Source organism: Oscillibacter sp., from assembly GCF_032060045.1.
In the GTDB taxonomy this organism is placed as follows: Bacteria; Bacillota; Clostridia; order Oscillospirales; family Oscillospiraceae; genus Oscillibacter.
The window spans coordinates 19,327-67,890 of the sequence record NZ_DAMBZJ010000005.1 but is presented as its reverse complement, the minus strand read 5'-3'; the positions used below and the strand labels follow the sequence as shown (position 1 = coordinate 67,890).

At 54.8% G+C, this 48,564-nt stretch carries 43 protein-coding genes and 1 tRNA gene; 24 read left to right on the top strand and 20 right to left on the bottom strand.

Going from position 1 to position 48,564, the window contains the following annotated elements; all coding sequences use genetic code 11:
* The first annotated feature begins 337 nt into the window (after nucleotides 1-337).
* Nucleotides 338-574 (top strand): helix-turn-helix transcriptional regulator, encoded by a 237-nt coding sequence (locus RT018_RS03475; RefSeq protein ID WP_312939305.1) that lies wholly within the window; start codon nucleotides 338-340, stop codon nucleotides 572-574.
* 146 nt (nucleotides 575-720) lie between these two features.
* Here the strand turns inward: RT018_RS03475 and RT018_RS03470 are convergent, their stop codons facing one another.
* Genes RT018_RS03470 through rsxC form a run of 6 tightly spaced genes read right to left on the bottom strand, consistent with a single transcriptional unit; the run spans nucleotide 721 to nucleotide 5,885 of the window.
* The gene (locus RT018_RS03470; protein ID WP_312939303.1) at nucleotides 721-1,623 is read right to left on the bottom strand and encodes an RnfABCDGE type electron transport complex subunit B; all 903 of its coding nucleotides are present in this window, start codon (nucleotides 1,621-1,623) and stop codon (nucleotides 721-723) included.
* A gap of 12 nt (nucleotides 1,624-1,635) precedes the next feature.
* The gene (gene rsxA, locus RT018_RS03465) at nucleotides 1,636-2,220 is read right to left on the bottom strand and encodes an electron transport complex subunit RsxA (protein WP_312939302.1); all 585 of its coding nucleotides are present in this window, start codon (nucleotides 2,218-2,220) and stop codon (nucleotides 1,636-1,638) included.
* Nucleotides 2,221-2,223: 3 nt separating this feature from the next.
* A complete protein-coding gene (gene rsxE / locus RT018_RS03460; protein ID WP_312939300.1) occupies nucleotides 2,224-2,838 on the bottom strand; it encodes an electron transport complex subunit RsxE in 615 nt (204 codons plus the stop codon).
* 18 nt (nucleotides 2,839-2,856) lie between these two features.
* Nucleotides 2,857-3,492 (bottom strand): FMN-binding protein, encoded by a 636-nt coding sequence (locus tag RT018_RS03455; protein ID WP_312939298.1) that lies wholly within the window; start codon nucleotides 3,490-3,492, stop codon nucleotides 2,857-2,859.
* The gene (locus RT018_RS03450) at nucleotides 3,489-4,508 is read right to left on the bottom strand and encodes an RnfABCDGE type electron transport complex subunit D (RefSeq protein ID WP_312939295.1); all 1,020 of its coding nucleotides are present in this window, start codon (nucleotides 4,506-4,508) and stop codon (nucleotides 3,489-3,491) included. Before RT018_RS03450 ends, RT018_RS03455 begins: the two co-directional genes overlap by 4 nt.
* Before the next feature lie 3 nt (nucleotides 4,509-4,511).
* Complete coding sequence (rsxC, locus tag RT018_RS03445) at nucleotides 4,512-5,885, bottom strand: electron transport complex subunit RsxC (RefSeq protein ID WP_312939407.1); 1,374 nt, start codon at nucleotides 5,883-5,885, stop codon at nucleotides 4,512-4,514.
* Nucleotides 5,886-6,174: 289 nt separating this feature from the next.
* Between rsxC and RT018_RS03440 the strand changes: the two genes are divergently transcribed.
* On the top strand, nucleotides 6,175-6,993 hold the full coding sequence (locus RT018_RS03440) for a DUF975 family protein (protein ID WP_312939293.1): 819 nt from the start codon (nucleotides 6,175-6,177) through the stop codon (nucleotides 6,991-6,993).
* 139 nt (nucleotides 6,994-7,132) lie between these two features.
* On the opposite strand, the gene RT018_RS03435 is transcribed toward RT018_RS03440, so the two are convergent.
* The 3 genes from RT018_RS03435 to RT018_RS03425 form a co-directional block, all read right to left on the bottom strand.
* A complete protein-coding gene (locus tag RT018_RS03435) occupies nucleotides 7,133-8,161 on the bottom strand; it encodes a putative ABC transporter permease (protein ID WP_312939290.1) in 1,029 nt (342 codons plus the stop codon).
* 242 nt (nucleotides 8,162-8,403) lie between these two features.
* Nucleotides 8,404-11,424, bottom strand: a complete 3,021-nt coding sequence (locus tag RT018_RS03430) for an S-layer homology domain-containing protein (protein ID WP_312939288.1) — start codon at nucleotides 11,422-11,424, stop codon at nucleotides 8,404-8,406.
* 226 nt (nucleotides 11,425-11,650) lie between these two features.
* Nucleotides 11,651-13,171 carry a 4Fe-4S dicluster domain-containing protein gene (locus RT018_RS03425; protein WP_312939285.1) on the bottom strand — a complete coding sequence of 507 codons (1,521 nt, stop codon included), beginning with the start codon at nucleotides 13,169-13,171 and terminating at the stop codon, nucleotides 11,651-11,653.
* A gap of 389 nt (nucleotides 13,172-13,560) precedes the next feature.
* On the opposite strand from RT018_RS03425, the gene RT018_RS03420 reads away from it, so the two are divergent.
* From RT018_RS03420 to RT018_RS03370, 11 genes are all read left to right on the top strand, one after another.
* Complete coding sequence (locus RT018_RS03420) at nucleotides 13,561-14,598, top strand: DUF4340 domain-containing protein (RefSeq protein ID WP_312939284.1); 1,038 nt, start codon at nucleotides 13,561-13,563, stop codon at nucleotides 14,596-14,598.
* A gap of 83 nt (nucleotides 14,599-14,681) precedes the next feature.
* The gene (locus tag RT018_RS03415; RefSeq protein ID WP_312939282.1) at nucleotides 14,682-15,368 is read left to right on the top strand and encodes a response regulator transcription factor; all 687 of its coding nucleotides are present in this window, start codon (nucleotides 14,682-14,684) and stop codon (nucleotides 15,366-15,368) included.
* A complete protein-coding gene (locus tag RT018_RS03410; RefSeq protein ID WP_312939280.1) occupies nucleotides 15,365-16,585 on the top strand; it encodes a HAMP domain-containing sensor histidine kinase in 1,221 nt (406 codons plus the stop codon). The genes RT018_RS03415 and RT018_RS03410 overlap by 4 nt, the downstream gene beginning before the upstream one ends.
* Before the next feature lie 139 nt (nucleotides 16,586-16,724).
* On the top strand, nucleotides 16,725-17,162 hold the full coding sequence (gene spoVAC, locus RT018_RS03405) for a stage V sporulation protein AC (protein WP_312939279.1): 438 nt from the start codon (nucleotides 16,725-16,727) through the stop codon (nucleotides 17,160-17,162).
* 352 nt (nucleotides 17,163-17,514) lie between these two features.
* Nucleotides 17,515-19,500 (top strand): toprim domain-containing protein, encoded by a 1,986-nt coding sequence (locus RT018_RS03400; RefSeq protein WP_312939277.1) that lies wholly within the window; start codon nucleotides 17,515-17,517, stop codon nucleotides 19,498-19,500.
* Nucleotides 19,501-19,582: 82 nt separating this feature from the next.
* Nucleotides 19,583-21,826, top strand: coding sequence for a DNA gyrase subunit A (locus tag RT018_RS03395; RefSeq protein ID WP_312939275.1), 2,244 nt, complete (start codon nucleotides 19,583-19,585; stop codon nucleotides 21,824-21,826).
* 66 nt (nucleotides 21,827-21,892) lie between these two features.
* Nucleotides 21,893-22,717, top strand: a complete 825-nt coding sequence (locus tag RT018_RS03390; RefSeq protein ID WP_312939272.1) for a YitT family protein — start codon at nucleotides 21,893-21,895, stop codon at nucleotides 22,715-22,717.
* 1 nt (nucleotide 22,718) lies between these two features.
* Nucleotides 22,719-23,312: a lactate utilization protein gene (locus RT018_RS03385; RefSeq protein ID WP_312939271.1), complete on the top strand. Its 594-nt coding sequence runs from the start codon at nucleotides 22,719-22,721 to the stop codon at nucleotides 23,310-23,312.
* Nucleotides 23,313-23,395: 83 nt separating this feature from the next.
* Nucleotides 23,396-24,079: a hypothetical protein gene (locus RT018_RS03380; RefSeq protein WP_312939270.1), complete on the top strand. Its 684-nt coding sequence runs from the start codon at nucleotides 23,396-23,398 to the stop codon at nucleotides 24,077-24,079.
* A gap of 48 nt (nucleotides 24,080-24,127) precedes the next feature.
* A tRNA-Gly gene (locus RT018_RS03375) sits at nucleotides 24,128-24,203 on the top strand.
* Between the two features lie 431 nt (nucleotides 24,204-24,634).
* Nucleotides 24,635-25,987 (top strand): cation:proton antiporter, encoded by a 1,353-nt coding sequence (locus RT018_RS03370; protein WP_312939268.1) that lies wholly within the window; start codon nucleotides 24,635-24,637, stop codon nucleotides 25,985-25,987.
* A 96-nt stretch (nucleotides 25,988-26,083) separates the two neighbouring features.
* Here RT018_RS03370 and RT018_RS03365 read toward each other — a convergent pair whose 3' ends face one another.
* From RT018_RS03365 to RT018_RS03355, 3 genes are all read right to left on the bottom strand, one after another.
* On the bottom strand, nucleotides 26,084-27,979 hold the full coding sequence (locus tag RT018_RS03365) for a heavy metal translocating P-type ATPase (RefSeq protein ID WP_312939267.1): 1,896 nt from the start codon (nucleotides 27,977-27,979) through the stop codon (nucleotides 26,084-26,086).
* A 94-nt stretch (nucleotides 27,980-28,073) separates the two neighbouring features.
* Entirely contained in the window at nucleotides 28,074-28,292 is a 219-nt protein-coding gene (locus tag RT018_RS03360; protein WP_312939264.1) for a cation transporter, read from the bottom strand.
* A gap of 64 nt (nucleotides 28,293-28,356) precedes the next feature.
* Nucleotides 28,357-28,719, bottom strand: a complete 363-nt coding sequence (locus RT018_RS03355) for a metalloregulator ArsR/SmtB family transcription factor (protein WP_312939262.1) — start codon at nucleotides 28,717-28,719, stop codon at nucleotides 28,357-28,359.
* Between the two features lie 158 nt (nucleotides 28,720-28,877).
* Here RT018_RS03355 and RT018_RS03350 point away from each other — a divergent pair, with 158 nt between their 5' ends.
* Complete coding sequence (locus RT018_RS03350; RefSeq protein WP_312939259.1) at nucleotides 28,878-29,282, top strand: PaaI family thioesterase; 405 nt, start codon at nucleotides 28,878-28,880, stop codon at nucleotides 29,280-29,282.
* A 157-nt stretch (nucleotides 29,283-29,439) separates the two neighbouring features.
* The gene (gene hemW / locus RT018_RS03345) at nucleotides 29,440-30,651 is read left to right on the top strand and encodes a radical SAM family heme chaperone HemW (RefSeq protein WP_312939257.1); all 1,212 of its coding nucleotides are present in this window, start codon (nucleotides 29,440-29,442) and stop codon (nucleotides 30,649-30,651) included.
* A gap of 141 nt (nucleotides 30,652-30,792) precedes the next feature.
* Here hemW and spoIIP read toward each other — a convergent pair whose 3' ends face one another.
* The 5 genes from spoIIP to RT018_RS03320 form a co-directional block, all read right to left on the bottom strand.
* Nucleotides 30,793-31,959 carry a stage II sporulation protein P gene (spoIIP, locus tag RT018_RS03340; protein WP_312939254.1) on the bottom strand — a complete coding sequence of 389 codons (1,167 nt, stop codon included), beginning with the start codon at nucleotides 31,957-31,959 and terminating at the stop codon, nucleotides 30,793-30,795.
* A 129-nt stretch (nucleotides 31,960-32,088) separates the two neighbouring features.
* Nucleotides 32,089-32,715 carry a TatD family nuclease-associated radical SAM protein gene (locus tag RT018_RS03335; protein ID WP_312939251.1) on the bottom strand — a complete coding sequence of 209 codons (627 nt, stop codon included), beginning with the start codon at nucleotides 32,713-32,715 and terminating at the stop codon, nucleotides 32,089-32,091.
* Nucleotides 32,716-32,720: 5 nt separating this feature from the next.
* On the bottom strand, nucleotides 32,721-33,488 hold the full coding sequence (locus RT018_RS03330; protein ID WP_312939249.1) for a TatD family hydrolase: 768 nt from the start codon (nucleotides 33,486-33,488) through the stop codon (nucleotides 32,721-32,723).
* A gap of 72 nt (nucleotides 33,489-33,560) precedes the next feature.
* Nucleotides 33,561-35,522 carry a methionine--tRNA ligase gene (gene metG, locus RT018_RS03325; RefSeq protein WP_312939247.1) on the bottom strand — a complete coding sequence of 654 codons (1,962 nt, stop codon included), beginning with the start codon at nucleotides 35,520-35,522 and terminating at the stop codon, nucleotides 33,561-33,563.
* A gap of 99 nt (nucleotides 35,523-35,621) precedes the next feature.
* Entirely contained in the window at nucleotides 35,622-36,986 is a 1,365-nt protein-coding gene (locus RT018_RS03320; RefSeq protein WP_312939245.1) for an MATE family efflux transporter, read from the bottom strand.
* Between the two features lie 158 nt (nucleotides 36,987-37,144).
* On the opposite strand from RT018_RS03320, the gene RT018_RS03315 reads away from it, so the two are divergent.
* The gene (locus tag RT018_RS03315; RefSeq protein WP_312939404.1) at nucleotides 37,145-37,897 is read left to right on the top strand and encodes an exodeoxyribonuclease III; all 753 of its coding nucleotides are present in this window, start codon (nucleotides 37,145-37,147) and stop codon (nucleotides 37,895-37,897) included.
* 65 nt (nucleotides 37,898-37,962) lie between these two features.
* On the opposite strand, the gene gpr is transcribed toward RT018_RS03315, so the two are convergent.
* Nucleotides 37,963-38,859 carry a GPR endopeptidase gene (gene gpr / locus RT018_RS03310; RefSeq protein ID WP_312939242.1) on the bottom strand — a complete coding sequence of 299 codons (897 nt, stop codon included), beginning with the start codon at nucleotides 38,857-38,859 and terminating at the stop codon, nucleotides 37,963-37,965.
* Between the two features lie 192 nt (nucleotides 38,860-39,051).
* Between gpr and rpsT the strand changes: the two genes are divergently transcribed.
* Nucleotides 39,052-39,315, top strand: a complete 264-nt coding sequence (rpsT, locus tag RT018_RS03305; RefSeq protein ID WP_312939239.1) for a 30S ribosomal protein S20 — start codon at nucleotides 39,052-39,054, stop codon at nucleotides 39,313-39,315.
* 253 nt (nucleotides 39,316-39,568) lie between these two features.
* Here rpsT and RT018_RS03300 read toward each other — a convergent pair whose 3' ends face one another.
* Complete coding sequence (locus RT018_RS03300) at nucleotides 39,569-39,895, bottom strand: hypothetical protein (protein WP_312939237.1); 327 nt, start codon at nucleotides 39,893-39,895, stop codon at nucleotides 39,569-39,571.
* A gap of 88 nt (nucleotides 39,896-39,983) precedes the next feature.
* Between RT018_RS03300 and RT018_RS03295 the strand changes: the two genes are divergently transcribed.
* The 3 genes from RT018_RS03295 to RT018_RS03285 all read left to right on the top strand — a co-directional run bounded on the left by RT018_RS03295 (nucleotide 39,984) and on the right by RT018_RS03285 (nucleotide 42,507).
* Nucleotides 39,984-40,262, top strand: a complete 279-nt coding sequence (locus RT018_RS03295; protein ID WP_312939235.1) for a hypothetical protein — start codon at nucleotides 39,984-39,986, stop codon at nucleotides 40,260-40,262.
* A 539-nt stretch (nucleotides 40,263-40,801) separates the two neighbouring features.
* A complete protein-coding gene (locus RT018_RS03290) occupies nucleotides 40,802-41,017 on the top strand; it encodes a hypothetical protein (RefSeq protein WP_312939233.1) in 216 nt (71 codons plus the stop codon).
* Between the two features lie 173 nt (nucleotides 41,018-41,190).
* Nucleotides 41,191-42,507, top strand: a complete 1,317-nt coding sequence (locus tag RT018_RS03285) for an acetyl-CoA hydrolase/transferase C-terminal domain-containing protein (protein WP_312939230.1) — start codon at nucleotides 41,191-41,193, stop codon at nucleotides 42,505-42,507.
* A gap of 146 nt (nucleotides 42,508-42,653) precedes the next feature.
* Here RT018_RS03285 and RT018_RS03280 read toward each other — a convergent pair whose 3' ends face one another.
* On the bottom strand, nucleotides 42,654-44,018 hold the full coding sequence (locus RT018_RS03280; RefSeq protein WP_312939227.1) for an NCS2 family permease: 1,365 nt from the start codon (nucleotides 44,016-44,018) through the stop codon (nucleotides 42,654-42,656).
* A 645-nt stretch (nucleotides 44,019-44,663) separates the two neighbouring features.
* Between RT018_RS03280 and RT018_RS03275 the strand changes: the two genes are divergently transcribed.
* The 4 genes from RT018_RS03275 (at nucleotide 44,664) to RT018_RS03260 (ending at nucleotide 48,308) form a co-directional block, all read left to right on the top strand.
* A complete protein-coding gene (locus RT018_RS03275) occupies nucleotides 44,664-46,586 on the top strand; it encodes an NAD(+) synthase (protein WP_312939226.1) in 1,923 nt (640 codons plus the stop codon).
* A gap of 57 nt (nucleotides 46,587-46,643) precedes the next feature.
* Nucleotides 46,644-47,081 (top strand): ribonuclease HI, encoded by a 438-nt coding sequence (rnhA, locus tag RT018_RS03270; protein WP_312939224.1) that lies wholly within the window; start codon nucleotides 46,644-46,646, stop codon nucleotides 47,079-47,081.
* Nucleotides 47,082-47,377: 296 nt separating this feature from the next.
* A complete protein-coding gene (locus tag RT018_RS03265) occupies nucleotides 47,378-47,728 on the top strand; it encodes a TnpV protein (RefSeq protein WP_312939221.1) in 351 nt (116 codons plus the stop codon).
* A gap of 106 nt (nucleotides 47,729-47,834) precedes the next feature.
* Nucleotides 47,835-48,308, top strand: coding sequence for a hypothetical protein (locus RT018_RS03260; RefSeq protein WP_312939219.1), 474 nt, complete (start codon nucleotides 47,835-47,837; stop codon nucleotides 48,306-48,308).
* The last annotated feature ends 256 nt before the right edge of the window (nucleotides 48,309-48,564 follow it).

The window sequence follows — 48,564 nt, the reverse complement described above, 5'->3', positions numbered from 1 at the left end:
GCAAATACCCCGCGGCGTCCCGCCATTGCGATGCGGAATACGCCTCCTGCGAAAACTCCAGCGCCACTCTCACCGCACTGCGCTGAAAACTCTTTTCCCGCAAATCAGATAGATAATTGCAGCCTACGCGCTTTGCCAGCATCTCTAAAAGCCCCTCTTCCTTCGGCATAACCTCACCCCTCGCCAAAAGTGTATTTATTTATTCTAATAATACTATATTACTCGCTAAAAGTAAATAATATTATTCTATTGGTCTGTAACGCAGCATCCTTTGTTTTGATAACATTAAGAACAAATAGGAAAAAATCCTAATTTGCGTAGGAGGGAGGGATACCGCTTGCGGGAAAAATATCGGCAAAACTACCGGCTTCTGGGGCTGAGAATTGCTTATTACAGGAAGGTTCGGGGCTACACGCAGGAGCAGCTGGCGGAAATGATCGGCAAAAGCTGGTCGTTTCTCAGCCAGATTGAGGCCAACAACGGAGCGAGGCTGAAGGGACTTTCTCTGGAAACGCTTTTTTCCATCGCCGAAGCGCTGCAGGTTCCGGCAGGGCGCCTGTTTGATCAGGACTGAAGTCCGGATTGTCTAGACAATCTCGCACGATTATTTATGGCTACCCCTTTCATCCCAGATATCTGGCACACTGGGGCAGCAAAAAGGCAGGCCCAAATCGAACGATTTGGGCCTGCCTTTTCTTATGACAGAGTGTTTTGAAAATCTTACGCGTTGGGAGCAGGAGCAGCAGTCTGCGCAGCGGCGGCAGCCTCAGCAGCGGCTTTGGCCTTGTCGGCCTGCGCCTTTTTAACAGCCTTGTACTTCTCCTTCTCCTCAGGTGTTGCGATGGGCAAAATGCAGTCACGCGGGCAGACCTTGGTGCACATCTTGCAGTTAATGCACTTGTCATAGTCAATCGCGGCCACATTGTTGGTCACATGGATCGCGTCCTTTTTGCACTCCTTCTCGCAAAGGCCGCAGCCAATGCAGGAGTTGGCGCACACGCTCATGGCCACTTTGCCCTTATCTTGATTGATACAGGCCACATGGACCTTCTTGGACACAGGGACAGAGATAATCAGCTTGCGGGGGCAGGCGGTGGCGCAGGCCATGCAGTCGGTGCACTTCGCAGGGTCCACCACGGCGCAGCCGTTGGGCGCGATGTGCATGGCATCGAACTGGCAGGCAGTCACACAGGAGCCAAAGCCCAGACAGCCGAACCCACACTCCAGCGGACCGGCGGCCACCTTCATGGCAGAAACGCAGTCCAGTACGCCGCGGTATTCAAAGCGCTTTTTCGCGGCGGTTCCGCCGTTGCAGCGGACAAAGGCCACTTCCTTTTCGGCACCACTGGATTCCACGCCCATAATGGCAGCAATTTTCTCCGCACACGCCGCGCCACCCACAGGGCAGGCATTGACGGGCGCGCTGCCGTCCAAAATGTGACCCGCGCAGTCGGAGCAGCCGGCATAGCCGCAGCCGCCGCAGTTCGCGCCGGGCAGGGCATCCAAAATTTCAGGTAGCCTGGGATCGGTTTTTACCGCGAAGACAATGGACGCCACAGCCAAAATGACAGCGAATACAGCACCCAGAATTCCCAGAACTAAAATGGCAAAGACAATATTCATGATTTCTCCTCCTTAACCGAAGACGTTCGCACCGGAGAAGCCCATGAACGCCAGTGCCATCAGGCCAGCGGTAACCAGCGCAAGAGGGAACCCCTCAAAGGCTTTGGGCGGTTCAGCGAACACAAGACGCTCCCGGATACTGGCAAACAGCACAATAGCCAGCAAAAAGCCCAGACCGCCGGTAATGCCATACACCACGGACTCAATAAAATTGTAGCCGTTCTGCACATTCAGCAGGGCAACGCCCAGCACGGCGCAGTTGGTGGTAATCAAGGGCAGGTAGATACCCAGCGCAGTGTATAGAGCAGGGAGGGATTTCTGAAGAAACATCTCCACAAACTGCACCAGCGAAGCGATAATTAGAATGAACGCCACAGTCTGCATGTACTCCAGATGCAGGGGAACCAGCAGGTACTCATTGGCGAGCCATGTGAATGCAGACGCAAGGCCCATAACAAACGTAACGGCCACGCCCATGCCCACGGCGGTGTCAATTTTCTTAGAAACACCCATGAAGGGGCAGATGCCAAGGAACTGTGCAAAAATGAAGTTATTGACCAGAATGGCGCCCAGCGCAATGGAAAAGATCTCTTTCATGGCTTACTTTTCCTCCTTTGCAGCCTTTTTGGGCCGGTTCAGCGCCCACTGCATGGCGGCGATCAAAACGCCCAGCACCAGGAAGCCGCCCACGGGCAGCGTCAGCACACCAATGGTCTGATAGCTAGCGGGCATAATGCGGATGCCAGCCAAGGTGCCTGCACCCAGCAGCTCGCGGATAATGCACATAGCCAGCAGCACCAGCGTGTAGCCAACGCCCTGAAACACGCCATCCATAGCAGAGGCGGCAATTCCTTCCTTGGAGGCGAAACCCTCTGCACGGCCCAGAATAATGCAGTTCACCACGATCAATGGTATAAAGACGCCCAGAGACTCGGCAATGTCCGGCAAAAACGCCTGCAGCAGCAGGTCCACGCAGGTAACAAAGCCAGCGATGACCACGATGTACATGGCAATCCGGATTTTATTGGGAACGATCTTCCGGATTGCAGAAATCACGACGTTGGAAGCGGTCAGGATAATCAGCACGGACACGCCCATGCCAAGACCGTTCATAACCGAGGTAGTAATTGCCATGGTAGAGCACAAACCCAGAAGCTGCACCAGCACGGGGTTGTTGGTAATGACGCCCTCTTTCAACTGTTTACCGATGTTCATTGTTCAACTCCCCCTTTCTCAGCCCATTGCGGCCGTCACGGCCAGAGCGCCGTTGACACCGCTGGTGACGCCCTTGGTGGACACGGTGGCTCCGGTAATGGCGTCCACATTGCTGCCAACCGCCAGAGCGCCATCCGCATTACTCATGCCGACAAACTGCTCCAAAACGCCCACGCCGCTGCCCGGCAGCGGATTGTTGTCCATCACCTTCGTGCCGATGCCGGAGGTTTCGGCATGAGAGACGATGGATACACCGGTGACGCTTTCTTCCGCGTCCACGCCCACCATCATTACGATGGTGCCCTGAGAGCCACTGGCAGACATCTTCACGGCATAGCCCGCGTCGGCCCCATCAGACCCGGTAACCTGATAAATCTCCGTCACCTTGGTCTTATAGTTCGCTGCCTCGGCGATCATTTCGTCGGTAATCGTCAGCGGCTCGGAAAAAGTGCTGTTGGGATCGGCCACCACAGCGGACATAGCCGCCACGGTCTTGGCCTTGTTGGCTGCGGTGATATTGGGTTCGGTCACCTGATTGACAAGGCCCAGCAGTCCCGCCACGATGATGCAGGTGATGGCTAGGGTAAACGTCAGCACCAAAATGTACATGGGGTCCATCGTAATTTTTTCTTTGCTTTTCACTTGTTCGCTCATTTCGAAGCCGCCTCCTTCTTATCGGATTTGACGACGCCGAAGCGCTGAGGCTTCACATATTTGTCGATGAGGGCCGTGAGCAAGTTCATGATCAAAATAGAGTAGCACACACCCTCGTTATAGGAGCCGAAATAGCGGATAAACACGGTAATCAGGCCGCAGCCGATGCCATAGATCAGCTGACCTTTGCCGGTGACAGGAGAGGTCGCGTAATCGGTCGCCATGAAAAACGCGCCCAGCAGCAGTCCGCCGCCCAGCAGGTTGAACATCATCCACGTAAACGCATCGTTCCCACGGGGGAAAATCAGCGTCAGGACCACCACGGTGGCAATGTAGCTCAGCGGGGTCTGCCAGGAGATGACCTTGCGGGCCAGCAGGTAAATGCCGCCAGCAATGAGCATCAGAGCGGAAATCTCGCCGATGGAACCACCGATGCGCCCTAAAAACATGTCCGTCATGGTGATGCCGCTGTCCAGCAGTCCCTGCAAATTATTGGTGTGGAGATAAGCCATGGGGGTGGCGGCCGTCACGGTGTCGGCGGTGGAGCCGAACAGGTGAGAGGAGGCCTGATACTTCGCCCAGGTCGTCATGTTCCCGGCGAAAGAGGCCACCATTATGGCACGGCCCACCAAAGCCGGGTTTACAAAGTTCTTGCCAATGCCACCGAAAAGTTGCTTGGCAACCACGATGGAGAAAAAGCTGCCCACAAACAGCGCAAAATAGGTCACGCCCACGGGGCAGACAAACGCCAGCAGCATACCCGTGACCACTGCCGAAAGATCGCCCACGGCCTGATTTTTTTTCATCAGCTTGCGGTATACCCATTCCCATGCCATACAGAAAATCACGCTGGCGCAGGTCACAGCCAGCGCTCGAAGGCCAAATGCCCAAACGGCGTAAACCAAGGCGGGCAGCATGGCAATAATCACATCCAGCATAATGGAGCGGGTATTTTCCGCGGCGCGGATATGGGGAGAAGACGTGGCGATCAGCTTTAGATTTTTATAGTCGGTCATCTCTCACGCCTCCTTCTTCTCAGTTTTGTCCGCTAATGCGGCGGCCTTTTCGGCGGCTACCTTATCGGCGGCCGCTTTATCCTTCACCAGCTGCTTGCCGGTTTTAAACATATGCGTCAAATGAATCCGGGCGGGGCAGATGTAAGAGCATGCGCCGCATTCCATGCAGTCCATAATGTTGGCGGCGTTCAGCTCCTCGGTCATTCCCTTGGAGGCATACTGATACATGAACAGAGGCTCCAGATTCACCGGGCAGGCGGAAACACACTTGCCACAGCGAATGCATTGGGGATGCTCCACGGTCTGCTCTTCGTTTTCGCAAAACGCCAAAACGGCGCCAGTACCCTTGGCCACCGGAATGTCCGCGGTGTACTGTGCCATGCCCATCATGGGGCCGCCGGCGATCAGCTTATATGTACCGTCCTTCAGTCCCCCGCAGGCGTCCAGCAGGTTTGCCACGGGTGTCCCGATGGGGCACTCCAGATTCTTCGGGTCAATCACGCCGGAGCCGGAGACTGTAACCACCTTGGACACCACGGGAAGCCCCTGCGTAATGGCCCGATAGATGGCACAGGTGGTGTTGATGTTGAACACGGCGCAGCCAATGGCGGAGGGCAGCCCTCCCGGAGGAACCTGCTTGCCGGTAACAGCCTGACAGAGCTGCTTTTCACCGCCCTGAGGGTAACGGCAGCGCAAAGACTCCACCATCACAGGAGCATGCTTTTCCGCAATAACTCTGTTCATGGCGTCAATTCCGTTGCGCTTGTTGTCCTCCACGCCGATGACAACTTTATCCACGCCAAACATTTTAGCCAGATAAATCGCGCCTCCGATAATTTCCTCGGGGCGCTCCAGCATGGCGCGATGGTCGCCTGTGATGTAGGGCTCACACTCCGCGCCGTTGATGATCACGGTGTCAACCTTGCCGATACCGCCGGAAATCTTCACATGGGTGGGGAAGGTTGCTCCGCCCATACCGACGATGCCGGCTTCCTTGACGATCTCCACCATTTCGTCAACGGTCAATGCGCTGGGGTCGGTGGGGGCTTTGATTTCTTCGCTCAGCTCATTTTTCATGTCGTTTTCGATCACGATGGCGGTCATGTTGCCCCCCATGGAATAGGGACGGGGCTCCACGGCTTTAACCGTGCCGGAAACGCTGGCGTGAATCGGTGCGCCCAAGCCGCGGAATTCTCCGATTTTCTGGCCGACCTTCACATGGTCGCCCGCCTTGACAAGGGGGGCACACGGAGCGCCGAAGTGCATGGACATGGGAATGACCACCTCAGCCGGTGGTGCCAGTTGTTCGATGGCCTTTTCATTGGTGGCGGCCTTCATATCATGGGGATGAACACCGCCGAAAAACGCTTGTGCCATTGTTTTCACCTCATTTTTCTCCTGGTTAGAGCGTTAAAGGTTGCTCTGCCACATACTGCGCATTATTCTACACCAAAAATGAATAATTGTCCAGACTGTTCGCACTGGTTTTCTCAGAAAATTGTTCTTTTTTTAACGAATATTGTATATCCTTTTCGTGTGGGCCAATGGGGTCTTGCCAAGCTTTCCCATGCATGATACACTGATAAAAAGGTGCGCGGTGCTTTCATCCGCGCCCTTGTAATAATGTGGTTTGCCTCCGGTATCCGGCGGCACGAAAGGAGTTTTTATGGCAGAACAGATAGACCGGCCTGCAATAAAAGCCGGGGTAAAGGAGATGCTTCGCTCCGCGCAGGTAAGTCCCAAGGGATTTGTGGGACTGTACCTTCTGACGATTCTGGCCCTGAACATGGTGGACACTCTGGCCAGCAGCGGCAGCCCTGTGGCTTACGGCAACCCGCTGGGGAGCTTTGTCAGCATCCTGACCTCTCTTCTGGGCGTTGTCTTACAAGTCGGCTTTATTCTCTACTGCATGGATATCCGGCGGGGAATCCGGTCCGGATATCTTACGCTGTTTGACGGTTTTTCCTTTGCGGGACGGGTGATCGGACTTGCTATTTTAAGGGTGTTTTTTGTCTTCCTCTGGTCGCTTTTGTTTCTTATCCCCGGCATTGTGGCCATCTATCGCTACCGGTTTGCTTATTTGAATCTCTGTGAAAATCCGGAACTGGGCTGCATGGACGCGCTGGAGCTGAGCAAGAAGCAAACAGCAGGCTATAAGGGCCAGCTCTTTATGCTGGATCTGAGCTATCTGGGCTGGGGGCTTTTGGCTTCTTTCCCCTTCAGTTTTTGGGCATCTCAGATCTCTTACCGGTCCACCTACTCCATCATAATGGGAGAGGCTTACATCACACCGTCTCTGGGAAGCGTCTTGGTGATAAAACTTCTTCTTTCACTGTGGGCCTTGGCAGTAGAGATTTTTTACATTCCCGTTTTTCAATGCGCAGAACTGGAATACTACGAAATCGCCAAGCGCACCAGCGGCGTATATCCCATTTCCGTTGCAGATCGGCAAGAGTCGGGCGATGAGGACAGCGGCCTGCTTTGAACCTTAACAACAAGCGTTGAACTTTTTGCAGCACAAAGGCCGGAGCGTACATGTACGCTCCGGCCTTTTCTTTTCGTAACAATCATGGACGTGGGCCCATAAGCGGCAAACGCAAACAGAGCATGGGAAATATGTCCCCTCAGTCCTCGTCGGTCCCCTCCAGACGGCGGAGGTTTTCCATTGCCTCGGGATATTGCCGCGCGGCGGCGGAGGGATTGCCCCGCAGAATACGCAAAGACTGGCGATAAGTTTTCACAGTTCTGGCCCGAACAGCCTCCTGCCGCGCCCGCAGTTTCCTCACCGCCTCGTCCAGCTCCGCCAGTTTCCCGGCGGACAGGCCGTTTTCGCCCATCAGCCGGTCCCGGCAGGCTTCGGCGGAAGCGGCCACGTTCTCCAGCGCGTTCAATGTGGCATCTGACAGCGTTCGCAGCGTCTCGGCCAGACGTTGCTCCCGCCGCTGCTTCCGCTCCGCCCGACCTTTGGCTCGCTTTTGCCGCCCTTCTCTCAGCCGGCTTTGCAGCAAAATGCGCTCCACCTGCGTTTTATCCCTGAATTTTTGCAGATCCTCCTCCGCAAAAGCGGAGATAATCTCCATCCGCCGGGCAAGGCGGCGCAGTTCCTCGTTTTCCTCCGTAAGCTTTTCCAGCATGGCGCGCAGATCCAGCGCGGCCTGTACGGAGCGCACCACGTCCACGGTAAACCCAGCCACCAGTGCCAACGTCAGCGGCGTGGCAAACGCGACGGGAATGGACAACACGAGTCGCGCAATGGGAGGATGGATCACCTTCACCAGCAAAATGGAGAAAAAGCCCCAGGCAATGCTGCTGGAAAGACAGATATATCCGTTCACATGGAACCTTTGGCTGGAATAGTCCCAATAACGCACCTTGAACAGCCGCTCCATCGCCGCGCCTGTGATGTATTCCAGCAATGTGGCCGCCACTGCGCCACTCAAGTACAATAGCGCCAGGTGGTTTCGCACCGGTAGCGTAAACAGCAAAATCAAAATAGCACCGGAGCCATAAATGGGCAGCACCGGCCCGTGGAGAAAGCCCCGGTTAATCCATCTGCGCCGCCGCGCCGAGACATAGCACGACTCCCAGACCCAGCCGCACAAGCAGTAGAAAAAAAACAATAGGACCCACTGGTCCGCCGTATAAGCGCGCAAAAAGCTTCCTCCTTTCGGTAATTGTCTCGTCAGTCTACTCCAATCCTGCGAAAAAATCAACCGAACAATTTTTAACATTCATCCCATCCGACAAGGTTTTATTAATTTTTTCTCCTTTTCTTTAAAAACGTCTTTCCATTCGGAGCAAAAAACACAAAGCAACGGGCCCCGGGGAACTTGATTCCCCGGGGCCCGTTATTTTGATTTCTCCCGTTTCGCCGCGATATTCTCTTACACGGTCTTTACAGCAGGTTATAAAGAATCTTCGCCATCTGTCCGCGTGTAATGGAGGTGCTGGGACGGAACGCGCCATTTTCATAGCCGCTGATGACCTTCTGGGCAGTCATGGTCTGAATGTAATAGGCGGCGTATGCAGGGATGGAGGCGGCATCCTTAAAGGTGAGTGCCGCCTGGGCATAACCCTTCTGCTGGGTCCGGCCAATCATCGTTGCCGCCTGGGCGCGGGTAAGACTTGCACCGGGGTTAAAATAAATCTTTCCATTCTTCTCAGACCCGGTAAGAATCCCCATGGAGTACAGCGTTTTCACCGCTGTGCGGGCATACTCGCCAATGTCCCCTGCGTCCGCGAAGGGAAGGTCGTTTGCTTCATATCCGCTTCCGTCCAAGCCCAGATAGCGGTAGAGCATCACAGCAAATTGCTGGCGGGTAATAGACGTGTTGGGGCGGAAGGTCCCATCCTCATAGCCTGTGGTAATCCCGGTGGTTTTCAACCAGTCCACGTAAGTCCCGGCCCAATAGCCGACGGTATCACCGAACTGTGTCTCGCCACCGGTGGCGGCAATGTCGCAGGATGCACGACCAATATTGCCGGAGGCGTCCCGTGCGGTGACAGTGACGCGGTGGGCATAGGTGTCGCTCACGGGCAGCGAAGCGGTCAGAGTACCCTTCGCCGGGTCATAGGTGAAGGCTACGGCCTTGCCGTCCATGGTGACGGACACGCCGCTCTGGGCAGGGAATTTGTCGGCCGCATCAGTAATCGTTGCGGTAAGGCTGGTTCCGGAGAGGGTGGCCTGCACTTCAGGGGGCGCGGTGTCCACCACGTTGTTATAGGAGGCCACAAACTGATCCAGATACAGCGTGCCGGAAGCGGCGGTCGCGGTGCCATCGGCGTTGATTCCCGAGGTTAGCTTGAATCCGGCCAACGTGGCGGTCCCCGTAGGCAGAGCAACCGTAATCTGCTTCCAGCCGGTAAAGTCCACACTGCCTGCAGGAGTTTCCACGGTGTTTGCCCCATCGGAGGTCAAAACAGTTAGCGCATTCCCGGACTTGTCGCCATACAGCCAGAAGCTCATCTGTGTATAGGCGCTGCCGATGGAATAGGGCACAGCGAAGAGAATCGAGGAGGTTCCGTCCGCGCCGATCGTGTAGTTCACGGCGGCGGAAGCCCGGCCGTATTTCACCAAATTCATGTCAGTGACGCGGGAAATCGTCGCCCCGTAGCTGAAACTAGAAAGCTCCGGCGCGGTGGTTTCAAAGTCCTCCACCGTGGCAAGGGCAATGTGAGAAACATTCACCTGTACCGTGGCCGTCTTTCCCCCGGCGGAAACCGTCAGGGTGCCAGATCCGGGGGAACCGGCGGTAAACTTCCCGGTCTTGTCCACCGCGCCGATGTCGCCGGTGACGGCCCAGGTAAAGGCCTCCGGGTCTGCCTTCAAGGCCAGATGCCGATAAACGGCGGAGGCCGTGAGGGTTGTGACGCTGCCGGGTGCCACGGTCAGCGTGGTGACGGCAGTGGCGCCGTTTTTCACGGAGATCGCGTCCGGCGTGGTGACGGCGTGGACCTTGGCTGAGCCGGACTGTCCACCGCCCGTGGCGGTGACAGTGACCTCTCCGCCGGCGGTCGGAGTGGTCAGGACGCCGTTTTCAACTTCCCCAGCGCTAATGCTGAGGGTATAGCTTCCGCCGCTCATGGGAATGTAATTGGTATCTACAGCGGCAGCAGTCACCTTGACCTTGCTGCCCGCCAGCACATAGCTGTTGTCGGTAGAAACATAGAAATGGTCCAGTTGCCCGCTGGGCTGGCTGGGTGCCACCAGAAAAATCTGATTGCTCACGGCCCGCTCACTGCCGCCGGAAGGACGGTTGACCGTTTTTGCGTTCAATGCGTCCGGCTGGGTGGTGGTAAAAGTGGTGGATCCGCCGCCGTCCAGACACAGGGCGGTGACGCAGCCAAGCTCAATCAGCCGCTGAGCCACCTGCGTCATGGATGCACCCACAGAATACCCGGACCTGCGCCCATCGATGGTGTAGAACACCAGCGTCCCGTCGGCCTTCTGGCCCACGGCGGTGCGAGGGTTCACGTCGGTGGGAAGACCGGAAACCACGCTGCCGCCCTGCACCAGCGCGTACAGCGCGCCCACGGCGTACTGCACATCCGTCCACTCAGTGGAGGCCGGTGCAGCGGTAACGCTGATGGTTGCTCCGACGGGAATGTTTTTCATGGCGTTCAAGGCATAGGCGTCCGCCTGATTGTTGACGGACAAAACCACCTTCCCCTGCGGAACGGCGGTGCCCGCCGCGTCGGCAAGCACACTGTCCACCGTCAGCACCAGCGGACTGCCGTTTAAGGCCAGAGAGCCGCTTTGAACCGTGCACACCACATCCACCCCCGGCTCTGAGGTGCCGGTGGTGTGTTTGGAGTTAAATTCGTAAGTATAGAGGTATATCCCGGCGCCGGAAACCCGGGCCTTGTTGACGGCGGTAAGCTGGCGCACCACCCGCGCGGGAAAGTCGCCATTGTCCAACATTTCATAGCCAAGGTCGGCAGTGACCTTCACGGCGGGCTTGCCCAGCACGGCGGAGCCATCCTGTCGGAATCCGATGGCCCAATAGCCACCGTCGGAGCTTTTCAGCTCTCCCTGCGCCGCCACTATGCCGATCGGAAGGCCGTTGTTCACATTGTAAAAATCGCCGTTCAGGCCCGCCACCACGCGGTAGCCCTGACTCTCCAGCGCTTGCGCGGCGGAGGAGACGGTGTTGCAGGATGTGAGTACGCTGCCATAGCTCACCATAGGCGTTGCGGAGGAGCCGGGCCTATATGTAATCAGGTTTTCCACCCGCATATCGTTGTAGGCGGTGCTCCAGAACACATTGGTGGACAATTGCGTATCCCGGTGCACGGGGACATCCTTTTGAAGCAGGTCCTCGCCCAGCGCGGCAGACGCCGCGGCGGGAACTGTCAGCGCACACAGCAAAGATGCTGCCAAAACGCTGGAAAAAATGCGGCGCAGGTAGTTTTTCATAACGACGTTCATTCCTCCATAATCTCTTCAAATATTGTTAAACTCATTTATTTATAACGCTTTCAGGATACCACGCCTTGAAAAGAATGTAAATCCCGCGTAGACCCTTTCTTCCATGCAATCTTTGGAAGCCATGCCGAACGGGCTCTATTGTAAAGACGTACCGGAACGGAAAAAGTTGCAGGCCGCCGGAAAGTTTGTAAACTTTCCGGCGGCCGCTGGGGATTTATTCCTTTGTATCGCTCAACCGTTCCTTTAGGGGGCTGTCCAGCGCGTTTTGAACGGCCGCGCCATCCTTATATTTCTGGACAGCGGCAGCGGTTTCCCGCACCGGGGCGATGGTTCCCGCACCGGCGACACAGCCGCCGGGACAAGCCATGCCCTCCAGCAGATAACCGTCCCGTTTTCCGGCCTTTGCAAGAGTAAGCATCTTGCGGCACTCCCGCAATCCGTCGCCATAGTCAATCAGCATCTCCCGCTCCGGGTCAATGCGCTTCACGGCTTCTACCACCGCGGCGGCCACGCCGCCGCCCACTGCGAAGCCCCGGCCTGCGCCGGTTGCCACGGTGAAATCGTCCGCCGGGTCTTCGGGAAGCTGGGAAAAGTCAATTTCCTTGGCGTCAAACATGCCCTGAAGCTCCTCAAAAGTCAGCACATAGTCCACGTCGGACCGGACGGATTTGCGGTTGGCCTCCAGCTTTTTCGCGGCACAGGGGCCGATAAAGCAGATGCGCGCGCCGGGATGTTCCTTTTTCACCATCCGGGCGGTAATCACCATGGGGGTCAGGGCCATGGAGATATAATCCTTAAAATCCGGGAACAGCTTTTTTGCCATCATGCTCCACGCGGGGCAGCAGGAGGTACCCATAAAGGGCTGCTCTGCCGGAACCTTCTCCAAAAAGTCCTCCGCTTCCTCAATGGTGCACAAATCCGCGCCCACGGCCACCTCTACCACGTCGGCAAAGCCGCAGCGGCGCATGGCGGCCTTCAGCTTTGCCGGAGAGGCGCCCTTTCCAAACTGGTTTACAAAGGCGGGAGCCACGCAGGCGATCACCTCGTCGTGGCGCTTCATGGCATGAATAATCTGAAAAATCTGGCTCTTGTCCGCGATGGCGGCAAAGGGGCAGTTTACCAGACACATGCCGCAGGAGACGCACTTGTCATAGTTAATTTTAGCCCGGCCCCGCTCATCGGATTCGATGGCGTCCATCCCGCAGGCGGCGGCGCAGGGCCGCTCCAAATTGCTGATGGCATGATAGGGACATTGATTGACGCAGCGGCCACACTTAATGCACTTGCTCTGGTCAATGTGGGAGTGCTTCATCTCGTCAAAATAAATCGCGTCCCTGGGGCAGACCGCCTGGCAGGGATGCGACATGCAACCCTGACAGCTGTCCGTCACCCGAATCCGCTTGGTGGGACACGCGTTGCAGGCAAATGAAATTACGTTTACCAGCGGTTCTTCAAAAAATTTGTCGTCCGCCGCCGCCGCTTCCTCAATGCCCTCGCTGGCAGGAGCCCGCACATCCACGGGCTGAATCGGCAGCCCGCAGGCCAGCCGTACGCGCTCCTGTACAATGGCCCGGGCCAAGAAGACGTTGCTTCGATACTGAGAATCTTCTCCAGGGACAATCGTATAAGGAATTAAGTCAACACGGGAATAGTCCCCGCCCTCATAGGCAATTTTTGCCACCTCTGTAAACACGTTTCGCCGGATATCATCTACGGCGCTGTGAATGCCACGCACTGTTCTTTCCTCCAAATGTTCGTCGTTTGTTTTGATCTTTCCTCGCGTGCACTAGATTATACAGGAGCAATCAACCAACTGCAAGTGAAAAGTCTGACAATGTGGCTGAAATACTCTGAAAACCTGATGAAACTTGTGCAGCTTTTTTGATGTTCGCTTGTCCGCGCGTTTTAATCATGCTTTTTGGGGGAAAACGGAAGAAAATTTTACTATCTGCACAATTAAAAATTCAGCTTCCCTTAAGGAATTTTTACTATTGTGTTTATGATAAAAAGCCAGTTGGCTTGGCGCAGATTGACCTGACGGTCACAAAGCTTTATAATAGGTGCATTCATAGGCTCTGTCCGCCGTATTGGCGGCGCAAGCTCCGAAAAGAAAGGGGTTCCCCCATGAACAAAAGACACAGACGGACGCTTCTGCTCTTGCTCCTTACCGCAGCGGTGCTGACGGCGGCGGTGCTGGCAGTACGCTCCACGAAAACCCGCCGGAGTCAGGAAGGACTCGGGTCTTCCGGCTCCACCTCCGGCATGATGAGCGAAAGCGCGTCCTATAAGGCAATTTCCTACCACAACGGCAGCGCCACGCTATCCTTCGCCCTGAATAAAGAAGGCGCGTGGTACTGGACCGACGATCCGGACTTTCCGCTGAATCAGGACTATCTCATTCAAATGGCGAACACGCTTTCCACGCTGAAGCCTCAGCAGACCATCACCGACGGAGCCGCGCCTGAGGATTATGGCCTTTCAGAGCCCTCCCGGACCCTGAGTGCCACCGCGTCCAACGGGCAGCTCACCACATTGGCTTTGGGCAACGCCACCTCCGACGGAAACAGCTACTATATGCTGATGAACGATTGGGAAACGACTCTCTTTATTATTTCCAACGAGCTGGTCAAGGAGATGTCCGTGGGAATTTATGACATGTTTCTTCTCCCTTCGCTTCCGACTCTGACGGAGGACCGGCTGGGAACGGTCACCCTGACAGGAGCCGTGACAACTGAGCTTTCCGCCTTCCGCGCCCAGACCCAGACCGCCGAAAGCGGGGAAGAGGCCACCCCCGAAGATGGAGGCAGCGTCACATGGCTGTGCGGCGGAGCGGACGTGACCGCGGACGAGCAGGTGCAGCGCGTGCTGACTCAGCTAACCACGCTGGAACTAGATGCATGCGTGGACTACCGTCCCTCCCACGGGGCAGCTGCCCTGTGCGGCTTTGACGCACCCACCGCCACCGTCACAGTGAACTACACCGGCGACGGCAACACCGCCCAGACACTGACGTTGTGCGTGGGCAATCCGGTGCTGACGGGCGACGGGCAGTACGTCCGGGTGAACGACGACACCACTATTTACCGCATGTCAGCGGACAAGCTGGACGCGCTGCTGGCAGTGGCCAAAAGCGGACTGGACACCGCCACCTCCGAAAACTGAGGGCTTCTTTTCGCAATCCGACAGCCGCGAAAGACGTGGGGCTGTTCGTCCGGTTTTTGATTTTTTAGGAAGGGGGCTTTTCCATGCGCGTGTTGATTGTGGAGGATGAGGTGCGCCTTGCCGCGACGTTGCGCGATCTGCTGGAATTAAACGGCTACACCGCCGACGTGAGCCACGATGGGGAAAGCGGGCTTGACAACGCCCTTACCTCTATTTACGACGTAATTTTGCTGGACGTAATGCTGCCCAAGCTCAGCGGCTTTGAGGTACTCCGCCGTCTGCGGGGAGAGGGGAGTGCCACCCCCGTGCTGATGCTTACCGCCCGTTCGGAGTTGGATGACCGGGTACGAGGGCTGGACAGCGGCGCGGATTATTACCTTACAAAGCCCTTTGAACCCAAAGAGCTGCTGGCCGCCATCCGTGCGTTGACCCGCCGGACTCCCGAGCTGCGGGACACCGCCACCCTGACCTGCGGCGATTTGAAGTTGGAGCAGTCCACCTTCACGCTCTCCTGCGCGGAGCGGTCCGTGCGACTGAGCCGCAAGGAATTTGATATGCTGGAAATGCTGATGCTGAATCAGGGGCTGGTGCTTACTAAGGAAAAGCTACTGCTGAAGGTCTGGGGTTACGAGTCCGACGCGGAGGACAACAATGTAGAGGTCTATATCTCTTTTCTACGCCGGAAGCTTCAGCATCTGCGCTCCACGGCAAAAATCATCACCCTGCGCATGGCGGGCTACAGCCTGATTCCTGAGGAGGAGACGCCATGATCCGAAGGCTCAGGCTTCAGGTGGTAGCGGTTTGTATGCTGCTGGTGACGGCGGTTTTGGGCGGCGCATTCTTTTTTATGTACACCGCCGCAAGAAACAACATCCGCGACAGCACGCAGGAGCTTTTGCGCCGGGTCGTTGTCCAGGACCCCCGAGTGGAGCGGGGACAGACCGGAATCATCATTGGCGGGGATCAAGTACAGCTCCCCTATTTTACCGTGGAGGTATGGGGAAACACCATCTATGTCACCGGCGGAACCTATTCTAACCTTGAAAACACCGAAACTCTGCGGGACATTCTGCAAAGCTGCATGGAACAGGAGCAGGAAACTGGAAATATCCCGGCCTACAACCTTCGTTATTTGCGGGTGAACAGCGGATTTTTCCAGCGCATTGCCTTTGTGGACGTTTCTATGGAAACCGCGTCGCTGCGCTCCATGGTCCGCTCCACACTGCAAATCGGCACGGCGGCTTTGCTGGTGCTGCTGGGAATTTCCGTCCTGCTGGCCCAGCTGGTCACCCGCCCGGTAGGGCGGGCGTGGGACCAGCAGCGCCAGTTTTTGTCCGACGCCTCCCACGAGCTGAAAACCCCCCTGACAGTGATCCTCTCCAACGCAGAGCTGCTGGACGACGTTCCTCTGGAGGAGCGACCTGCCCGCTGGGCGGACAACATTCTTTCCGAGGCGCGGCAGATGCGTTCCCTTGTAGAGGAGATGCTGATTTTGGCGCGAGCCGACAGTCTGGTCCGCAGCGGCGTATTTTCCGAGGTTTCCCTCTCCGACGCGACCACGGACTGCGCTCTTCTTTTCGAGCCGGTGGCCTTTGACGCGGGAAAAACCCTGGACTACGAGAGCGTCGACCCGGACGTGCTTGTCACCGGCGACGCGGACCGGCTGAAGCAGGCCATTTCCATTTTGCTGGACAACGCCATCAAATATGGCGCGGAGGGGACAAGCATTGCCCTTGCGCTTCGAAAAACGGACCGCCAGGCAAGGCTTCAGGTGGCAAATCAGGGACCGCCCATTCCGCCGGAGCAGCTTCGCCGCCTGTTTGAGCGGTTTTACCGGGCGGACGCCTCCCGGGGAGAGAAATCCGGCTTCGGCCTTGGGCTTTCCATTGCCCAAAGCATTGCCGCAGAGCACAAGGGAACCTTGCGGGCCGAGTCGGACGAAACTTCCACCCGTTTTATTCTTACGTTTCCTCTACTTCGGAAATAACGGCTTGCTTTGCGTGTTTGCGCGCCCGGATTCTGGGCGCGCAGACGTATTTTTTATCCGTGTTCTTTCTTGCTTAGAAACGAGCGCATAATTTTTTCTTTTGGGGAAATCCTACCGAAAACAACATCGGAGGCGGCTTATGGATATCACTCCAAAGGAATATGCGCAGCTTGTCAAGCAGGAATCAAAAAAATCCCCCATCGTGAAAAACACCATTCTGGCCTTTATCATCGGCGGACTGATTTGTGTGGTTGGCCAGCTTATTTTAGACGGCTGGTCCGCAGCCGGCCTTGACAAGGAGGACGCGGGCACCGCCACCTCCTGCACGCTGGTGTTTCTCTCCGCCCTGTTTACAGGGCTGAACCTTTATAGCAAACTGGCGAAATACGCCGGAGCAGGCACACTGGTCCCCATCACCGGCTTTGCAAACGCCGTGGTTTCCCCTGCCATCGACTTTCGTAGCGAGGGCTTTGTCACCGGCATGGCAGCAAAAATGTTTCTGGTGGCAGGGCCGGTGATTGTATTTGGCACGCTGGCCTCCGCCATTTACGGCGTGGTGCTGATGCTTTTGAAGTAAACCCGGAAACCCCCTGCACTCCAACGGAATACGAAAAAAAGCAAGCCGCCGCAGCGGAGAGCGGCGGCTCTTTTTTCCTGTTTGGACGGTGGGAATTTGATGGGTATTTTCCGGCGGCTTTTGACGTTTACATAACAGTGTGGAAAACCCGGTGGAAAATGTGCAAAACCCAGAAACGCAGGTCAATTCCCAAGGTGACAGACAAATTATGAAAAAGTTGGCTCCGGAACATTTCCGCCCAAATGCGCAATTTAGGACGAACATTTTCCGCATTTACCCCAGTCTTGAATTTTTTAACAGCGTATGGTACGATAATCCCGAATCAGAGGACAAAACGGAAAGGAAACAGGCAATGGCGTCAAAAAAGGACTATGGCAACGAAAGCATCTCCTCTTTGAAGGGCGCGGATCGGGTGCGCAAGCGCCCCGGCGTGATTTTTGGGTCCGACGGGCTGGAGGGCTGCGAACACGCAGTATTTGAGATTTTATCCAACGCCATCGACGAGGCCCGGGAGGGCCACGGCAGCCTCATCACCGTCACGTCATATAAGGACGGCTCCATCGAGGTGGAGGATCAGGGCCGTGGCTGCCCGGTGGACTGGAACGAGAAGGAGAACCGCTGGAACTGGGAGTTGGTATTTTGCGAACTGTACGCCGGCGGAAAATATGACAACAACACCGGCGACAACTATGAATACTCTTTGGGGCTGAACGGTCTTGGCTCCTGCGCCACCCAATATGCCTCCAAATATATGGACGTGACCGTCCGGCGGGACGGGAAAAAATACACCCTGCACTTCGAGCAGGGCGAAAACGTGGGCGGCCTCCACGAGGCGCCTTCTGACCGAGGTAAGAAAACCGGCACCACCATTCGGTGGCTGCCGGATTTGGACGTGTTTACGGACACCGCCATTCCCGCGGAATACTTTACCGACGTGTTGAAACGACAAGCCGTGGTAAACGCGGGCGTTTCGTTCCGCTTCCGCCGCGAAATGGAGACGGGAAAGTTTGTGACGGAGGACTTCGTCTATCAAAACGGTATTGTGGACTATGTGACGGAGCTGGCGGGGGAGGGAAGCCTCACCGCCCCCGTATTCTGGGAGACGGAGCGCCGGGGCCGGGACCGGGCGGACAAGCCTGAATACAAGGTAAAGCTCAGCGCGGCCTGCTGCTTTTCAAACCGGGTGAACGTCACCGAGCACTATCACAACTCCAGCTGGCTGGAGCATGGCGGCAGCCCGGAAAAGGCGGCCAAGTCCGCCTTTGTCTCAGCGCTGGACCAGTATCTCAAACAAAACAGCAAGTACCAGAAAAACGAGAGCAAAATCACCTGGGCGGACATTGAAGACTGTCTGGTGCTGGTGTCCAACAACTTTTCCACCGCCACCAGCTATGAAAATCAGACGAAAAAGGCCATCACCAACAAGTTTGTACAGGAGGCCATGACGGAATTTCTGCGGAGCAATCTGGAGATTTACTTTATCGAAAACCCCTTTGACGCAGAGAAAATTGCCGAGCAGGTGCTCATCAACAAACGCAGCCGGGAGAGCGCGGAAAAGGCCCGGCTGAACATCAAGAAAAAGCTCTCGGGCAGCATCGACATCGCCAACCGGGTGGATAAATTCGTGGACTGCCGCTCTAGGGATGTGTCCCGCCGGGAAATTTACATTGTGGAGGGTGACTCCGCTCTGGGCAGCGTGAAAATGGGCCGGGATGCGGAGTATCAGGGCATCATGCCCGTACGGGGCAAGATTTTAAACTGCCTGAAGGCAGACTATGCCCGAATATTTAAAAGTGAAATTATCACCGACCTGATGAAGGTGCTGGGCTGCGGAATCGAGGTCAAGGACAAGCACGTAAAGGATTTGGCGGAGTTTGATCTTGGGAATCTCCGGTGGAACAAGGTGGTCATCTGCACCGATGGCGACGTGGACGGCTTTCAGATCCGCACCTTGATTCTCACCATGCTCTACCGCCTTACCCCCACGCTGATTCGCAAGGGGTACGTCTATATCGCGGAAACTCCTCTCTTTGAAATTCACAGTGGGGAAAAGACCTGGTTTGCCTACTCCGACAAGGAGAAGAACGATATTGTCCGGGATTTGTCCGGAAAGAAAATGAAGGTGGACCGGTCCAAGGGTCTGGGCGAAAACGACCCCGAGATGATGTGGCTGACCACTATGAACCCCGAAACCCGGCGGCTTATCCGGGTTCAGCCCTCCGACTTTGACGAGACAGCCCGGGTGTTTGATCTCCTGCTGGGGGACAACCTTCAGGGCCGGAAGGAGCACATCGCGGAAAACGGCTTTAAATATCTGGAAGTGGCGGATATATCCTGACGGACTTGCCAATTTTTGCGCCCACGCCACACCACACCACAAGAAAGCAGGCGGCGTCCGCCGCAAATGAGGATTGATACGAATGCCAAAAAAGAAAATTCCGGAGGACGCAGTCTCCCGGGAAGCAAACCCCAACGTCCTTGGCCTGCATGCCGCGGTGGAAGACCAGCCCATCGTGGACACGCTGGAAGTCAACTATATGCCCTACGCCATGAGCGTCATTGTCTCCCGGGCTATCCCGGAGATCGATGGGTTCAAGCCCTCTCACCGAAAGCTCTTATACACCATGTACAAAATGGGGCTTTTGAACGGCGGGCGAACCAAGTCCGCCAACATCGTGGGCCAGACCATGCGCCTCAACCCCCACGGAGACGGACCCATCTACGAGACAATGGTGCGTCTCAGCGCAGGCTACGGCGCGCTGCTGACTCCTTTTGTGGACTCCAAGGGCAACTTCGGCAAGGTCTATTCCCGGGACATGGCCTATGCCGCCAGCCGATACACCGAGGCCAAACTGTCGGCCATTTGCTCCGAACTTTTCCGGGACATCGACAGCGACGCGGTGGACTTTATTGACAACTACGACAACACCATGAAAGAGCCCGCACTGCTGCCCACCACCTTTCCCAACATTCTGGTGTCCGCCAACAGCGGCATCGCCGTGGGTATGGCGTCCCAGTTCTGCGGGTTCAATTTAAAAGAGGTGTGCGACACCACTGCCGCTTATCTCAAAAATCCGGACTGCGCCCTGACGGATACCCTTCTTGCCCCGGATTTTCCCACCGGCGGAGAGCTGATCTGCGAGCCGGCGGTGCTGGAGGAGATTTACCGCACCGGCCGGGGCGGCGTGAAGGTCCGGGCAAAATGGCGCTACGTCAAGGCCGAAAATCTGATTGAGATTTACGAAATTCCATACTCCACCAGCATCGAGGCAATTTTGGACAAGGTGGCGGAGCTGATCAAGGCCGGGAAGATCAAGGAAATTTCCGACATGCGGGACGAGACGGACCGCACCGGCCTGAAGCTTACCATTGACTTGAAGCGCGGCACAGACCCGGACCGGCTGATGGCCCGGCTCTTCAAAATGACTTCCCTGCAGGATACCTGCAGCTGCAACTTCAACGTACTCATCGCCGGAATGCCAAAGGTTTTGGGCGTGCGGGCGCTGCTGGAGGAGTGGTGCGCCTGGCGGCGGGAGTCCGTCCGCCGGAGAGTGTTCTTTGTTCTGGGCAAGAAAAGGGAAAAGCTGCACCTGCTCAAAGGTCTGCGCCGGATTCTGCTGGACATTGACAAAGCCATTAAAATTATCCGGGAAACGACCGAGGAGTCTGAGGTCATCCCCAACCTGATGATTGGCTTCGGCATCGACCAAATTCAGGCAGAATATGTGGCGGAAATTCGTCTGCGGAACATCAACAAGGAGTATATTTTAAAGCGGGTGCAGGAAACCGACGCCTTGCAGGACGAGATTACGGATTTGGAGGACCTGCTGGAAAGCCCCCCGCGCATCAAGAAAATCATTATTGACGAGCTGGACGAGGTGGCGAAGAAGTACGGCCAGCCCCGCCGCACCACGCTTATTTACGGCCACGAGGTGGAAAACTTCCGCGAGGAAGAGCAGGTGGAGGATTACCCGGTGAGCGTGTTCCTCTCCCGGGAGGGGTACTTCAAAAAGATTATTCCTGCCTCTCTGCGGATGAACAGCGAGCAGAAATTCAAGGACGGAGACGCGCTGCGCCAGACTTTTGAAACCACCAACGCGTCGGAAATTATGTTCTTCACCGACAAATGTCAGGTCTACAAATGCCGCATCAACGACTTTGAAGACGCCAAGGCCAGCGTTTTGGGGGATTATCTTCCTTCGAAACTGGGGATGGACGGGGAGGAAAGCCCGGTCTTTGCCTGCCTGCCCGGGGAATATACGGGTGCGCTGCTGTTCTTTTTTGAAAACGGAAAGGCAGCCCGGGTAAATCTTTCGGCCTATCAGACGACATCCAATCGACGAAAGTTGACGGGCGCCTATTCCGACAAGTCGCCCCTGTCCTCCATTCTGCGGCTGGACAAGGAGGAGGAGTTGGCGGTTTATTCCAGCGAGCCGCGGGTTTTGATTTTCAACACCGCGCTGCTTTCTCCAAAAACCACGCGCTCCACTCAAGGCGTCGCGGTGATGACCATGAAGCCCAAGTACCACTTGGAACGGGCGGTTTTGCTGGAAGAAAGCGCCGTCGTGAATCACAGCCGCTATCGCGTGCGGGCAGTGCCCGCCGCCGGGTCGCTGCTTCGGGAGGAGGACTGCGAGGAAAAGCAGTTGGGTCTGCTGGACTGATACGCAAGGTTCGGATGAAGGGAGACGGTTTATATAGTAAAAAAAGCGCTGAGAAGTTATGGAATTATGACGCTGGGCTGCGTCATTTTCGCCCTGTCCTTCGACTGGTTTTTTGTGCCCAATCAAATCGGCGTGGGCGGCCTGACGGGCCTTGCCCAAGTCATCAACGTTTTGCTGCCCTGGGCTTCGGTTGGTATTGTGACTGCGATATTGAACATCCCGCTTTTTTTCCTGGGGTGGAAACTCATCGGGCGGCATCTTATGATTTCTTCCCTGTTTTCGATGGTGGTCAGCTCTCTTGCCATCGACGGGATTGCCCTGCTGTACAAATTCCAGCCCATGGACACCATGCTGGCCTGCCTTATGGGTGGAGCCATGATGGGCGTGGGGATGGGTCTGGTTTTCACTCAAGGGGCCACCACCGGCGGCACAGACATGATCGCCCGGCTTTTGGGTTTGAAGTTCCCCTGGCTCCCCATGGGCCGTTTGGTGCTGTTTCCCGACTTTGTGGTGCTGGCGCTGGTGGCGGCGGTGTTTGGCAGCATGGACGCCGCGCTGTACGGTTTGGTGGCCCTGTTTGTCTCCACCGTGGTCATTGATAAGATTCTCTACGGGTTGGACGAATCCAAGGTAGCGTATATCATCTCCGATAGCTGGCGCAAAACTGCCGACGCCATTTTAGAGCGAGATCGGGGCGTGACACTGCTCACTGCTTCGGGCGCCTATACAGGGGCTGAAAAGCAGGTGCTTTTGGTTGCCTTTAAGCAACGGGAGATCGTGGAGATGAAGCACATTGTCCACGAGGCGGACCCCCGCGCATTTATGATTGTCTGCAACGCCTACGACGTACTGGGCGAGGGATTCGGGGAATACAAAAAGGAGGATTTGTAACATGGCAGATTTGAAGAAAGCAGCGAAAAGTCTGGAGGAACGGGGTTTTTCCGTGCGTCTGTTTGAGACGGCGGCCGAGTCGGCGGACTATCTCGACGGAGCTATTGACGGAAAAACCGTGGGCTTCGGCGGCTCCGTTACCCTGCGGGACATGGGGGTGTACGAGCGGCTGGCCACTCACAACAGCGTGTACTGGCACTGGAAGGAAACCCCCATTTCCACGGGAGAGGCTGCAACGGCACAGGTATACCTTTCCTCTGTCAACGGTCTGGACGAGGACGGAACCCTTATCAACATCGACGGAAACGGAAACCGGGTGGCTTCCATGCTCTATGGCCACGAAAAGCTCTATCTGGTGGCAGGCCGCAACAAGCTTGCGGCTACTTACGAAGAGGCGCTGTGGCGTGCCCGGAACATCGCCGGGCCGAAAAACGCCCAGCGTCTGGAGCGGAAAACGCCCTGCGCCGTCAAGGGCGATAAATGCTACGATTGCAAAAGCCCCGAGCGCATCTGTCGGGGTGTTGCGGTGCTGTGGCGACCCGTCAGCGTCATGGAGACGGAGGTCATCCTCATCAACGAGGACCTGGGGTATTAATAGACCGCGGGAAACGCCCATGCAAACTCATGAGAAACGCCGGTATCCGGCATAAAACTGAACCGGAAGGGAGGTGCGGACGGATGAAACAAAAATTGTGCTTGTTGCTGGCACTATGCTTGTTGCTCTCCGGCTGCGCCTCTCTTTTGGACCGGGAATATAGCACGGTGGAGCCCCACTCCAACAAATTCTGGGAAAGTGAAGACTCCGGCACTCTGCGGGCGGAAAACTATCAGGACATTGTCAACGACCTGATGCTTCTCATCGGGCGGCACACAGATCAGGCAGTCATACGGTTTTACAGCTATGACGACGGGGTGAGCGTTGCCGACGCGTTGGAAAAAGCCGCCGCCGAGGTCCAACAGGAGACAGCCCTTGGCAGTTATGCCCTTGAATACATCACCTCTTCCTCCACCGCTCAGCGTGGGTATTACGAGCTGTCCGTTCAGCTTGGCTACCGTCGCACAGCGGAGCAAATTGCCTCCATCGTCAACGCCACCAGCGTGGCCGCGCTGCAAAGTCTTTTGGAGGCGGCGCTGGACGACGGCAAATCGGAGCTGACAGTCCGCATAGGCTACTGGCAGGCCGAGGACCGCAATGCGGTCGATCAAACAGTGGAGTCGCTTCGTGTGGCGCGGGAACTGACCCACACGCCGGAGTGGAGCATCTCCTATTATCCGGCCCAGGGGGCTGTGGAATTGATTGAATTTAATCTTGCTTTGGAGGGGAGTGCTGCGGAATCGAAGGAAATTTCGCAAATTCCGTAAAAAAGAGTTGACAGAAAGAGTGTTCTTTGCTAGAATGATTCTTGCTTCGCGGGCATAGCTCATCTGGTAGAGCGCCACCTTGCCAAGGTGGAGGTAGCGAGTTCGAGCCTCGTTGCCCGCTCCAATAAAAGCACTCTCCGCCCAATCGGGTGGGGAGTGCTTTTTATTCTGTATAAAAATTGTAGGGAGACAGACGCTTATTGGACAACAGCAGGAAAATCGCGTTTCCTTTTTCTGTTGTCAGCAGTTTTTATCAAACTCTGATGAAGATTTTTTGCATCAAATCCTGCAAAACAATTGTTGAGAAATCAATAAATTTGCCTATTTTTTAGATTTATGTATAAATCTTCTAGTTTTTCTTTCAATTTGCAACAAGATTTATGAGATTTGACCTGTTCACCTGCTGGACTTTTCAATCCGTTTATGTTAGTCTCGATGACACGGCCATTTTTTAGAGAACATGACAAAGGCTGGACAACATGGAGCCGTTCATGTGTGCGAACCGCCGAAAACGGTTTCTATTTGGAATTCTTGGGGGAAGGGGATTGTTATTCGATGGAGTCTTATCGGTATGTGTTGGACGTAGCGCTGATTATTTTGGTAACAAAGCTTTTCGGAATGCTGTCCAAGCGAGTGGATATGCCAGAGGTAGTGGGGTCTTTAATTGCAGGGTTGCTTTTGGGACCCAGCCTTTTGAATTTAGTAGAGCCCAGCGACTTTCTTTCTATGCTTTCGGAGCTGGGGGTTATTCTCCTGATGTTCAGCGCAGGGCTGCAAACAGACATTAACGAGCTGAAAAAATCCGGAAAGGCGGCGTTTTTCATCGCGCTTGCCGGCGTGCTGGTACCGCTTGGCGGAGGATACGCAATGGCGGCGACGTTCAACCCCGGGGGCGACCCTCTGGAGCATATGTTCGTAGGCACCGTATTCACCGCCACCTCCGTGTCCATCACTGTGGAGACGCTGAAGGAAATGGGCAAACTTTCCACCCGCTCTGGAAACGCAATCCTGGGCGCGGCGCTGATTGACGACATTCTGGGCCTGATTCTGCTGACCCTGATTACCGGCGCCTCCACCGGCGATGTGAGCCTGTGGATTGTGCTGATTAAAATCGGGGCGTTTTTTGCCGTATCGCTGGTTCTGGGCCTTTTTCTCCACAAGGCCATTCAAAAATGGATGGCTTCCGCCCGCTGGAACCGCAAGCGGTTTGCCGTGATTTCCGTGGCCTTCTGCTTTTTGTATGCCTATGTCGCCGAAGAGGTCTTCGGCGTGGCGGATATCATCGGCGCATTCTGTGCGGGACTGATTATTGCCAAAACCGTTCGGGCGGTCTATGTGCAGTCTCAGTGCGAGACTCTGTCCTATATGTTTCTGTCTCCCATTTTCTTTGCAAGCGTAGGACTGAAGGTAGTGCTTTCCACCATGGACGCAAATGTGGTTTTGTTGTCGGCGGCAGCCATTCTGATCGCCATTGCTACCAAAGTGGTGGGCTGCGGTCTGGGAGCAAAGCTGTTCCATTATACCAACGCGGAAAGTCTTCGCATCGGCGTGGGAATGATTTCTCGTGGCGAGGTGGCGTTGATTGTGACAAACAAGGGAATTGCCAGCGGCATCATGCCAGACGTCTTTCTGGCCCCTATGGTGTTGATGGTGGTGGTTTCCACCATTGTGACGCCCATTATGCTCCGGGCGGTGTATCCCAAGAATACGACAAAGGATTACAGCGATTTCATGCATAGTGATCTGGTGGAGAATTACCAGGAGGTACGGCAATTCGATCAGGCCGCCGAAACCATGCTGAAAATGCACGACAAGCTTCGGGGCAGCAAATCTGCCCCTTCCAGACAGGCCCCGCCTTCGCCTTCCTCGGAGGAACGCTCCGACGAAAGCAACGCCGATACGCCTTAAGCTCAAAAGCGCCGGTCCCGGATATCCGGGATCGGCGCTTTACATTTGAGAAGACGAATGCTGCTAATTTTGACTTTTTGAGCCTCAGTGACGGGCTTATGCCTCCGCTGCGGGAGATGGCTCCACTCGCATGGCCCGCATGGCGTTGAGAATCGCAAGAACGGAGACGCCCACATCAGCAAACACCGCCGCCCACATACCTGCCAGACCCAAAGCACCCAGCACCAGCACCAGCGCTTTTACACCCAGCGCAAAAGCAATGTTCTGGCGGACGATGCGCAACGTTTTGCGGGAAATACGCATGGCGGTGGCCAGCTTTCCGGGGCAGTCGTCCATCAGGACGATATCCGCCGCCTCGATGGCCGCATCGGACCCCATGGCTCCCATAGCTACGCCGATGTCCGCCCGGGTAAGAACCGGCGCGTCGTTGATGCCGTCTCCCACAAATGCCAGCTTCCCGTTTCCGGCTGCAAGCAGTCGTTCCGTCAGCTCCACCTTGTCGGCAGGCAGCAGCTCCGCATGGAATTCGTCCACGCCCAGCTCCGCCGCCACCGCAGCGGCCACAGCCTGCGCGTCTCCCGTGAGCATCACAGTCTTTTCAACACCGCTGGCCTTCAGGTCGGCAATGGCCGCCTTCGCGTCAGGCTTTACCTGATCGGAAATCACGATATGCCCGGCATAAAACCCGTCCGCAGTCACATGAACAATGGTCCCGGGCAGCTCGCAGGGAAGCCAGCTTGCGCTTTCCCGCTCCATCATCCGGGCGTTGCCTACGCAGATTCTGTGGCCGTCAATGCTGGCGCATACTCCGTGTCCGGAAATCTCCTCCACATTCTTCGCACGGGCGGAATCCATCTGGGCGGCGCAGGCCGCCCGCAGGGAACCAGCGATGGGGTGGTCGGAAAATTGCTCCGCCAATGCGGCCCACTCCAAAATCTGCTCTTTGGTATACCCCTCTTCGGGATGGACAGCGGAAACGGAAAACACGCCCTTTGTCAGGGTGCCCGTCTTATCAAACACAACGGTTTTTGTCTCTGCCAGAGCTTCCAGATAGTTTCCGCCCTTCACCAGAATGCCGCTGCGGGACGCGCCACCGATTCCGCCGAAAAAACTCAGCGGCACGGAAATCACTAGGGCGCAGGGGCAGGAGATGACCAGAAACACCAACGCCCGGTGAAGCCAATCGCTCCAAACCGTTCCCGCCAGAAATGCGGGAGGCGCAGGCAGCACCGCCAGCGCCAGCGTGGGAATGAGAAACAGCAGCGCCGCCGCAAGCACCACGCTGGGGGTATAGTACCGGGCAAAGCGGGTGATAAAGCTCTCACTTTGGGACTTTCGTTCTCCGGCGTTTTCCACCATTTCAAGAATCTTTGAAACGGTGGATTCTTCCGCTGGCTTTGTCACCATTACCCGGAGCACGCCCCGCAGGTTTACGCACCCACTGAGAATCGCATCTCCCGGTCCCACATCCCGGGGGACCGCCTCGCCGGTGAGGGCGGCAGTATCCAGAACAGAGCTTCCCTCCGTCACCACGCCGTCCAGCGGAACCCGCTCGCCGGGCTTAATCATCACGGTTTCGCCCACGGCGACGTCCTGGGGGTCCTCCTGCGTAATCACGCCCTCCCGTTCCACATTGGCGGTGTCGGGCCGGATGTCCATGAGAGAAGCGATGGATTTTCGGGACTTACCCACCGCATAGTCCTGAAACAGCTCACCCACCTGATAAAACAGCATCACGAACACCGCTTCGGCATATTCTCCGGTGCCAAACGCGCCCACGGTGGCAACCGACATCAGGAAGTTCTCGTCAAACACCTGCCCGTTTGCAATATTGCGTACCGCACGCCACAAAACATCCCACCCGATGATGCCATAGGGCACCAGATAGCACAGCGCAAGCGCCAGCCCCGACAAGGGCAGAAAATGGATCACGACCAGTAGCACGGCCGCAGCCAGAATTCGAAACAGCATTTTATTCTGTTTTTTACTCATACAAATATCTTCTCCTCCGCCCCGCCGTGTTTTTCAGCGGCGGAATTTGTTTCGCGGCGTGCGGCCCCTGAGCGCGTCCGCCGCTTTCCCGGACTCAGCGGTTAATGACGCAGTCTGGCTCCACCTTGTGGCAGACGCGGACCACTTCGTCCAGAATCGCGTCAAACCGCGCGTCCTCCGCATCCAAGGTCAACTTCTGGGCCATAAAGCTGACGGTGGCGCCGTTTACGCCGTCAATCTTTTTAATGGCGTCCTCCATTTTTGCGGCGCAGGCGGCGCAGTCCAAATCGGTCAATCCAAAACGCTTTTTCATACAAACATCCTCCTGAAGATTATTTATTTGTTCGTCGTCCCCTCGGGCGGCGCGGAATACGAGTTTATTCAGAAACGTGCTCCATGCCCTGATCGATGATGGTGCGTACATGACTGTCCGCCAGCGCGTAAAACACCGTTTTTCCCTCCCGGCGGGACTTGATCAGCCGCGTGTTTTTCAGCGCCCGAAGCTGATGGGAAATCGCAGACTGCGTCATTCCCAGCAGCGCCGCAATGTCGCACACGCACATTTCCGACGCGCTGAGCACATAGAGAATACGGATGCGGGTGGAATCCCCGAAAATGCGGAACAACTCCGTCAGATCGTAAAGCGCGTCTTCGTCCGGCATTTCACTGCGGACCTTTTTCACCACGTCCTCGTGAACGCAGAGTAGTTCGCAAGCTTCGACGTTGTATCGGTCTTCCATGTTCACTCTCCTTTCATATGAACACTTGAACGATTGTTCATATGTTGTATTATATACGGGTTTTGCAGTTTGTCAACCACTTTTACGAAAGTGTGGAAAATTTCCCTCAACTGTGGTAGACTAGTTCTATTATTTTCGATAAAGATGAGGAGATATCCATGTCCACACTGGAAGAGATTAAAAACAACCGTATTCAGCAAAACCACTTTATGACCTATAATTCTATTGAGTTGAGCGCGCTGGAGCAGGACCGGGCCGAGTGCCGCCTGACGCTGCGCGAGGAAAGCACCAATCCCTACGGGATACTGCACGGCGGCGCGCTGTACACCATGGCGGACTGCGCCACCGGCTCCGCCGCTCATTCCGACGGACGGACCTACGTCACCCAGAACAGCTCCATGAGCTTTCTTGCGAACATTAAAGAGGGGACGGCAGTGGCTTCCGCCGCCGTGGTTCACCGGGGAAGAAAAACCTGCCTTGTCAATGTAAATGTTACCAGTGAAGCCACCGGCAAGCTGCTGGCTACCGGCTCTTTCACTTTCTTCTGCACTTCCAAGGAATAATCCGAGAATAGAACACAGTGCCCGCGGGCAAGGGCCTGCGGGCATGTTTTCCGGTACATTTCCGGCAGGGAAGGCAGCGATTGCCCGCCTGTCGGGATCGTTTAATATTTATACCATCACTGCTGGCGGGCGCCGTGCGCCGCCAAAGGAGGCCGCCTTGAAAGAGGAACGAAAAAGTCTGGGGCTATATATCCACATTCCTTTCTGCGCCAAAAAATGCGACTATTGCGATTTTTACTCCCTCTCTGGCGAAGAGGACCGCATGGACGCATACACGCAGGCGCTGGAAGCGCAGCTTCTGGAGCTGGCTCCCCGGGCCGGGCTTCATACGGTGGACAGCGTGTATTTCGGCGGGGGTACGCCCACGCTGCTTGGCACGAAGCGGCTTGTCCGCCTTTTAAAAGACATTCAGAAGAAATACCTTGTGGCAAAGGACGCGGAGATTACGCTGGAGGCCAATCCCGAATCCGCCGGGGACTTTCGAGCGCTGCGGGCCCTGCGCAGCGCAGGGTTCAACCGGCTGAGCCTTGGAATGCAGTCCGCCGACGATGAAGAACTGCGCGCCATCGGGCGCATCCACAGCGCCAGTCAGGTAAAAACGGCGGTGGAGGCCGCCCGGAAGGCCAAGTTTTCAAACCTCTCCTTGGATTTGATTTACGGGTTGCCGGGGCAAAGCATGGACGTATGGAAGAAAAATCTGACCGCCGCCGTGGATTTGGCGCCCCAGCACCTGTCCTGCTACGGGCTGAAGGTGGAGGAGGGGACCCCGCTTTTTATTCGGCGAGAAACTGCGGGTCTTCCCGGCGATGAGACACAGGCGGAGATGTATCTCTGGACGGTGGACTATCTCCGACGGCACGGGTTTTTCCAGTATGAGATTTCCAACTTTGCGCGGACAGGCTTTGAATCCCGGCACAACCTAAAATATTGGACTTTGGGTGAGTATGCAGGCTTTGGCCCCGGCGCACATTCGGATTTTGGCAACGTGCGCTATGCCTATGAGCGGGATTTGGAGGGGTATATTTCCGGGATGAAAACCGGCGGTCCTTTGCTTTCGGAAAACGAACGCATACCCCCGTTGGATCGGGACACGGAATGGCTGATGATGGGTCTGCGCACTGTCCGGGGGCTGGACCCCAAGGTGTTTGAAAACCTGTTTCGTCGCCGATTTGACTGCTTTCTTCCCTTTTTGGAGGAGTGCCGCAAGTCGGGCTACGCGATGGAGGAAGACGGACGGTGGTGCCTGACGCCGGAGGGCTTTCTTGTCTCCAACCAAATTATCGGCGGAATGCTGGACGCGCTGGGCGCGGACAAAATACGCCGAGAGGAGGCCCGGGCGAGGGGGGACTTCCGGGTGGATTTGGGCTGAGTCTTTCCGTGTTGCATTCGTGCCGCGCAAATTTTCTTTTACCTTCGCTTTTTGTGGAAGCGCAAACCTTCTGAAACCTATTTAAGCCGGCCCCGGTTAGTTTGACCGGGGCCGGCTGTTCTATCCTGTTTTTGGTTTTGATTACTTGCTTCTGGCCAGTAAATACTCTCCCATTTCCCGGGCAAACAGTTCTCCTGCCAGCGCGGCCTCCTCCGGAGAATTGCCCGCAGCCCCCATTTCCAGCAAAAGGGAGCCAGTGGTGGCGTGCTGATTGTAGCGGGAGTTTCGTAGGAGAATGGGGCGCATCAGCGTGGGGTAGTTTTGGGAAATATTTTGTTGCAAGGCCGTGGCCAGCTTCAGATTTTCCATCCACTTTGGATGGGCCAGACCGCTTCCGTCGCTTCCCACCACCATACTGATTTGAGCGATGTTTCCCACTCCCTCCACAGGAGAAATTACCTTATATTCGTTGCCCTCCGTGTCTTCGATTGCGTCCCGGTGAATATCCAGAATGAAGTGAATGGACGGGTACTGCGTAAGATAGCTCTCAATCGCCTTTAGAGACCGATCATAGGAGCCGGAATAGGAGGGGTAATCATACAGCGTCCGGTCGTGAAGCACAGAGATGCCAAGCTCTCCAAAGGTTTGGGCCATCACGTCTCCCACTCCCACCACATTGTACCGGGTTTCAAGGCACCGGCGATTTCCGCAATAGTCCACGTTTTCACCCGGTGCGGGGGTATAGGCCTCACTTCCGTGGGTATGAATAATCAGAATCTGGGGTTCCTCTTCGGTAAGCCCCGCGTCAAAGGAGGCTGTCAGGTCCTGAACGGACAGTGTGTGGTCGGTGCTGTTTGAGATGTAAACCTTACCGCTGACGGTGTAGCCCTCCTGCGTGTTGGGTACCAGCGTTTTGGCGGTAATTCCGTTTTCCGGGATTTCCTTCGTGGGAAGGGGAGCGGTATCCACAGGCGTTTCTTCCACTGGGATTTGCACCACCGGGTCCTGAGGCTTCTCAGGCGTCTCCGTAGACAAAAGCTTTGCCACGCTCTGTCTTGCGGAGAGCAGCAGTGGGGACTCCGACAGCGTCAGCACCGCGGCGGCAGACAGTCCGTCCTCCGGCCCAAAGTCCCCCAACTCCCATTGCAGGGCCGACAGAGAAGCGGAAGCTCCCTGCCGCAGGGCGGTTACCGCTGAGACAACGGTGTCGCTCCTGGCAGTAAGCGCCACCGCCCACAGTGTACACCCCGCTAAAACCATGGCTCCCAGCCGCCGGGGAACAGTTCGTTTTTTTACGGCTGCTTTCATTTGCATCACCTCATGGGACAACCTTATGCACGAGGACAAAAAAAAAGAAGCTCGGAGATTGCTCTCCGAGCTTCCGCTGCGACAGAAATTTTTCGCCATCCTCAAGGGAAACAGCGCGAACCGTCCTGCTCAGTCTTCGATGTATTCCCGCACGCGGTAGGTGGCCCCTACCTCATCCTCACAGATGCGGCGGCAGTTTTCGATTTCCTCCTTGGGGATAGTGTCCACCACGGTCATCATTACCTTTGGCACATACTTGCACAGCTCCTTGGCAAAGTCCTTCATGGCCTGATAGGCCCCCTTCTGCTGAGGATGGCACAGCGCGTCGTACTTTTCCGCCGTGTCCGTGTTCAACGAGACGGACACCATGTCAAACCGACCGGCAAAGTCCGGGGCGATGTCCCGGCCATGGATCAGGCTGCCGGTGCCGTTGGTGTCCATCCGGGTGAAGATATTCGTCCCGTGCTCCTTCATCCGGTCGATGACCCAGCAGATGTCCTCAATGCGGTAGCTGGGCTCGCCAAACCCGCAAAACACCAACTGCTCGTATTTGCTCAAATCCCACTTTTCAATATCTGCCAGAATTTCCTCCCGGGTAGGCTCCCGCGTAAGCCACAGGTTGTGGGTATAAATGCTGCCACCGCTGCCATTGTGGCGCAGGCAGAACTCGCAGTTGAAATTACAGCGGTTGGTCGTATTTACATACAGGTTCCCGCCGTATTCATAGGTAATAGTAAAGCCTTTCTTTTCTTCCATGGCGCTTAAACCTCGATTCCAAACAGTCGTTTCCCATTTTCCGCGGCGATGCGCGCAAGCTCAACCGGGTCCATATTCTTCCACAACGCCAGCGTCTCCGCGATGTAGCGGAGATTTCGGCTGTCGTTCCGCTTTCCCCGGTTGGGGACCGGAGTGAGATAGGGGGAATCCGTCTCCAGCAGCATCCGCTCCGGCGGAGTGATCTCCGCCACTTCTCGGCCCCGGCGGTTATTTTTATAGGTGACCGGCCCGTCAAACCCCAGATACCAGCCGCGCTTCAAAAGCACCTCCGCCAACTCCGCGCTGCCGGAATAGCAGTGAAACACTCCCCGAATGCCGGGAAATTCCGACACAACGGCAAGACAGTCTCCGTGAGCCTCCCGGTCGTGGACAATCACCGGCAAATCCAAATCTACCGCCATAGCAAGCTGGGCGCGGAAAATCTCCTTCTGAAATTCCTTGGGGGGATTTTCCTCCCAATAATAATCCAGTCCGATTTCCCCGATGGCAACGGCCTTAGGGTGGGCCGCCAGCGCCCGGATGGCGGCAAGCTCGCTCTCGCCACAGCCCGCGCAGTCCCCCGGATGAATGCCCACGGCGGCGTATACATGAGGGAATCGTTCCGCCAGCGCCACGGCAGCTCGAGAGGAGGAGACATCGCAGCCGGGGTCCACCACCAACTCGATTCCCGCTTCCGGCAAAGAGGCCAGCAGCGCATCCCGGTCTTCATCAAAAGCCGCGTCGTCATAATGGGCATGGGTATCAAAATACATGGGCAATCCTCTCAATTCGGATAGCTTTAAACAGGGCGGGGCGGTTTTCCGCCCCGCCCTGGTCAGTGTCGTTTAGCAGAGCTTTGCGCCGACGGGGATGGCGTCGTCCACCATCAAAAGGTTCAGCTTCTCCTCGCCCTTTTCCGTGTGGACGGCCGAGATCAGCATTCCGTTGGATTCCTGTCCCATCATCTTCCGGGGCGGCAGGTTCACAATGGCCACCAGCGTTTTACCCACCAGGTCTTCCGGCTCGTAAAACTTATGGATGCCGGAGAGAATCTGGCGGTCCGTACCGGTGCCATCGTCCAGAATGAATTTCAGCAGCTTGTCGGACTTTTTCACCGCCTCGCAGGCCTTCACCTTCACCACCCGAAAATCGGATTTGCAGAAGGTATCAAAGTCCACCTTTTCCGCAAGCTGGGGTTCCAGCTCCAGCGCGGGCTGGGATGCCTTGCGGGCCACTTCCTGCACCGCGTCCAGCTCCTGAAGCTCTTTTTCCATATCAATGCGGGGAAAGATGTTCTCTCCCTTGTGGACCCGCACATCTGCGGGGAGCACACCCCATTTTCCCGCGCTGTCCCAGTTCGTCTCCTCTTCGGAAGCGCCGATCTGGCTGAAAATTTCGGTGCAGCTATCGGGCGTAAAGGGCGTCAGAAGCACGGCGCAGATGCGCAGCGTCTCCAAAAGGTTATACATCACCCGGGCAAGACGGGCCTTTTTTGCCTCATCCTTTGCCAGAATCCAAGGGGCTGTTTCGTCAATATATTTATTGGCCCGGGAGATGACCTTGAAAATCTCCTCCAACCCGTTTTGCATCTGGAATTTCTCCATCTGGACCTCGTACCGGTCCCGCAGAGCGGTAGCCAGCGCGATCAGCTCCTCGTCCAGTCCGTCGGCTTCCTGCTTCGCGGGAAGCTGTCCGCCGAAATACTTCTCCACCATAGCGGTGGTGCGGGAGAGGAGGTTCCCCAGATCGTTGGCAAGGTCTGTGTTGATGCACTGAATCAACAGCTCGTTGGAGAAGTTGCCGTCCTGCCCGAAGGGGAAGGAGCGCAGCAGGAAAAAGCGCAGCGCGTCCGTTCCATACCGTTCTGCCAACAGGTAAGGGTCCACTACGTTGCCCTTGGACTTGCTCATTTTTCCGCCGTCCAGCAGCAGCCATCCATGACCGTAAACCTGCTTGGGCAGAGGCTCGCCAAGGCTCATCAGCATGGCGGGCCAGATGATGGAGTGGAACCGGACAATCTCTTTGCCCACAATGTTCACACCGGGCCACCATTTTTTATAGTCGTCATACCGGTCGTTTCCGTAGCCCAGCGCCGTGATATAGTTGCTCAGCGCATCCACCCAGACATACACCACATGTCCCGGGTCAAAGTCCACCGGGATGCCCCATGTGAAGGTCGTACGGGAAACGCATAAATCTTCAAGACCCGGCTCGATGAAGTTTTTTACCATCTCGTTCACCCGGGAGCGGGGCTGAAGGAAGTCGGTGTCCTCCAGCAGAGTGCGGATGCGGTCCGCATACTTGCTCAGGCGGAAGAAATAGGCCTCCTCCTCCGCGTCCGCCACAGGGCGGCCGCAGTCGGGACAGCAGCCGTCCTTGAGTTGGCTCTCCGTCCAGAAGGACTCGCAGGGAGTGCAGTATTTGCCCTTATAGGCACCCTTGTAAATATCTCCGTTTTCATACATCTTGCGGAAAATATACTGGGTGGATTTCACATGATAGTCGTCCGTGGTGCGGATAAAGCGGTCGTTGGAAATGTTCATCAGCTTCCACAGATCCTTCACGCCCCGGGGTCCTTCCACAATGCGATCCACAAACTCCTTGGGGGAAACATCGGCCTCCTTGGCCTTCGTCTCGATTTTCTGGCCGTGCTCGTCCGTGCCGGTGAGGAACATCACGTCGAGGCCATGAAGCCGCTTATAGCGGGCAATCGCGTCGGTTGCGACGGTGCAGTAGGAGTGGCCGATGTGAAGCTTATCCGAGGGGTAGTAAATCGGTGTTGTAATATAGAATCTCTCTTTTTCCATGGGATTTCTCCTCCTTTTCCGTCCCCCGAATGAAAGGGGCCGGGCATTGAACTCTGTAAGTGTACAGTATATTCCAAATTGCGAAAAATAACAACCCGTTCAGGCATTTTCCTCCGCAAGGCTTCCTCTGCGTTTCCACCTGCCCGAAAGATAATAAAACACGCAGAAAAGAAAGCCCCCCACCCAGCCGATGCCAAAGCCCTGAAACATCCGCTCCGGCCCGAAGTGGTTTGCAAGATAATAGACCGCGGGAACCCGCAGCACAATCATGGAGAGAACGGTTGCCAGCATGGGAACCACGCTGTCTCCCGCGCCCCGCATGGCTCCGTTGAGAATATACATCACGCCAAAGGTCACATAAGGGGGCATGATAGCAAACATATAGTGTCTTCCGGCCACCGCCACCTCCGCCTCGGGCGAGAAAAAGTGAAACAGCGCGTCGGACGCAGGCAAAAGCACCGCCGTCATCAAAAGGCACCAGAACACCGTATAGGTCACGGCAATGCGAACCCCGGTGCGCACCCGCTCGGGTTTTTTCGCCCCGGTATTCTGACCTACAAAGGCCGTGATGGAGTTGGTCAGCGCCTGCACGGGGAGAAAGGCCACGCCGTCCAGCTTGTTTCCCACGTTATAGGCGGCGGTATACGCCGTTCCAAAGGTGTTGACCTTACTCATCACCACCATGATGCCAAGGGACACCAGAGACATCTGAAGTCCCGTGGGGATACCCAGCGACATCACCTGACGGAACAGAGTTTTGTCAAAACGGAAGCAGAAGGGGTGGATGGCGATCTCCGGAAACCGCCGGTTGATATAAATAATGCCCAGCAGCCACGAAACAAGCTGGGAGATAACCGTCCCCAGTGCCACGCCCGCCACGCCCATCCCGGCGTTCAGCACCAGAACAAAATCCAGAATAATGTTCAAAACCGCGGCCACCGACAAAAACAGCAGCGTTGCCCGGCTGTTTCCGATGCCGTTTAAGATGCCCGCGTTGGTGTTATAGCCGATGGTTCCCACCAGTCCCGCGCACACAATCATCATGTAAACCCACGCACTGTGATAAACTGCCTCGTCCACCCGCAACAAAAAAAGCATGGGCTTCACCGCAAATAAAGCCAGCACCGTCACCGGAATTACGGCGACGATGAAGGTGGTGTAAATCGTGTCCACCGCGTCCCGCACCCGGTCGGGCCTGCCCGCACCGTGGTACTGGGAGATGACCACCGTACCGCCATTTGAGACCCCCATGAACAGGGAGATGAACATAAACATCACGGGAAAGCCCACGCCCACGGCGGCCAGCGCCGCGTCGCCCACGTAGTTGCCCACCACCCAAGAGTCCACCATGTTGTAAAGCTGCTGCAAAAAACTTCCCAGCAGCAAGGGAAGGGCAAATAGAAAAATGTGTCCTGCGGGGCTGCCGGAAGTCATATCCCGCAGGCCCCGGTCTTCTCTGTCCATAAAAGCTCCCGTCCTTGTTTTATTTCAGTCGCGCCATACATTCGCGCCGCTTTCACTTTACACTTTTTTTCCACATCCGGCAACGGTCTGATGCAAAAAATCTTGTTTTTTTCCACAGGAGCGGATAAACTGTGAAAAAACAGAAGGAGGAGTTCTTTATGAAGCTGATCTCGTGGAATGTCAACGGTCTGCGGGCGTGTCTTGGAAAAGGCTTTCTTGATTTTTGCGCCTCAGTGGACGCGGACGTCCTTTGTTTGCAGGAGACGAAAATGAAGCCGGAACAAGCAGATTTTGACCTGCCTGGATATGAAAAATTCTGGAACAGCGCGGACAAGCCCGGTTATTCCGGCACGGCGGTGTTTACCCGGGTCCCACCTGTAAGCGTGACCTATGGGTTTGGCGGTGACGAGCACCGCCACGAAGGCCGGATCATCACCGCCGAATTTGAGCAATTCTATCTGGTGTGCTGCTATACACCCAACGCGCAGGACGGACTGAAGCGCATTGACTACCGGATGCAGTGGGAGGATGACTTTCGGGCGTATCTTCTGGAACTGGACCGGATAAAACCGGTGGTGCTGTGCGGCGATTTGAACGTGGCCCATCAGGAGATGGATTTAAAAAATCCCAAGTCCAACCGGAACAATCCCGGCTTTTCCGATCAGGAGCGGGGAAAGATGACTGCACTTCTGGAGGCCGGCTTTTCCGACACGTTCCGAACGCTCTATCCGGAGCGAATCGCGTACTCCTGGTGGAGCTATCGCTTCCGCGCACGGGAGAAAAACGCAGGCTGGCGCATTGACTATTTTCTTGTCTCTCAGCGGCTTCAGGAAAACGTGGAGGACGCGGTCATTTATGACCAAGTATTTGGCAGCGACCACTGCCCGGTGGGTCTGGAGCTGACGGTTTAACACAGTCCCGGGTTCTCTCGTTGCAACCCCTGTTTTTTTGTGGGTGATTTTGCTCTTTCCGTTTCTTATCCCAAGAGGGCGGCCATGTCCTCGATTTCCAGTTCCTGAAGTGCCCAGTTCACGCCGTAGCCCAGCACGCGCCCAAGCTCACGCACCTGCGCGTCGATGTCCCGGGGCGTGACGGTCATGGGCTGCTTGCGACTGCGCAGGCGCTTTTCGTCAAACTCCGTCACGCCGGACTCCTCCAAAAGGTCCGCCGCCAGCGTGGCCGCGTCCACCACCGTGGGCACACCCACAGCAAACACCGGCACACCCAAAGAGTCCTTGTTCAGCGCGGCGCGGTGATTTCCCACGCCGGAGCCGGGGACGATGCCGCTGTCGCTGAGCTGAACGGCAGCGCAGACCCTTCCCGTGCGGCGGGACGCCAGCGCATCGATGGCAATGACAAAATCCGGCTCCACTTCCTTCACAAGCCCCCGCACCGCCTCGGCGGATTCTACACCGGTGGTGCCCAGTACGCCCACGGAAAATGCGGACACAGGCCGAAAGCCCCCGAATTGTTTAGGCATGGCGGCCAGCAAGTGCCGGGTGATGAGCACGCTTTCCAAGGTCAGCGGACCCACCGCGTCCGGCGTCATGGCCCGGTTTCCAAGGCCGATGACCAGCGCCGCCCCGTCCCCGGGGAGCATGGCTTTCAGCTCCGCACCCAAGGCCCGGACGGCACGCTGAAAATAATCTTCCTTTCTCTGCCAATAAGCTGTGAAATCCAGCGTGAGATAGGTTCCCACCGGCTTTCCAAGAGTTTTCGCGCCACCCTCATCCAAAATTTTCACTCGCGTCACAGGATAACCCTCCCGGCGAGACTTGCCTGCTTTCACTCCGGAGAGCTTTGCGGTCTTCTCCGCGCCCTCCTGCCACAGCTCCTGCGCCTCCAGCGCCAGGTCCGTCCGTTTTATATACATTAATTGCACGCCGCCTTCCACTAAATATAGTGTCTTTTCCGTAGGTTTTCCGGAAGCGGACACAATATGCAAAAAATCAAGGTTTTTTTGGAAAAGGGCTTGCTTTTTGCGCGGAGAACTGCTAAAATATCATTCTGCACGGTGAGATTCTAATCTCTCCAGATTTTTAATTTGCCAAAGGAGGTGTTTGGTTTGCCGAATATCAAGTCTGCCAAGAAGCGCGTTTTGGTCTCCGCAGCGAGAAACGCCCGCAACAAGGCCGAAAAATCCGAGCTGAAGACCGCCATCAAGAAGTTCGAGGCCGTTGCCGCAGAAGGCAATCGCACCGAGGCCGATGGCGTATACAAAGTCGCGGTGAAGAAAGTCGATCAGGCTGTTGCCAGCGGCGTTCTGCACAAGAACACGGCTGCGCACCGCAAGAGCGCAATGACCCTGAAGCTGAATAAGCTGGGCTAAGAATGAGGCGTCCGCTTTTGCGGGCGCCTTTTTGCGTTTGGATTTATTTTTATATGGATCGTTCAGCGCCTTTTGTTCCGTTTCCGGCTGTTAAGCTGACTTCAGGGGCATCATAGGAACGAAACGCGAACCCTGTATCATTCCTGTTAGCAGGTCGGATAGTTTTAACTGTCCGACCTGCTTTTTACATAGAGGTGCGATAATCCCCATGTATTACAGAATGTCAAAACTGGGCTGACTGCAAAAGAGTCTTTTAGATGCTATATGGTAAGCAATACTGATCCAACCATGCTTTTGGAAAAAACTCTTTTGCCGGTGCGTACCCCACCCCACAGACACGCACCCAATTTGGATCTAACGTGGAACTGAACTCTTTCCCATCCTTAAAATAAATTTTGAAACCGTAACTCCAACCATCGTAATCTGCACTTTCCATATTTTTAAACCGAAATGCATTCAGATGGTCAATCACATCCTTAATCACATTTTTATTCTTGGTAATATGCTGCTCGAAGTTATATCCGTTGCGAAATTCGATACTGTTCACATCCGAAGCATTTAAGACAAATAATTTCTCCATGGCCGCGTTTAGTGAAATCTATCGGGCAGCTATGAATTGGGCTGAAAGCTTTTGGATCGTGGACGATTTAAAACAGGAAACGGATCCTATGACCCGTGCAGAGACGGCCAATGCGCTCTATGCTTATTTTGGCAGGACTGATGTTAAAGTTGCACAACCTGAATTATCAAGCTGTTTTACAGATTTCAATGAGATTCCTGATAATTTGCGCAGCGGCGTTTTATTTGCCGAATCAAATTTTCTCATAAATGGATTCGGAGATTCAACTTTTGGGTCCAATAGACCGATAACGGTTGCCGAGCTTTCACAAATACTTTACAACGGAAAAGATTTGTTTCAAGTCTTTAACATTGCTGTCCATCACTAAACCCGGTTGATAATATGTAGCGTCATAGTTAGAAGTTGAATTTGATAATATTTGTGAAAAAACTCCCCATGTTACAATATCATCAAGGGATTTCTCATCCTGTGGTACTCCATGAAACAAGTGATTCTCCTCGCAATCATATACCGCATCTGCACACCACGCCGGAGCTTTGGCATATCCGAATACGGGGACGACCAGAGTCACCGAAAGGCAAAGAACTGCACAAACAAGACCTTGAAAAATCTTTTTCATATTCTATCACCCATATTCTAGATTATTAATGTTGATTGTTCGAAGAATTGCCTCATTGTGTTCATCAATACACGCAATATCCAGATATCTTCCGCTTTTTTGTTATGTAACTTATTACAGATACGAAACTCTATTATTGTTTAATTTATTTAAACTGTAGCACTGCATTTTAAAATGTCAACCGAAATTATCAGTATAGTGGCGTAGCCATACTTAATTCCAGCCTGAATCAAAAAGAGTAACCAACAGGTATTTATATCGGTGTTGATATCTGGGGCATGGACTTAATGAGCGCCATGGAATTTGTGAACCCTGAGGACAATGCGCCCAATGAGACCATGTGCTCCGTCGTAATTATCGAGAGGTTGAAGCGTGATCTTCTGCTAATCTGCGGCGCCGACAAGAACAACATTGGTCTAATTCCTCCTCTGTACGTGGACAAAGGTACGCTGGAAGCCGCCTTTAAAATAATTGGTAAGTCCATTGCTGTGCTGAAGGGTTAATAAGAATTACTGGAATTATTTTGAAGGTTATTGTAAAATGGACACACAGGATTATCTTGACTGAGCTTCTCTTGCCCACGCAGGGAAGGATTTTTTTTAATTGACACACTTGCATTTTATCAGGAAATGTCCGGTTTTAAGCAAATAACTGCATATGGGAGCGAAAAACAATCATGGAAGATTACAAGAGCAAATTTGTAAGCCCCGAAGAGGCTGCCGCCCGGACAGTAAAGTCGGGCGACTGGGTGGACTATGGATTTGGCGCGGGCTTTCCCGAGCTGATGGACCGGGCGCTGGCCGCACGGAAATCGGAACTGCGGGATGTGAAAATCCGGGGCGGTCTGGTGATTCGCCCCCACATTGAGGTGGTTGAGCAGGATCTCGAACAGTCCGCCTTCACCTATTACAGCTGGCACATCGGAGACTACGAACGCAAGCTGCAAGGGCAGGGTCTATGCCGCTTTATGCCCATGATCCTTCGTCAACTTCCGGAGCTTTATCGCAGACATATCCGGGTGGACGTAGCGTTCGTTCCCATTTCCCAGCCGGACGACAAGGGCTTTTGCGGTCTGGGGATTTCCAATTACGCCTGGCGCACTATTTTTATAAATGCCAAAACGGTTGTTTTTGAAATAAACGAGCATCTGCCAAGACTTCAGGGTGTGAATGGGTCCCACAGGGTTCATCTGTCCGAGGCGGATTATATCGTGGAGGGAGAGCATGAACCCCTGCCTGTGCGTACCTATCGGGAGCCCTCTCCCATTGATGTGCAAATTGCGAAGCATGTGGTTGCAGAAATCCCCAACGGCGCAGTGCTGTCTTTGGGAGTGGGCGGCGTACCCTTTACCGTGGCCAAGATGCTGGCGGATTCTGATTTAAAGGATTTAGGCTGTCATACCGGCACCATCAGCGATGCGTTTCTGGCTCTTCACAAAGCGGGAAAGCTCACCAATGCCCGGAAAGAGCTTGATACGGGGCGCTCCACATGGAATCTGGCCATGGGTTCTAAGGAGTTGTACGACTGGCTGGAACAGGAGCCGCAGCTTTTTTCTCCCGGTGATGTGGATGTTGTTCACGCGCCGGAACGGATGTGCAAAATGAAAAACTTTATCAGCATTAATGGCGGCGTAGAGCTGGACCTGATGGGTCAGGAGAACGCGGAATCCGCCGGCAGCCGCCAGCTTTCCGGCACGGGCGGGCAGCTTGACTTTTTGGAAGGGGCGTTTCGCTCCGAGGGCGGAAAAGGGTTTATCTGTCTGGCCGCTGTGCACAAGAAAAAAGACGGGACGCTCAAGTCCAACATTGTCCCCTTTATCCCCGGTGGAAGTGTGGTTTCCGCACCGCGCAGCATGATTCAATACGTGGCGACAGAGTACGGCGTGGCCAAGCTGTCGGGTCTTTCTTTGAACGAGCGGGCAGCCGCCATGATTTCCATTGCGCACCCTGACTTCCGTGAAGATCTGGCCCGTTACGCACAGGAAAATTTTTAACGGAGTCCTCAGACATCCAAAAGGCTGCTTTGCTCCAGCGTGTGGCTTACCTCCAGCGAGTTGTTTTGTCCTTCCTGCACTCAGCAGGGAAAACGGGTCCTCCGGCTTTCGCCGGAGGACCCGTTTCAGTTTAAATTCTTTTTTGCTTAGAGCAGCGGGAAAATGAACAGCTTGAACAGGAACAGGGCACCGAGCACCCACATCACGGCGCCGGCCTCCTTTGCTTTACCCTGCACAACCCGCACCAGCAGATAGAACAGGATACCGAACATAATGCCCGCGGAGATAGAGTAACCCACCACCATGAAGATGATTGCTAACACGCCGGGAACCAGCGCCTCTACCTTTGTCCACTCAAACTCTTCCATCGGCTCGCACATCATAATACCCACAACCACCAGCGCGGGTGCGGTGGCAAAACTGGGAATGGCGCCGATCACAGGGAAGAAGGGGATGGCCAACAGGAACAAAATAGCGGTGGTGACAGCGGTGAGTCCAGTGCGTCCGCCTTCTTCCACGCCGGAAGCACTTTCCACAAACGTGGTAACCGTGGAAGTACCCAGAATGGCGCCCACTGTGGTGGCCACAGCGTCGGAGGCAAAGGCCTGATTTACGCCGGGGAAGTTTCCATTTTCATCAATCATTTTCGCCTTGGTGGCCACGCCTGCAAAGGTCCCCAGTGTGTCAAAAATGTCCACATACAGGAAGGTCAGCGTGACCATAATAAATTGGGTGATGTTTTTTCCGCTGGAAAACGCGTCGCGCAAGCCGGAGAAGCACAGGCCAAAGGTTTCCGCAAGGCCCGAGAAGGAAGTGAAGCTGACCAGAGCAGAGGGGAACAGGGAATATGCGCTTGCCTCGGGATTTACCTGATACCAGCCGATTCCCTGAGCAGCCATGCCCAAAAACCATGTGACAAAGATGCCGATGAGCAGCGCGCCCTTCACCTTCTTCATCCACAGAACCACCGTAATGGCAATGCCAACAAGGGCCAAAAACACACCGGCCTGAGTCAGGTTTGAGTTTACCTCTACCAGCGTGGCTCCTCCCACAATGATGCCGGAATTCTGGAAGCCGATGAACATGATAAAAAGACCAATGCCGGCTGAAATTGCCAGACGAAGCTGCTTAGGGATTGCGATAAGCAACTTGGAGCGCACGCCAGTGAGACTGAGCAACAGGAAAATGAAGCCCTCCATCAAAACCGCCGCCAGCGCAAAGGACGGAGCGAATCCCATGGCGAATACCACCGTATAGGTAAAGAAAGCGTTCAGGCCCATTCCCGGTGCCTGCGCAAACGGCATTCCAGCCCACAGACCCATCAACATGGAGCCAAGGCACGCGGTCAGGGCGGTGGCCAAGAAAACGCCGCCTGCATTCAGTCCGGCCTGGCTCAAAATTCCCATGTTTACCGGAAGAATATAGGCCATGGTGATGAAGGTGGTGATACCCGCCAGAATTTCCGTTCTGACGGTACTTCCGCGCTCGGTGATCTTAAAAAATTTGTCCATTGGATACCTCCTAAAATTGTAAGGGTCTTGTTTTTGTCTACACGGCCCCCGCTGCCCTGACCCCCCTTCCCCCGCTGTGCAAGCGGCTTCTCAATTGGCTTTATCTTTATGGAACACAAAAAAATGCGCCACAAAGATGAAAACCAAGGGTTCTCCCATACAGTACAGCATATTACATAAGAATACCTAATATACAGTATAACATTTTATACATAAATGTCTATAATGGCAGTTTTCACAAAAAATGTTGGCCAAAATTTGCATTTGTGCATTGCTTTTTCAACAGGTCTTTTGAAAGTTTATAACTTTCTGAGAATAAAACTCCGCGTTTGTTTACAGACTGTTCACATCAAATGCATAATTCCGCAATGATTTTCGGGTATCTTAAGAATTAGCAAAGGGGACTCCCACCCCGATGCGTTTTCTCCCTCCTAAAACACACACAGCAAAAAGGACCGCTTCGGCGGTCCTTTTTGCGTGCCTTTTTAAAATGCGTTCCGCCAGACAACCACAGAGCACTTTTATCCCGTTTGCCGCTTGCCAAATCGCCACACCGCGATAGCCGCTACAACACTTTCCGTATTGCGAAATGTTCCGGTGTGGTATACTATAAGAACAAAATCTTATACTCGGGAGGCGTTTTGCATGAAAGACGGTTTTATCTCTGTCGCCTGCGGCAGTCCCCGGCTTCATCTGGCTGACTGCGCCCGCAACGCGGAGGAAACTTTTACCCTGATGCGCAAGGCAGAGCAGGCGGGGGTGAAGGTTTTGGTTCTGCCGGAGCTGGGGCTGACGGGCTATACCTGCGGCGACCTTTTTTATCAGGAAACCCTACTGCGCGGCGCGGAACAGGCGCTTTCCACCGTGCTGGAGGCCACTCGGAATCTGGAGGTCGTCACAGCCGTGGGCCTGCCGGTCCGATTTGACAACAAATTGTATAACTGCGCAGTGGTTATACAAAAAGGAATTATTCTTGGGGTAGTCCCCAAAACGCACTTGCCTAATTATGGGGAGTTTTACGAAAAGCGGCAGTTTTCCCCCGCACCCCGGGACCCATTTAACATGGTGTCGCTGTGCGGAAGCGAGATTTGCTTCGGCGCGGAAATTCTCTTTTCCTGTGAAGAGATGCCGGAGCTGACGGTGGGATTTGAAATCTGTGAGGATTTGTGGGCCCCCTGCTCTCCCTCTGTGAACATGGCCCAGATGGGGGCTACCGTCATCGGCAACCTGTCCGCCAGCAACGATTTGGTGGGGAAGGACGCCTACCGCCGCCAGCTTGTGACCATGCAGTCGGCGAAGCTTTTGTGCGGCTATGTATACACCAGCGCAGGGGAGGGGGAGTCCACCTCTGACGTGGTGTTTGGTGCACACCAGCTGATCGCCGAAAATGGAACCCTTTTGGCTGAACAGCGGTTTGAAGGCGGTCTTTTGATTTCAGAAATTGATGTGGCGCGATTGTGCTATGAACGGAGAAGAACCCAGATCATGCCGGAAAAACCGGTTTCCGCGGCTCCTGTCACAGTGCCCTTTTCCCTGACGATGGAGCGTACAAAGCTCACTCGTTATGTGGCCCCCATGCCCTTTGTTCCGGAGGAACGGGAGGACCGGGACAAGCGCTGCCGAGAAATCCTGTTGATTGCTTCCCTTGGCTTAAAGCAGCGGCTGGAGCACACGGGGTCGAAAACCACCGTAGTGGGCCTTTCCGGTGGGCTGGATTCTACACTGGCCGTGCTGATCGCCGCCCTTTCCATGAATTTACTCGGCAGACCCATGACGGATATTGTGGCCGTGACCATGCCCTGCTTCGGCACCACGGACCGCACAAAAAACAACGCGGTGATTCTGGCGGAACGCCTGGGGACCACGCTCAGGACCGTGGATATTTCCGCCACCGTCCGCAGCCACTTCCGGGACATCGGACAGGACCTGAACGACCACTCCGTCACCTTTGAAAACGGACAGGCCCGGGAACGGACGCAGGTTTTGATGGACATTGCCAACCAGACGGGTGGCCTTGTCCTCGGCACGGGAGATTTGAGCGAGCTGGCCCTTGGCTGGTGCACCTACAACGGCGACCACATGAGCAACTATGCCATCAACGCCTCCATTCCCAAGACGCTGGTGCGCCATCTGGTGGCCTACCTCGCGCGGGACAATCAGGACAAGGACGGAGATCTCACCGGCGTGTTGGAGGACATTCTGGACACGCCCGTGTCCCCGGAGCTGCTGCCCGCCGTCCGTGGCAACATTGTCCAGCGGACGGAGGACTTGGTGGGTCCTTACGAGCTGCATGACTTTTTCTTGTATTACTTTTTGCGCTGGGGCTTTGGACCAGGAAAAATTTTTCGTCTGGCGCTGTATGCCTGGGCGGGGCGATATGACCGGGCGGTGATCTTAAAGTGGCTGCGGGTGTTTTACCGGCGGTTTTTCTCCCAGCAGTTCAAGCGCAACTGCCTGCCGGACGGGCCGAAGGTCGGCTCTGTGGCGGTATCGCCCCGGGGAGACTGGCGGATGCCCAGCGACGCGCAGGTTGCCCTGTGGCAAGCGGAACTGGACACGCTGGAATAAGCGCTCTGGGGCGCGATGTCCAAAAGTCCCGGATTTTACAAGCTTAAAGGAGTTTTCATGAAAACTGTCACCATCTATACCGACGGCGCCTGTTCCGGCAATCCCGGCCCCGGAGGCTGGGGCGCTGTCCTTCTCTACGGAGAGCACCGCCGGGAGCTTTCCGGCGGCGAGCCGGCCACCACCAACAACCGCATGGAGCTGACCGCTGTGATTGAAGCGCTGTCGTTCTTAAAGGAGCCCTGTACCGTGGATTTGTGGAGCGACTCTAAATACGTAATTGACGGACTGGAAAAGGGCTGGGCCAAGGGCTGGAAAAAGCGGGGTTGGGTGAAGTCCGACAAGAAGCCCGCGCTAAACCCGGATTTATGGGATAAGCTGCTGAATCTGACGGAAACCCACACCCTTCGGTATCACTGGGTAAAGGGCCATGCCGACACTGCGGAGAACAACCGCTGCGACGAGCTGGCGGTGCTGGAAAGCAGAAAATACAAATAAGCATATTTTATTTCGAGAGTTTAAAAAATTTATCTGTGTCCTGTGAAAATAAGGAGTAGGGATATTTTATTCCCCTACTCCTTGTTTTTTTGTCTATAAGTAGGTCTATTTCTTTAAAAATGGCTTTTTGCAGAAGAAAACTATGCAAAAACAAAAAAGTTTTCCACAAAGCATGGAAAAGGGCTTGCCATTATGCAGTCCTCCAATAAAGATGTTTACAAAAATCATAATTGTTTAGCACACAGCAGAACGATTACCGATGAATTGTAAATAATCTTTATTGGAGGATTTGCTTTATGGCAAAGTTTGAATTTGAGTACACTGAAATTGATGGACTGTTATATCCCAACATTGAAATTGACGGAAAAGCCGAGCTTGACAGCTTAGGCAAATACGGGCGACTCCGTCTAAATTATCTGCACGAACAAAAATTCGGGATGTACCGTGAACTGCTTTTGACGGGTAAGCTGGCAGAACATTGCATGACCATAGAAAAGGCCGCCTTTGAAATGACAGAATGTATTCGTGCCGATTATCTGAAAGCACACCCCATGCCGGAAGACGATGCAATGGAACGCATTCGATGCTCTGAGCTTGCGCAGAAAATTGCAGATGAATGCGCATTTTATGACTTAATTCCCAGATAAACTGAATACCTTGCCATAATCGGCAGGGCACTTTCACACCATTTATTGAATTGCGATGCCCTGTTTGCTATAATTATGGCAATAGGCTTAGAGGGTGGTGTAGTTCATGGAGAATTCAATTATCTCAGAATATTACGAAATAATCTTTGATAAAATGAAAGCAGACAAATTGCTTAGTGAAGACGAAGAACTTCTGTTCCCGTCAGAGGACAATTTCTGCCGATACTGTAAACGGATTATTCAAGAGAGTGAATTGGAAACATTGCGGACAGAGGTCATGTCCTTAGAGAAGTTTGCCAACCACTATCAAGAACGGTTTAATAATATCGGTTCCGTTCATAAGGCATTTTTTGAAGAAACAGCGCATGGAAAGAAATATAAATATCTGCACATTGAACAGATGCTTTTGGCCTTCCATTATTCACCTATGCGGTTTATGGACTGGCTTTTAGAGCAGTATTGCTATATGCAGTTTTCAAAAGTAATTCCGGATTATATTGAATATCTTCAAAAAATAGGGGTGGATACCTGCGTTGACAGCTTTACCCATGAGTTGTGCCGGAGATTTTATTCCGGGTGATTTTCCCCATACCACAAAAGAACGCACAGGATAAAACCTGTGCGTTCTTTGATGTTATACCCTTATTTTTTGATTTATACTACTTACAACTACATCTCGGTCCTCGATTCAAGCGTATCTGGCCGTGAGGAGCCGTCAGACCCAAGGGCATGATAGCAGTTAAGCCCCTTGTTGTTTACTCCTTTGTGTTTTGGATAAGGCGCATGAGGATTGCCGCAACTTGAGCACGGGTAGCATCGCCGTGAGGCATCAGTTT

Coding starts and splice junctions, on each gene's coding strand:
- RT018_RS03470 (WP_312939303.1), bottom strand. CDS start 1,623: ATGAATATTGTCTTTGCCATTTTAGTTCTGGGAATTCTGGGTGCTGTA.
- rsxA (WP_312939302.1), bottom strand. CDS start 2,220: ATGAAAGAGATCTTTTCCATTGCGCTGGGCGCCATTCTGGTCAATAAC.
- rsxE (WP_312939300.1), bottom strand. CDS start 2,838: ATGAACATCGGTAAACAGTTGAAAGAGGGCGTCATTACCAACAACCCC.
- RT018_RS03455 (WP_312939298.1), bottom strand. CDS start 3,492: ATGAGCGAACAAGTGAAAAGCAAAGAAAAAATTACGATGGACCCCATG.
- RT018_RS03450 (WP_312939295.1), bottom strand. CDS start 4,508: ATGACCGACTATAAAAATCTAAAGCTGATCGCCACGTCTTCTCCCCAT.
- rsxC (WP_312939407.1), bottom strand. CDS start 5,885: ATGGCACAAGCGTTTTTCGGCGGTGTTCATCCCCATGATATGAAGGCC.
- RT018_RS03440 (WP_312939293.1), top strand. CDS start 6,175: ATGGCAGAACAGATAGACCGGCCTGCAATAAAAGCCGGGGTAAAGGAG.
- RT018_RS03430 (WP_312939288.1), bottom strand. CDS start 11,424: ATGAAAAACTACCTGCGCCGCATTTTTTCCAGCGTTTTGGCAGCATCT.
- RT018_RS03420 (WP_312939284.1), top strand. CDS start 13,561: ATGAACAAAAGACACAGACGGACGCTTCTGCTCTTGCTCCTTACCGCA.
- RT018_RS03415 (WP_312939282.1), top strand. CDS start 14,682: ATGCGCGTGTTGATTGTGGAGGATGAGGTGCGCCTTGCCGCGACGTTG.
- RT018_RS03410 (WP_312939280.1), top strand. CDS start 15,365: ATGATCCGAAGGCTCAGGCTTCAGGTGGTAGCGGTTTGTATGCTGCTG.
- spoVAC (WP_312939279.1), top strand. CDS start 16,725: ATGGATATCACTCCAAAGGAATATGCGCAGCTTGTCAAGCAGGAATCA.
- RT018_RS03400 (WP_312939277.1), top strand. CDS start 17,515: ATGGCGTCAAAAAAGGACTATGGCAACGAAAGCATCTCCTCTTTGAAG.
- RT018_RS03395 (WP_312939275.1), top strand. CDS start 19,583: ATGCCAAAAAAGAAAATTCCGGAGGACGCAGTCTCCCGGGAAGCAAAC.
- RT018_RS03390 (WP_312939272.1), top strand. CDS start 21,893: ATGACGCTGGGCTGCGTCATTTTCGCCCTGTCCTTCGACTGGTTTTTT.
- RT018_RS03385 (WP_312939271.1), top strand. CDS start 22,719: ATGGCAGATTTGAAGAAAGCAGCGAAAAGTCTGGAGGAACGGGGTTTT.
- RT018_RS03380 (WP_312939270.1), top strand. CDS start 23,396: ATGAAACAAAAATTGTGCTTGTTGCTGGCACTATGCTTGTTGCTCTCC.
- RT018_RS03370 (WP_312939268.1), top strand. CDS start 24,635: ATGGAGTCTTATCGGTATGTGTTGGACGTAGCGCTGATTATTTTGGTA.
- RT018_RS03365 (WP_312939267.1), bottom strand. CDS start 27,979: ATGAGTAAAAAACAGAATAAAATGCTGTTTCGAATTCTGGCTGCGGCC.
- RT018_RS03360 (WP_312939264.1), bottom strand. CDS start 28,292: ATGAAAAAGCGTTTTGGATTGACCGATTTGGACTGCGCCGCCTGCGCC.
- RT018_RS03355 (WP_312939262.1), bottom strand. CDS start 28,719: ATGGAAGACCGATACAACGTCGAAGCTTGCGAACTACTCTGCGTTCAC.
- RT018_RS03350 (WP_312939259.1), top strand. CDS start 28,878: ATGTCCACACTGGAAGAGATTAAAAACAACCGTATTCAGCAAAACCAC.
- spoIIP (WP_312939254.1), bottom strand. CDS start 31,959: ATGAAAGCAGCCGTAAAAAAACGAACTGTTCCCCGGCGGCTGGGAGCC.
- RT018_RS03335 (WP_312939251.1), bottom strand. CDS start 32,715: ATGGAAGAAAAGAAAGGCTTTACTATTACCTATGAATACGGCGGGAAC.
- RT018_RS03330 (WP_312939249.1), bottom strand. CDS start 33,488: ATGTATTTTGATACCCATGCCCATTATGACGACGCGGCTTTTGATGAA.
- metG (WP_312939247.1), bottom strand. CDS start 35,522: ATGGAAAAAGAGAGATTCTATATTACAACACCGATTTACTACCCCTCG.
- RT018_RS03320 (WP_312939245.1), bottom strand. CDS start 36,986: ATGGACAGAGAAGACCGGGGCCTGCGGGATATGACTTCCGGCAGCCCC.
- RT018_RS03315 (WP_312939404.1), top strand. CDS start 37,145: ATGAAGCTGATCTCGTGGAATGTCAACGGTCTGCGGGCGTGTCTTGGA.
- gpr (WP_312939242.1), bottom strand. CDS start 38,859: ATGTATATAAAACGGACGGACCTGGCGCTGGAGGCGCAGGAGCTGTGG.
- RT018_RS03300 (WP_312939237.1), bottom strand. CDS start 39,895: ATGGAGAAATTATTTGTCTTAAATGCTTCGGATGTGAACAGTATCGAA.
- RT018_RS03295 (WP_312939235.1), top strand. CDS start 39,984: ATGACCCGTGCAGAGACGGCCAATGCGCTCTATGCTTATTTTGGCAGG.
- RT018_RS03290 (WP_312939233.1), top strand. CDS start 40,802: ATGAGCGCCATGGAATTTGTGAACCCTGAGGACAATGCGCCCAATGAG.
- RT018_RS03285 (WP_312939230.1), top strand. CDS start 41,191: ATGGAAGATTACAAGAGCAAATTTGTAAGCCCCGAAGAGGCTGCCGCC.
- RT018_RS03280 (WP_312939227.1), bottom strand. CDS start 44,018: ATGGACAAATTTTTTAAGATCACCGAGCGCGGAAGTACCGTCAGAACG.
- RT018_RS03275 (WP_312939226.1), top strand. CDS start 44,664: ATGAAAGACGGTTTTATCTCTGTCGCCTGCGGCAGTCCCCGGCTTCAT.
- rnhA (WP_312939224.1), top strand. CDS start 46,644: ATGAAAACTGTCACCATCTATACCGACGGCGCCTGTTCCGGCAATCCC.
- RT018_RS03265 (WP_312939221.1), top strand. CDS start 47,378: ATGGCAAAGTTTGAATTTGAGTACACTGAAATTGATGGACTGTTATAT.
- RT018_RS03260 (WP_312939219.1), top strand. CDS start 47,835: ATGGAGAATTCAATTATCTCAGAATATTACGAAATAATCTTTGATAAA.